The organism is Pseudomonadota bacterium (assembly GCA_026388275.1).
Lineage (GTDB): Bacteria > Desulfobacterota > Syntrophorhabdia > Syntrophorhabdales > Syntrophorhabdaceae > JAPLKB01.
In genome coordinates this window covers 1-49,354 of sequence record JAPLKB010000056.1, presented here as the reverse complement: position 1 = coordinate 49,354, position 49,354 = coordinate 1, and the positions used below count along the sequence as shown (strand labels likewise).

Sequence of the window (49,354 nt, the reverse complement as noted above, 5' to 3'; positions counted from 1 at the left end):
GACGAAATAATCAGCAAAGCTCGGCGTGGTGAATTTATCTGTCATGAGGATGACTCCTTGGAGTGGGATAATCATCAATATACCATATATATCATATAGTTACAAGCTATTTCAGGGTAAATTACCGTGCAAAGGTCTTAATTTGTAATGCTTGAAAAAAGCTTGACATGTTATTGAAATAGCAGGACAATAGAAATAAAAAAGGGTGGGCATTAGGGGCAGGGGGATCATTAAAAATTTTCTATCATTCTCTTGCAGCTCACCATTAGGATACAAACTACGATATAAGAACCGTCCAGGAACTTTTTGATCATACCAATGTTTCAACAACAATGATTTACACCAACGTATTGAATAAAACGGGGCTTAGCGTAAAAAGGCCCCTGGATGGATAAGAGAGATATTCAAGGCTGCCGTATATCCCGACTATGACGTGGGATATATGGCTCCGGTGGAGGAATATTGGGATATGTTGCAGTAGAGATGTATAGTTAATTGTTAGCCCCGCGCTACGCGCGGCGCTAACACGGAGTAGAGCGGCCCTGTGGGTCCGCTCCATGACTTGTTGAAGACGCGCCGCACGCTGGTCCGCTTCGGCGCTAACAAGTCATTGGAACGGAAATGCCTTACGCAGTCTCAGACCTGTATGGTCTGATGCTTCAGGCATTCCGCTCAACTCCGCGTTCGCCGTAGCTAAAATTGAGCGGCAATTCTATCGCAAGTGGAGGATGACAATGAAAAATTTTCAGTGGCTGGGAATTATCGCGATGTTTTTATCTTTGTCTTTAATATCAAGCAGCAACGCTGCCGAATGGACGCATTATGCCAATAGTTCTGCGGGACAACACTACTTTGATCCAACAAGTATTACCTTTACAGGCAAAAATCAGGCAAAAGTCTGGGTCAAAAGGTTGTGGAGCAAAAGAGATATTGAGGAAGCCAAAGAGCTTTCCGGCCATATAGTTAAAGAAAGCAAAACTCTTTATGGCCTTGACTGCCGAGGAAAGCAAAGAAAGATGTTGCATCTAATAGTGTATGCTTCTGACGGCACTCCTATTTCTGACCATGCTTCAAACAATCCATGGGGACCTATCGTTCCTGACTCAACCGAGGATAAACTGCTTGACCGTGTTTGCAGCAAAAGATAGATTACGATTATTCTTAGAGTGAGCCCAGCATTATAGACTGAAAGGAGGGTGGGAAGCATTTATGAGACGGACAATAATCATCGCACTTCTTCTCCTGGCTATTGTCATAACTGTATTTTTGATTAAGCCTTACTTTCTCTACTATCAGCCGCCAAAAGACTTTCTCGTCGGCTTATTGTCGTCCTCAATTGTTGTTCTTTTTATTGAGGCCATATCTTACTGGAGGGACTTAAGAAGATTCTCATATTTGAGAGGGAAGTTTAAACGAGTCGAAATCTATAACAAAATAAAACCAGACCGAGCGACTAAAGATGGAAAAGACTACGAAGACATGACAACGAGATATGTAGCCGAAAAAGTCTGTCCTTTGATCAAAATTAGACATTTGGGCGAAGGCCGTTTTACCGGATCGGCACATTATGAGGAAGGCAAGGTTAAATTTGATTTGCTTCTCGATGCTTTGAATCCAGCACATGGATTCGGTGCCTACCAATATACGGTCAAGAAGCCCGGCTACCCTCTACCTGATTTTGGAAAGTATGAGCTGTTCAGAGATAAACTAAACGATGACAGAGTCTACGTATACTACGAGAACATCGCCCCAACAAAACGTGCGGAAGGCTACGAGGTTTGGGAAAAAACATAGCGCTATGAACGAGACAAATGAGAAGCAAGGTTTTGTTTTGAGACACTGAATGTGATTGGCGAACAAGGCGGTGCAGCGAATCCGCAAAAAAACGCGGCTCGCTGGCCTTTTCCTTATCCCTGAGGGAATGATATGAGATTTTCTGAACGATATGGTTTCAGGCCCATCAAGGAAATGATCCAAATTGAATCCATAGATGAACCGCTTCGCAACGGCCTTTGGAGTCTTCTAAAAGTTCACAGCTGGGATAATGTCAGCCACTCTTCAGGCATCTATGGTGGATACTACCTCAACGACTATGGCAATGAGCAAATCCAGGCTCTGTGCCAACGCCTTTGGTTTCATTACTTCAAGAAACCTCTTGATCAACTCAGTAACGACTGGACAAAAGTACTTGCCCACCTGCGGCAATACTTCTTTGACTGCAAGTGGTATGAGGTTTACGACTTTATTGAATTTGTGGCCAACAACTACGAGCGATACCACTTCAAGGAGGCGTTCATTCAGAGCTGTAATTCTCTTCTACAGAAAGAAATGTCGGCGTACAGGTTTGTCAATGGTATCATTGCAAGAATGACCGAAGAACATGAGGTCGCAGAAATAGAACAGGCTATCGAGGAAAGCAGGGGGCCAGTGAACAAACACTTACGCCGAGCATTAGAATTGCTGTCCGATAGAACCTCCCCGGATTATAGAAACTCCATAAAAGAAGCAATATCGGCTGTAGAGAGCCTCGTGGCCAATAATGTAAACGTGGATAAGGGGACATTAGGTCAACTCATTAAGAAACTCGAAGATGAAATAGGATTGCACCCCGCTCTGAGCAAGGCCTTCAGTAGCCTCTACGGCTACACGTCCGACCAAGGGGGAATACGACATGCGCTGATGGAGGCAGAAAGAGTCAACTTTGATGATGCGAAATTTATGCTTGTAGTTTGTTCCGCCTTCATCAACTTCGTTAATGGAAAGATACAGAGCAAGGGATAACAAGGCGCTGGAGCCAATCGGCGGAATAGGGTGTTCCGCCTCTGGTTCAGCTTTGTGTTATGCATAAAACAACATGCAAAATAAGAAAGGAGATATTATGGTAGAGTTTATCCTTATCATCGTTTTGGCCACCACAATTTGGTTAACTTATGATGCCAGTACCAACAAGATACCCGCCACAAAGCAGCCATATTCCATAAATAATGGCGCTCTAGCATGGTGTTTGTCGGCACTTCTGCTTTGGATTGTCACGTTTCCATATTACTTGGTACGCCGTTCCCAAGTTCTGCGGGAACGGCGCGGCAATGGCAATTCTGAAACATTTTCGGCGCAAGATATTGAAAGCCAGTTGAGCGCACTTGCGAGATTGAAAGAGCAAAAATTAATTTCTGAGTCTGACTATGAGCAAAAGAAGAAGCAGTTGCTTGGGATATGACAATGCTTAAGGGACTAACTGGTGGGGACAGCATGAAGGCTGGATCGACCGGGTGATTCATCCCAGGGATAGCCTACAAGTTCTTGGAGCGTGATTCCGGTGAAGGCATCCCGAAAAGAATATAAAGGGGTCAGGCACTGACAAAGGACAATAGGAATGAAAAGAATTGCCCAACCCGTGGATACAGCCAATTGCCGTTGGCTCTGGCTGATTCATATGTTGGCCACTGGAAAAACATTAGAAAAAATGCGATACTAAGGCAATGAATCAAACTGAACTTCTTAAGAATTTACACACCCGTACCCAGGAAGCCGTAGCTCACTATTGGCAGACACGAACTGCGCAACGCAGGAAGCAAGAAGAGGCCGGCAAGGCCGATCAAGGTCTTCGGAGCGCTGTGACAGGCGGTGCCCACATGGATGCCTTTATCAACCTTTTTACACAACTCATTACCGAGGCAGGCATCCCACCCGTATATATATTTCGAAAAAAGGCCGTTGAGCTTCCAGGTTTTTTTCGGCCCACAAAAGAATGGGATCTTCTCGTAGTCCGCGATCGGACACTGGTCGTCGCCATCGAAGCTAAATCTCAGGTCGGACCATCGTTCGGCAACAATTTCAACAACCGGACAGAGGAAGCGATGGGCAGTGCCCTTGACCTTTGGACCGCATTCAGAGAACGCGCCTACCTCGACAGCCCGCAGCCGTTTCTTGGATACTTCTTCATGCTGGAGGATTGCGAGGCATCGAACCGTCCTGTGAGCGTCCAGCAACCTCATTTCAAAGTATTCCCTGAGTTCATCGGCGCTTCGTATATGCGTCGGTACGAGTTGTTTTGTCGCAAGCTGGTTCTGGAGCGACACTACACAGCTTCTGCCTTCATCACCTCCTCGCTCCGTGAAGGCATTGACGGCAATTACGACACCCCTTCCAACGATCTTACAGTTGAACGTTTTGCAAAAACTCTTATTGCCCATGTATCGGCCTCCGTCTGAAACTATGCAACCCACAACCCACACGCTGATTAACGGCGACGCTCGTGATTTATCATTCCTAGGGGAGGAGTCGATACACCTGGCAGTTACATCTCCGCCTTATTGGAATCTCAAGCGGTATAACGAGAATCCGGATCAACTTGGCCACATTGAGGAATATGAAGCCTTCCTTTCTGAATTGGAGAAGGTGTGGCGTCATGTATTCCGTGTTCTCGTCCCTGGAGGGCGTTTGGTTTGCGTGGTGGGCGACGTGTGCGTAGCTCGGCGCAACTTCGGACGGCATCTTGTCTTTCCGCTCCACTCTGACATCTCCGTGATCTGTCGGCGCATTGGTTTTGACAATCTGAACCCAATTGTATGGCACAAGATCGCCAATGCCTCGTATGAGGTCTCAAACGGCTCGAAATTTCTCGGCAAACCGTATGAACCGAACGCGATCATTAAGAACGACATAGAGTTTATCCTCATGCAGAGAAAGCCAGGGGGCTATAGAAAACCGACGAACGGACAACGGGATGCTAGCCGACTCAACAAAGATGATTTTGGCCGTTGGTTCCAACAAATATGGAACATCACTGGAGCATCAACCAAACAACACCCAGCGCCGTTCCCTATTGAACTGGCGACGCGCCTCGTGCGGATGTTCTCGTTCACCGAGGATACCGTACTTGATCCCTTCTGTGGAACAGGTACTACTATGGTTGCCTCCCTTCGAACCGGCCGCAACAGCATAGGAGTCGATATTGACCCAGAATACTGTCGCATGGCAGCGCGTTACCTAAAGGCCGAGAACTCCGGTCTATTCTCGGAAGCCAAACTCCTTTTTGAGAGAGTCAATACCCAGCAGACAAGCATGGTTATGGAAGATGAGATTCTGTACAAGGTCAGGCCCTCAAAAAGAAAACTGGTATAGGGACACTTAGGGGACGTCCCATAAAAACTAAATAACTTTGAAATAATGTATCCTTACAATGGAAAAAAGCTATAAAGTGGACGTGGAGACATCCTTCAATATTTCAATTTAAACGGCTAGCGGAAAATAAGATAAACAATCATAAATCTTCAATAATGAAAATTTGCTGACAATGTGTCAGCAACATTGGTAGCAACAGTTGCTACTGAATTTAAAATCGACGTAAAGCCAATACAGGCTGTGGTTTGAACAATTAATTAATTTTTGCTTTCAATGTGAAAGCGAGTGTGATAACTCCTTTATTAATGTTCATTATAAAGTACAGAATGAAAAAATAGAAATTTTTAGAATGCCTGGTCTTTCTCCTAAATGAGAAGTTAAGAGAAAAATAAAGACAAAAAGCAGAATAAGGCCTACAATAGAATAAGAACATTACAAAACCGATAGAGGCAAAAGTTCCAGCAAGCCGCCGGGACACTTAGGGGGCGTTCTATAAAAACAAAATAACTTTTGTAAATTGAGGTTTTATTGACATAAAAAACCCAGCAAAAAAAGAATTTGCCCAACCCCTGGGTGCAGCCAATCGACCTGAAATCAGGCCTATGGCAGCACGCTGGCATTGGAACAAGATGATCGAAAATATAGATTTTATATCATTTAGTGCAATTGCAGACACTGTGTCTGAAACAATTGCTACAACATTTATAGCAAAGAGTAAAATCTCTGCAAAGTCAATACAGGATTTGGTTTGAACAATTAAGTATTATTGGTATTCACTGTGAATACAATCTTGGAAACTGTTTGATAAATGTCTTTTTTGGAGTACAGGATAGCAAAAAAAAGGTTCTTGAAAATGGTGTGTTTTCTTCTTGTTGAAAATTGTTGTTACGCGATTAATATGTCGGTATATATGATTATTGATTCCACAGTAAAAGATCGTGAGAAATATGAACAGTACATTGATCAGGTTTCTCCCATTGTTGCTAAGTATGGTGGTTGCTACCACGTTCGGGGAGGGGAAATCAGATCCTATGGGGTCTGGAAACCGGATTAGAATTTGCCATTCCGCCCAGACAGGCCAGATATGGCTGTACTGCGACGAGTAAGTAAAGATGGGGGGTGACCAGGAAGGGAAAATGCAATCGGAGAAAGGCTATAAAGCCAAACTTTATACAAGATATCCATTGTCCAGCGTACTAATCTATAATGTTAGCACGATATTGCATTTTCTGATGGGTGGAATCGGAATAGCACTCGGCTATAGTTTCTCTTCATGGGCGGGTTACACTTTCGGGATTTTGTATATCGTTTTATCTTGTGTAGAAATGTATGTGATAATGCCGTTGACTGTTTGCCCTAATTGCCTTTACTACCAGGTCAGGGATTCGTTGTGCATATCAGGTTTGAATGTTCTCTCAAAGAGGATTGCGAAAGAAGGAGATCCTAAGTTATTCCATCGACGGGCTGTAGGCCTGTTTTGTCCCAATAATCTTTATATAGCCTCCCTTGTTGTCCTCATCCTGGCAATGATTCCTGCATTGATCGTGAATTTCTCCGTTGTCCTACTGCTCATTTTTATGGTTGTTGTCGGTCTGCTTTTATTCCGATTTTTCATCATCTTTCCCAAAATAGCCTGTCTTCACTGCAGCGCAAAATACAAATGTCCACAGGCTGAAGCGATGGGTGTTCGCAATCTGTAGTTTGAAACTATCCGTGCAAGCGATATCATTTGCCTTCAATCATATTAATTCTACTTATTGCTTTATCCCGTATATGTCACTGGCAACGGTGTCCGGTTGTCTTAAGCAAACCGTCGTGAGGGGCATCTCCCATAGCTCACAAAGTGAGCGAGAGGGGGAGACTCCACGGACTTGGTTCGTGGAGGGGGCGGCGCAAGCCCCAGTAATGGAAGCTTGGTCTTTGTCGCTCATGTACTGCCTTCGCGATGAAACCATAGCGTAAGCAAAAGTTCCGAAGCCGAACGCGAGCGAATGAAGCCGCCGGAGCGTAATGAGCGTGTTTGCGAGGGACAGCCCGACACCGTTGCTTATCTTAATGGAAAATATGGGTTTATCTTAGTTCTGCTTGATGTGCGAAGGTACTTTTTTCCTTTATAGAGATAACGCCATAGCATTAGTCTTTGAGTGGGCGAATTAAAAATTGGGATAACACCTGTCTTTTATGGACAAACGTTATCGAATAGCGCTCCCATCCGTGACCAAACCTGAACCCTGTCTTTAGGTTGTTTTTCTTTATATTCCTGAGCGTTCAGTTCTTTTTCGCCTGTGCCGTCATACTCAATATAAGACAATACCACGTAGGTTTTTACCAGGCAATTTATCTGAAGTTGCATTTTGAAAGTGTCCAGTTCTTCCCCTGCCCTTATTGTTTCGGTAGTTTTTTGCCATACCTTGTAAATATTTTTCTGGGGCGATTCAATACTTCCTTTATCGTAGTAATACCTGTTTCCTGATTCTTCATCAGCATAATACATCTGCCAGCCCCCGCCCTTTGTCTGGGCAAAAACACCTATATCAGACAGCAAGATAAACATTACAGTTATGACGCCAAAAACAAAATATTTCATAAAGCCTCCTTAGCGGATCAGTGCTATTCCATGTTGTTGAACTTAGGTTTCTTGAAACCTTATTTATACAGGGAGTATAGCATAATTAAATTTTCAGTTGTTTGACATTTTATAATATGAGAAGATTTAATGCTATAAAATACGACAAACTTGCAGGGCCAATATAAAATCCGGTCTTGCATGGTTCAAATTTGCCGAATTTCTCAAGGGGAGATAAAGTTTGAATAAAACAATAGGGATAAAGGTTGATGTGGATACATATGCAGGTATGAAAAAGGGCGTGCCTGTTTTACTGGCACTTTTCAAAAAATATAACATTAATGCAAGTTTTTTTGTTCCTATGGGTAAAGACCATACAGGCTGGACAGTAAAAAGGGTGTTTACACGAAAAGGTTTTTTAAAAAAGGCCGGCAGAGTCGGTGTTATAAGCACTTACGGGATAAAAACCCTTCTGTATGGCTTGTTGCTTCCCGGACCTGAGATAGCAAGGAAAAATATATATCTCCTTCATAAAATTATGGAGGAAGGCCATGAATTGGGTATTCATGGCCATGACCATGTTTATTGGCATGATCACATAAAATGTTTCAGCAAGGAAAAGACCTTTGAAGAATTACAAAAAGCATTTAATACATACCGGGATATAGTAAAAAAAGATCCGCAGTCTTTTGCCGCACCGGGATGGATGATAAATCCCTATGTTTTAAAGTTCTTTGAGGAAAATAATTTTGTCTATACAAGCAATGCCCGGGGGACATCGCCATTTTTTCCGGAAATGGATAAAAAAACATTTCGGATTCTCGAAATACCTACTACGCTGCCGACCCTCGATGAGGTTGTAGGTATTGCAGGCACCGAAATTAACACCCTTGCCAAATTTTATTTAAATGCCCTTACAGATGGCCTGAACATTCTTACTGTTCATACTGAACTGGAAGGAAAAAAGTGGTCTCACCTTCTTGAAATGTTTATCAAAAAAACGCTTGAACTTGGCTTTACATATAAAAGAATCATAGATATTGCAAATGAGCTGAAAAATAATAAAAACATCCCTGCATGTGAAACCGTTTATGGGTACATTGAAGGCAGGGCAGGGGAGGTATGCTTACAGCAAGCTTTGCCGATAGCTGAAAAAATATCTTAAGTTTCAAAGTGTAAAGTTTAAAAGGATTGGAAATAGCATTATTTTACTGTGTTCCGCGCCTTATGAACCTAACGTTTGGATATTTTATAGAAATTCCTGCTTGACATATCACATTGCCATGCTATTACTTCTATAATGTTGTTAAAATAAATCAAGGAGGTTGATATGGCAGGAAGCGTGTATAAAATCATTGAGATAGTAGGGGTAAGCCCAAAATCGTGGGAAGATGCTGCAAAGATCGCCGTTGAAACTACCGCGAAAACACTTGAAGATTTACGTATTGCAGAGGTAACCAAGCAGGATGTGACAGTAGAAAACGGTAAAGTAACAAATTACCGTGTAAGGCTCAGTGTCTCATTCAAGTATCACGGAGAAAAATAATCCGGTTTTTAAAGAAAAATGAACTACACTGCCGCATACGGATGTTTTATCAAAGACAAAAACCGGAAAAAGCTTTTGCAGTAAGCTGTGTGAGCAAGCCCTGCAGAGAATAAAAAAAGAGGGGACTTTTGCAAGTCCCCTCGTATTTTTTAATACATATCGCCCATACCGCCCATACCGCCCATACCGCCTGGAGGCATCATAGGCATTGAACCTTTATCTTTGGGTTTATCAGCAATCATTGCATCAGTTGTGAGCATCAAGGATGCTACAGACGCAGCGTTCTGCAAAGCTGACCGTGTTACTTTTGTCGGGTCTATAATGCCTACTGCCATCATATCATCAACAAAGATCTCTTTGGCTGCATCAAAGCCGAAGCTGCCTTTACCGTTCTTTACTTTCTCGATTATGATCGAACCATCATGGCCTGCGTTGTTTGCAATCCATCTTAATGGTTCTTCAAGAGCCTTCTTTACGATTTTTATGCCAAATTCCTGTGCCCCTTCTTCGACTTTAAGTTTATCAAGTTTCGGGAGGCATCTCAGATATGCAACGCCGCCGCCCGGCACAATGCCTTCTTCTACTGCTGCTTTTGTTGCATGAAGGGCATCTTCTACGCGGGCTTTCTTTTCTTTCATCTCTGTTTCTGTTGCAGCGCCTACGTTGATAACAGCTACTCCGCCGACAAGCTTTGCCAGTCTTTCCTGGAGTTTTTCCCTGTCATAGTCGGAGGTTGTCTCTTCTATCTGTGCTCTTATCTGTTTTACCCTTCCCTCAATCTCTTTTCGGTCGCCAGCGCCGTCGACTATTGTCGTGTTGTCTTTGTCGATAACTATGCGTTTTGCAGAGCCGAGGTCTTTCATAGAAATGGTTTCAAGCTTGATACCAAGTTCTTCGGATATCATCTGACCACCGGTAAGGATTGCGATGTCTTCAAGCATTGCCTTTCTTCTGTCGCCAAAACCCGGGGCCTTTACAGCAACAACCTTCAATGAACCCCTCAGTTTGTTTACAACCAGTGTTGCCAGGGCTTCACCTTCAATATCTTCAGAGATAATCACAAGGGGTTTTCCCATCTTTGCAACTTGTTCAAGGATAGGAAGAAGGTCCTTCATAGCGCTTATCTTCTTCTCATTAATAAGGATCGCCGGATCATCCATAACAACTTCCATCTTTTCAGGATTTGTTACAAAATACGGAGATATATAGCCCTTATCAAACTGCATACCTTCAACGATTTCGAGAGTAGTCTCCATTCCCTTTGCTTCTTCTACTGTTATTACTCCTTCTTTTCCAACCTTTTCCATGGCTTCAGCAATAATTCTGCCAATCTCTTCGTCATTATTCGCTGAGATAGTTCCTACCTGAGCAATTTCTTTCTGATCCTGGGTTGGTTTGGATATCTTCTTCAGTTCTTCAATAATTACTACAACTGCTTTTTCAATACCTCTTTTAAGCTCCATAGGATTGTGGCCTGCTGCGACAAGTTTTGCTCCTTCCCGGTATATTGCCTGGGCAAGGACCGTTGCAGTAGTTGTACCATCGCCTGCTATATCGCTTGTTTTGCTTGCAACTTCTTTTACCATTTGGGCGCCCATATTCTCGAACTTGTCTTCAAGCTCGATCTCTTTTGCAACGGTAACGCCGTCTTTTGTAACTGTGGGGGACCCAAACGACCTATCCAGTATTACATTTCTGCCCTTAGGTCCAAGAGTTACCCTCACTGCATCTGCAAGGGCATTAACACCCCTTAGAAGCGCCTCCCTTACAGCCTGATCATATCTAATCTCTTTTGCCATCTGTGTTTTCTCCTTTCTTAATCTTTTACAATAGCAAGGATATCATCTTCTCTTAAGATCAGATGTTCTTCACCATCGACTTTAATTTCTGTACCTGAGTATTTGCCGAAAAGTATCTTGTCGCCAACTTTTACTGTCAGAGGCGCCTTTGTACCGCTCTCTAATGTTTTGCCGTCGCCTACAGCTATAACCTTACCTTCCTGAGGCTTCTCTTTTGCTGCATCCGGGATGATAATACCCCCTTTTGTTTTTTCCTCTTCCTCGATCCTCTTAATAAGGACCCTGTCCTGCAATGGTTTAATCTTCATTGTACCACACTCCCTTCATGAAATTTGATTTTTGGCAATTGCCACGAATGATTGCTAAAGATAATATAAGGATATAAAGGCCTTTTTGTCAATACCACTTGCTAAATTTTTAACAATAAATTTATACCTTGCTTGTATAACATTGAAAAGTGCTCGTTTTCTTTTCTATTTTCATTTTTATCGAGGCTTATTGATGAGAAGATGCTCTCTTTATCAATAGCAACGCCATATTCTGCTTCCGCCTGTACATACAGCCTGTCTATCATGCCTGATAGTATACGGTCCTTCTCTTCATTGCAGAGCCATACAGACCACCATTTCTCATATGCGCCTTTAATTGTTTTACCACGTTTATCATAGTATTTTGATAAGGATGGAAGCCACTCTAACATATATTCCTTTGATTTATAAAAAATATCTTCTACAGAAGGATATCGTTCAATAATATCCATCTCAACCCTTATTTTTTTTACAAAACCGTCTATTATACTCACTGCCCCGTGTTTTTTTGAATAAACCTTATCTTTCATGGCATCCCATACTTCTATAATAGGGTAGGGCTCCATATTTTTTTCCGAGTAGTTGATTGATTCTAAGGTTTCAAGAGCCTTCTTGCTTTTTTTCGGAACTCCGTAAAGAAGGAGACCAAGCAAATCCGATACGATATGAAATAATAATGATCTGTTTTGCGGCCTTTTGAGAGGAAACATAAAACAGATAAATTCATTTAGCTCCAGCGCTTCAACAAGGTGATCTCTCCTGGATTCGGGTTCCAGATATTTTATCGCATCGATAGCAAGGGTAATTGTAGACATAGCGATAATATCCTTCTCATCTTTTACAAACTCCATTACATCAAGGATATGCCTCCTTGGCAGCATTAAATTCCTTCCTTCCTTAGTTCTTCAAAAAGAGCCTTTTGTTTGTCAGTTAATTTTTTTGGTATATCAACGATTATTTCCACATATTGATCTCCTGCACTATCTTTGTTTAAATCCGGTACACCGAGACCTCTAAGTCTAACCTTGGAATGACTTTTAATGCCCGGCGGTATTGTTACCCGTTTGGGACCATTGATAGAAGGGACCTCAACATTTGTTCCTAACAGCGCATCAGTAAGTTTTATTTCTTTGGTTACGTAGAGATCATTATTCAATCTTTTAAATACAGGGTGTTCCCCGACCTTTATTGTGACATAAAGGTCTCCAGTTTTTCCTGTATAGGGGTCTTTTCCGCCCTTACCCTGAAGCCTCAGTTTCTTGCCTGTAGAGATACCTTTCGGTATTTTAACATTCACATCTTCTGAACCCTGCTGGGTTGTAAAGGAAATTCTCTTTTCACCTCCATGTATTGAATCCATAAAAGGAATTTCCAGTTCATAGTGGAGGTCCAGATTCCTTGAAGGTTCTTGTTCTCTGGTGATGTAGTCACCGAAGTCCTGGGTCTGGTGCCTCGGTCTTCCACCCCTTCTTCCCTGCTTGCCAAAGATAGTACTGAAAATGTCTCCACCACCGAAGCCGAGGTCCTTAAAGAGGTCACCCATATTGAATTCTCTGAAGATGTCTTCTTCTGAATGACTCTGCTGAAAACCACCCATTCCAAGGGTATCATATTGGCTCCTCTTCTTTGGATCGCTCAATACTGCATAGGCCTCACTGATCTCCTTGAATTTTTCTTCAGCGCTTTTATCCCCCGGATTCCTGTCCGGATGGTATTTCATGGCGAGCTTCCTGTATGCTTTCTTCATTACCTCTTCCGATGCGGTTTTTGCAACTCCAAGGGTTTCATAATAATCTTTTTTTGTTGCCATATGCGTCACCACCTAATCTGTTTTGTTTTGAAAATCAATTTCAGAATGTTATTTATAAATCGTAAATACATCTTTAAAATATAATTTTAAAATTAGTATAATTTTGCTACATATGTTCCCTTTTTATAACCCACTGCCTGAGAAACGGCAGGACATTTTACTTTCATAATATGAATAACAGACCTTTCACCCTGATATTCAGAGATTGTTTCGTAGTTGCCCATGCCTTTGGCAATTACCACTGAGTTTGTATCCCACAGATTTTTAACCTTTCCCTTCATCTTTTCGAGCTTGATGCCAACTTCATCGGTGCAAGTAGATATAATATTATCAAACAATTTTACAAATTCAAACTTTAACGTATCCGGCATAGATAGATCATTCTGCACAGGATGTTCTTTTACGGCATAATGTACGTTTTTCCCCATGTTTTCCAGGAAGTCAACAAGGGGTATGTCAAAAATAAAATCACCAACGTTGTCGCCGAGTATTAAAACATCTTTTCCTTTAGTATAAATCTCATTTTCAATTTTATCTATATCCCCGGAAAAATTAAACCCCTCTATGTTAAAATCACATGCATCATCTGTAAAAAAATCCAGAGAATTTCCCAGAGCTGACAATTTAATTACGCCTTCCAGTGAATCGGAAAACATGTCTGCCAACTGCACAAATGCCTTTTTTGCTAATCTTAATTCCTTCTCTTTTAAAAAAACATAGGGATCATAAACACCTGTTGTATTTTTAATGTATTTAAGTATTTTGTTCGCAATTCCGGGTGGAGATTTTCCCTCTTTCAACAGCTTATCAATTATGATGCAGCAATGTGAGAAGACGTCTCTATTGTAATTGCATGAAAGTTGTAGGGTTTTTTCTGCAAGCCCTGTGAGGCAGCCGACGCAGTATTCAATCGCCTTCATAATATTTGTAAGATACACTCAAACTGCGGGGAATGCAAATTGATCTCACAGAACGAATAAATAAGGAATAAAAAAAGGGAGCATACCAGCTCCCTTTTTTTACTTAATTCATAAAGTTGTTTACTTATTCAACTTAATTTTAAACTTTTCCACTAACTTTGGTACGACTTGTTTGTAATCCCCTACGATGCCGTAAGTTGCATTCTTGAAAATGGGTGCCTCAGGGTCTTTATTAATTGCCACGATACAGTCGGCCGTTCTCATACCAGCAAGGTGCTGAATAGCGCCTGAGATACCACAAGCGATATAAATTTTTGGTTTTACTGTCTTGCCTGTCTGTCCAACCTGCTGTTCCTGAGATATCCAGCCAGAGTCAACGGCTGCACGGGATGCGCCTACTGCCGCACCAAGCATATCTGCAAGTTCTTTTATTATTTTAAATCCATCTTCGCTCCCAAGGCCTCTGCCTCCGGATACTATAATATCTGCTTCGACAAGGTTTATCGCGACTGCGGATTTGATAAACTCAAGCACTTTTGTATTTAAATCGCCTTCTGCAACAGAAAAGGATTCTTTAACTACTTCGCCTGATTTCGAGGTATCTTTCTCCGGCATTGCAAATGCCTTTGGTCTTACTGTAACGATCTGTGGTTTTGCTTTCTCATTTACAACTGTAACTGAATAGTTGCCGCCAAAAGCTGCCCTGGTCATTTTTATCTGACCGCCGTCTACCTTAAGATCAATACTATCCGTGCACAGTCCGAATCCAAGCTGCGCTGCACTTGCTGCTGCAACGTCTGTACCCTGGGTTGTTGCCCTGAAAAGAGCAACTTCCGGTTTATATTTATCAAGCAAAAATGTTGTTGCTTTTGCATAAGCTTCTGACCTAAAACCCTTGAAAACCTCGCCTTCAACAACAAACACCTTTGAGGCACCATAAAAGAACGCTTCCTTGGCAATATCGCCAACATTTTCGCCAATTACGAAGGCGCACACGTTTGAGCCCAGATCGTTGGCCATTGTCTTTCCAATACCCAGTAATTCAAATGACAACGGTGCTATGCCACCGTCTTTATGTTCTATATATACCCATACATCGTTAGCCATTGTCTTTCCTCCTCCCGGTTATTTTATGACTTTCATGTCAATCAGTTTGTCGGTCACGATGTTAGCCACGTCTTCGATCTCACCCTTCAGGATTTCTCCTGCTCCCCTTGGAGGCGGTACGGCGATTTCCACAACCTTTGTAGAGGAACCTGCTGTTCCAACTTTTCCTTTATCAACACCCAGGTCACCAGCGTTCCACTCAGGTATAGCAACCTTTGCAGCCTTTCTGATGCCCATAAGATTCGGGAGCCGAGGCTCGTTAATACCCTTGATAACAGAGACGATGGCCGGCAATTTTGCCTCTACGACTTCAGTGCCGCCTTCTATAACCCTTTCAACTATTATCTTTTTATTTGCAGCATCAATCTGCCGTATCTTTGAAACATATGTCAGCGGGCTGTATCCGAGAATAGAAGCTATCTCTGCGCCGACAACTCCGGTACTCCCATCAGTCGACTGTTTTCCGCAGAATATAATATCGGCGTCACCGATCTTTTTGATTCCGGCAGCAAGCACCGAGGCAGTTCCAAATGTGTCCGAGCCTGCAAATGCATCATCAGTCAGTCGATATACTTCATTTACTGTTAACGCAAGAGCATTCCTCAGTACATCATTTGCCTTTTCCGGACCCATACTGATGGCTACAATGTCTCCATCGTGATTCTCCCTTGTAAGTAATGCTTCTTCAAGGGCAAATTCATCAAAGGGATTTGTTATTGTATCAATGCTGTCTCTCTTTAGTACACCCTTTGGTATATCCCACTTGATTTCAGCTTCTGTATCAGGAACCTGTTTTATACATACAACTATCTTCACAGTATCCTCCTTTTATATTATTATGTTGTGTTACTCACCTGTAAAGGTGGCTTTTCTCTTTTCAACGAATGCTGTCATGCCTTCTTTCTGGTCTTTTGTGCTGAAACACAGGCCGAAGTCCTTTGCCTCCAGCAGCAATGCCGAATCCATATCGACGAATAAACTCTTATTTATGCATTCCTTTGCAAGACCGATAGAAATAGGACCGTTTGCTTTGATTTTTTCTGCAAGAGCCATTACTTCCTTCATTAATTCCTCATGAGGAATGACTTTATTTACAAGGCCCAATTCATTGGCTTCCTGTGCTGAGATTGTTTTACCGGTGAATATCAGTTCCTTTGCCTTTGCTAATCCGATAAGCTTTGCCGTTCTCTGTGTTCCTCCAAAACCGGGGAATATTCCCAGTGTTGTTTCAGGAAAACCAACTTTGGCTTTATCAGAAGCATAAATAAAATCGCAGGCAAGCGCTACTTCAAATCCTCCACCGAGGGCATATCCGTTTACTGCGGCAATAACAGGTTTGCTCATATTTTCCAGTTTGGAAAAAGCCTCATGGCCCTTATTGGAAAAAGCCATGCCTTCCAATGCGTTCATAGGTTTCATCTCAAGGATGTCAGCGCCCGCAATAAAAGCTTTGTCTCCTTCGCCGGTAAGAATAACAACTTTTACATCTTTGTTTTCATTTAATGATTCTGCTGCCAGTTTTATTTCGTCTACCGTTTCAGAGTTCAGAGCATTTAGCGCCTTTGGCCTGTTTATCTTAACAATTGCAATACCATCTTTTATATCAATTATTAAGTTTTTATATTCCATGGCCATTACCCCTCGCACTCGAAGATTGCAGCTAATCCCATACCACCGCCGATGCACATAGAAACAAGTCCGTACCGTAGCCCGAGCCTTCTCATCTGGTAGAGGGCTGTTGTAACGAGTCTCGCGCCGGTGCATCCGATTGGGTGACCGAGTGAAATGCCGCCGCCGAACATGTTGCATTTATCCGGGTTGACTTTAAGTTCCCTCATACACGCAAGTGCCTGAGATGAAAAAGCTTCATTCAATTCGATAAGGTCGATCTGGTCAAGCGTCAGATTTGCCATTTTTAAGGCTTTACGGACTGCCGGGATAGGTCCCAGTCCCATGAACTGAGGATCCACACCGCCGTTTGCCCATGACAGCATTTTGCCCATCGGTTTAATGCCCAGTGCGTTTGCCTTGTCACGGGACATGATTACTACTGCCGAGGCTGCATCATTGAGGCCCGATGCGTTTCCTGCTGTAACTGTTCCGCCTTTCTTGAATGCAGTACCGAGTTTTCCCATCTTTTCCAGGGTTGTGTCCATTGGCCGTTCATCTGTATCAAAGATAATCGGGTCGCCTTTTTTCTGAGGGATGACAACAGGAATGATTTCGCTTTTAAACAAACCTTCCTTAATTGCCTTCATTGCCCTCTGATGGCTTATGAGACCGAATGTATCCTGCTCTACCCTTGAGATGCCGTATTTTTCTGCTATATTTTCTGCTGTTACACCCATGTGGTAACCGTAGAAAATTTCCCAGACACCGTCGAGGACCATGAGGTCAACAGCCTTTGCGTCAAACATTCTTGCGCCAGTACGCAAAGAAGGAAGTGCATATGGTGCAAGGCTCATATTTTCCATTCCGCCGGCCACAACAACTTCATTGTCGCCACATTCTATGGATCGTACACCATTAATTATGGATCTTAATCCTGAGGAACATACCTTATTGATTGTGTAAGCCGCTGTTTCTTTCGGTATTCCACCACGAATGCTTGCCTGTCTTCCGGCATTCTGTCCTAATCCTGCCTGCAGGACGTTGCCCATGATGACTTCATCAATCTGAACCTCTTTCAGATTGCTGTCAAAATCATAGTATTTAGCTTCAAGCTCTGTGTCTGTTTTGCCGCCAAACGTATCCGGCGCAAATTCCTTATCCTTGTTCTTTGACGGCCTGATTCCCGCTCTCTTTACTGCTTCCTTAATTGCAATACCACCAAGCTCCACAACGGGCACATCTTTTAAGGTCTGACCAAACTGACCTATTGCCGTTCTTGCACATGAAACTATTACTGCATCTTTCATAATTCGCTCCTTTCCTGAGTCATTTGATAATTATTTCACAAACATTTAATATGAAATAGATAAATTTGTCAATCATTTTTAGACAATTTGTGTTTATAATAACATCATTTATTTAGATGATAGGATACTTTTAACAAAATTTGCCGATAAGCCATAATTATACCAAAGGCAGAACCGGATAGTATAGCCCGGTATGCCTCAGGCGAAGTAGTGCCTGGAGTCAAGCTAGCACAGTTTTTGCCTGGTTCAAGCTTTTAATGTTATCCCGGTATCGTGTATTGCCACAAGTGCTTAAAAATGTTGCTTCAGTTTAACTATAAGAATTGACAAGGAAAAGACAAAATGTTAATAATATCTCTCGATTTGATTAATGTTTTCATGGTGCCGATATGAAAGGAATTTTAACAGAAAAAGAAAAGGAAAAAACAGAAGCGCTTGATGTATTGAGGCATAGCACTTCCCATCTGATGGCTCATGCGGTAAAGCAGCTTTTCCCTGAAGCTAAGGTAGCCATTGGCCCCTCAATAGATACTGGATTTTATTATGATTTTGATTATGGACCTGGTTTCACCGATGAAGATCTTATAAAGATCGAAGAACGTATGAAGGAAATTGCGAAAAAAGATATCCCTATTGAGAGAAAGATAATAAAGAAAGAAGATGCCCTGGACATGTTCAGGAAACAAGGCGAAATATATAAAGTGGAGCTTATTGAAGGTATTGATGACCAAGAAATGAGCATATATACTCAGGATGATTTTACTGACCTGTGCAGAGGACCTCATCTACCTGCAACAGGGAAAATAAAGGCTTTTAAGCTTCTTAGCCTTGCCGGTGCATACTGGAGAGGCGATGAAAAAAACAAGATGCTTACAAGGATTTACGGGACAGCTTTTCAGGACGAGAAGTCTTTGACTGATTACCTCCAATTTCTTGAAGAAATAAAAAAAAGAGATCACAGGAGGCTTGGAAAAGAGCTTGACCTTTACAGCATATCCGATGAGGTCGGAGCCGGTTTTGTCATATATCATCCCAATGGTGCATTGCTGCGGTATCTCCTTGAGGATTTTGAAAGAAAAGAACATTTGAAGAGAGGTTATCAATTTGTTTACGGACCCCATATACTGAAGATGGATATGTGGAAAAAGTCGGGACATTATGAAAACTATAGAGAAAATATGTATTTTACAAAGGTAGATGATGTCGATTACGGGATTAAGCCCATGAATTGTCTATCACATATCATGGTATATAAATCTGACATACGGAGTTATAGGGACCTTCCGATTCGATATTTTGAGCTTGGTACGGTATCCAGACATGAGAAATCAGGTGTACTGCATGGATTGATGAGAGTAAGGGAATTTACACAGGATGATGCCCATATATTTTCACGGCAGGACCAATTACATAACGAAATACTCAATATTATCAATTTTATACGCGATACAATGAAAATCTTCAATTTTGAATATGAGATGGAAATCAGTACAAGGCCCGACAAATTCATAGGCACTTTAGAGGATTGGGATAAAGCTGAAACGATTCTGAAAGAAGTTCTGGAAGGGCAGGGGATTCCCTTTGATATCAATGAGGGTGACGGGGCTTTTTATGGGCCTAAAATTGATGTTAAACTTAAGGATGCTATAGGGAGAAAATGGCAGTGTGCTACGATTCAATGCGATTTTGCCTTGCCTGAGAGGTTTGACCTTCATTATGTTGATAGCGACGGCATGCGAAAAAGACCTGTTATGCTGCACAGGGTTATTCTTGGTGCTATTGAAAGGTTTATCGGTGTACTCATCGAACATTATGGTGGCAAATTCCCTGTGTGGCTTTCCCCGGTACAGGTAATAATAATGAACATTACCGATGAACAGTCTGAGTATGTTAAAATGATTTACGAATCATTAATGAACCACGATATTCGGGCAGTGCTCGATATAAGAAATGAGAAACTTGGATTGAAGATACGGGAAGCGATAGTAAAGAAAGTTCCCTATATGGTAATATCAGGCAAGAAAGAAATGGAATCAAACACGATTACTGTAAGGGTGAGAGATGGTGGTGAATTAAAAGATATAAAGTTAGAGGATTTTATTAAGAGGATAAGAGAAGACAATATTTCCAGGAGGTGAGTTTTTATAGGAAAAGATAGTATAAAAGACATAAATATTAATGAGCGCATAAAGGCAAGAGAAGTAAGACTGATTGATGAAGCAGGTGCGCAGCTTGGCATTGTCCTGACGTCTGAAGCGCTTAAGATGGCAAGAGAACAAGGGTTCGATTTAGTTGAAGTCTCGCCGAAGACAGCTCCCCCTGTTTGCAAGATTATGGATTATGGGAAATATAAATACCAGATTGCAAAAAAATTGCAGGAAGCAAAGAAAAAACAGACTGTCATTCAGCTTAAAGAGATGAAATTGGGACTGAAGATTGATGAACATGACCTTATGTTTAAGATTAAGCATATTAGAGATTTTCTGGCTGAAGAATGCAAAGTGAAAATTATAATCATGTTTAAAGGGAGAGAAGTCTTTCGTACAGAAATGGGAGAAAAGCTTGCCCAGAAAATAATAGAAGAAATAAAGGATGTAGGTGAAATTGAACAAAAACCAAAATTTGATGGTAGGAATATCGTTATGGTATTTGCTCCACTCTAAGGAGGCTGATCATGCCAAAGCTTAAGTCCCACAGGGGATTGGCAAAAAGGGTAAAGGTAACTGCAAAGGGAAAGATAAAAAGGGCCAAGGCATACCACAGTCATCTCCTTTCTTCCAAATCACCAAAGGAGAAAAGAAGACTGTCACAGTCGGATACTGTCCATCCCGCAGATTTAAAGAGAATAAAATCGTTAGTACCTTATTTATAATAATGAAAGAGGTGTAGAGAAATGCCCAGGGCGAAAAGAGGAGTAAAAGCGAGGAGAAGAAGAAAAAAGATTTTAAAGCTTGCAAGAGGCATGAATGCGAGCAGGCGCACAACATACAGCGTGGCAAAACGTGCAGTTTTTAAAGCATTGAGCTATGCTTACCGGGACAGGAGACAGAGAAAGAGAGATTTCAGGTCATTATGGATAACGAGGATAAATGCTGCATGTAGATCCTATGGTATACCGTATAGCAGGTTTATTAATGGGCTGAAGGCAGCTAATATTTCTTTAAACAGGAAATCTCTTGCAGAGATGGCAGTCAATGACCCTGTAGGGTTTGAGAATGTTGTGTCTAAAGTAAGACAAATTATGGTTCAATAAACTACTATTTATATATGCAAAAATAAATTCGGGTTTTGAACTTCTGATTTCAATCTGTAGCCCGTAAAACATAATCAGGATCTGGTTTAAGATGGACATACAGGAATTTAAAAGTAAGATTGAGAGCGAAATCTCTTCCATAAAAACTGTTGATGAGTTAAATAATGCAAGGATTTCCCTTGTCGGCAGAAAGGGTCTTTTTTCTGAATTGATTGATAAGATAAAGACACTGAATAATGACGAGAGAAAGACTTTTGGCAGAGAGATAAATGATCTAAAGGGATGGGCAGAAAGCAGGTTAAAAGATTTAAAAGAACATTTTGAAACTGAAGAAAAACGTAAAAGAGATTTTGCATCCCGGATTGATGTTACAATGCCGGGTAAGAGTCCTGTCATAGGCAAGAGACACCCGGTTGCACAGATAATGGATGAAATTATAAAAATATTTTCTTCATTGGGATTTTCTGTTGCTGAAGGCCCGGATATTGAGATCGATTACTACAATTTTGAAGCGCTGAACATTCCGAAAGACCATCCGGCCAGGGATATGCAGGACACTTTTTATATTAAACAGGGTGTTGTTTTGAGGACACATACATCACCTGTTCAGATAAGGACAATGGAAGCTCAGCTGCCCCCTGTCAAGATCATTGCACCCGGGGCTGCGTACAGATGTGATAGTGATGTATCGCACACGCCTATGTTCCATCAGGTTGAAGGGCTTATGGTAGATAAACGCATAAGATTTTCCGATTTAAAAGGTATATTGAGTATTTTTATACAAGAAATGTTTGGCAGCAAAACGCCTTTACGGTTCAGACCGAGCTATTTTCCTTTTACGGAGCCTTCCGCTGAAGTAGATATTGGATGTTTGATTTGCGGGGGTACAGGCTGCAGGGTTTGTAAGGATACCGGTTGGCTTGAGATACTTGGTTCAGGTATGGTGCACCCGCAGGTGTTCAGGATTGTCGGTTATGATCCCGAAGAGGTCTCCGGTTTTGCTTTTGGTATGGGTGTAGAAAGGATTGCAATGCTGAAGTTCGGCATAGATGATATAAGGCAATTTTATTATAATGATATACGATTTCTTTCACAATTCTGAGGTAATGTATTGAGAGTCCCCTATGAATGGTTAAAAGAGTTTGTTGTTATGGATATGGATCCTCATGAGCTTGCTAAAAGACTTACCATGCGTGGTCTCGAGGTCGAGTCGGTTGAGGAGTATGCCCCTTCCTTCGATAATGTAATTGTTGGAAAAGTTTTGGCCGTAGAAAAACACCCGCTTGCAGACAAATTATCCTTATGTAAAGTTGATACAGGTAAAGAAATCATGTCGATTGTATGCGGCGCAAAGAATGTTAATACAGGTGACAATGTACCTGTGGCAATGGTTGGCGCGCGTCTGGCTGATGGAACTGTTTTAGAGAAAAAAGAGATAAAGGGGATAACTTCTTTAGGCATGCTCTGCTCAGAAAAAGAGCTTGGTCTTTCTGATGACCACAGTGGCATATTCATTTTAGAAAATAATCTTCAAGCAGGTAAACAGCTTAAAGATATTGAAAGTTTCAGAGACTTTATTCTTGATATAAATGTAGCTCCAAACAGAGGAGATTGCTCATCAGTTTACGGAATTGCAAGGGAAGTAGGAAGCATCCTGGACCAGAAGGCAAGAATGCTGCCCTTTGAATACATTGCTGACGAAAAGAGGGATATAAACGATCAAATTTCGCTTGAAGTTCTAAGCCTTGAAGGTTGCCCCAGATACGTATTGTTAATGCTGAAGGAGATAACTATCAACAAGTCTCCTTACTGGATGAGAAGCAGGATAATAAAATGCGGCATGAGACCGATAAACTCAATTGTTGATGTTACTAACTATGTGATGCTGGAACTTGGACAACCGCTCCATGCATTTGATTATCGGAAGCTTAGGGGCAATAAAATAAGAGTAAAATTAATTGATTCAGAAACTATTTTTCGAACGCTTGATGGAGAAGACAGAAAACTTGAAAATGGAGATATACTCATATGTGACGGGGATGGCCCTGTTGCAATTGCTGGTATAATGGGTGGCGAGAATTCCGAGATTGCCCCTGACACAAAAGAAGTTGCTCTTGAAAGTGCTTTTTTTAATCCTCTGTTTATAAGGAAAACAGCAAGAAGATTAGGCCTGAAATCAGAGGCTTCATCGAGGTTTGAAAAAGGTATCGATATTGATAATGTTGATTTTGCCGCAAAGAGAGCGGCTTTTCTAATGAATAAGCTCTCCGGTGGCGTGGTCTTAGGTGGAAAATGTGAAATATATGAAAGGAAGGAAGTTAAGCAGATTTTTGTAAGTTTTGGAAAGGTAAATGATATCCTCGGGTTAACAATAGAACATAATGATATTGTTAATTCTTTGAAATCGATAGACTTATATGTTACGAAAGAAGAAGAAAGCGGTTTTATGGTTTCAATACCTCATTACAGACATGACATAAATGAATATATGGACGTAATCGAAGAAGTCGCGCGCATATATGGTTATGATTCCATTCCTGCAACGCTGCCTGTTTCAGTCTCCAAGATCCTGAAAAGGGATAAAAAAGATAAATATTTTGCCATTATGAAGGATTATCTAAAATCAGCCGGTTTTTATGAAGTAGTAAATTTTGCTTTTTTTTGTAAAAAGGATATAGATAGTTTTTTTATTTCATCCGATGACGAAAGATCTTCCTGTGTTAAAATTTTGAATCCTATATCAAAAGAATATGAAGTAATGAGAACGTTTATAACAGCGGGGTTGTTAAAAAATATTGCATATAATTTAAATAGAGGCTCAAAAAATTTAAAATTTTATGAAATGGGAAAAGTTTTTTTTCAACATGAAGACAGGCTGCCGATTGAATATCCTGCTGTCTGTTTTGCCTTAACAGGAAAGGAAAGGGAGTATTTCTGGAGGGATATATATAACGAATATGATTTTTTTGACATAAAAGGTGTTTTGGAAGGTTCGGCTAATTGTTTTGGACTGGAATTTGATTTTGGAAAAACCCAGGAACCTTTTTTGAACCCGGCAAACGCTGCTGATGTATCAATAAATGGTATAAAAATCGGCTGGGTAGGGGAAATAAGAGAAGAAGTTTTAAAGTCATACGAAATTGAACAAAAAGTTTATGGAGCTGAATTAAGATTTGACATAATTTTAAAAACTGGTAAAATTGAACCAAAGTACAAACCTATGCCAAAATATCCGCATGTTATAAGAGATTTTTCATTTTACATAGATGATGGCATACAAGTCTACATGTTGATTGATAAGATTAAGAAGGCTTCACCTTTAATACAATCGGTAGGTGTCTTTGATATGTTCAAAAAAGAAATGAAGAGTATATCATTCCGTGTAGTGTTTCAGTCTTATAAAGATACTTTAAAGGACGAAGAGGTTAACGACCTACAGGGAATTATTATACAAGAGCTTACATCTATAAATGGTATTACATTGAGGACCTAAGAATTAAGGAGGGTATATGACAAAGTCAGAAATAGTTACAAACGTATATGAAAGGCTTGGTCTTTCAAAACGTGAATGTGCAGATCTGGTTGATTTGTTTTTTGAGATTATAAAGGAAACATTGGCAAAAGGAGAGAATGTAAAAGTGTCAGGATTTGGTAATTTCATCATAAAACAGAAAAGGTCACGAAGAGGGAGAAACCCACAGACTGGAGATGAAATTGAAATAAGCAAAAGAAAGGTCTTAAATTACAGACTGAGCCAAGTTTTAAAAGATGAGATAAACAGTAAATAAACTCATTATGACGTCAAATATCCCTGACAGGATGTTTTACAGAATAAAAGAAGTGTGCAAAATTACAGGCCTCAAACCGCATGTGCTGAGATACTGGGAGCAAGAATTCAAGGATATAAAACCTTCAAAGAGCGCTACTGGTCAAAGGCTGTATAAGAAGAAAGATCTGAATACAATATTTACCATAAAAAAACTTCTCTATGAAAAAAAATTTACCATAGATGGAGCAAAGAAATATATGTCTGTCAATAAAAATGTTTTAAATGAGATAAGGGAAGAACTGACGGAAATAGTTGAAATATTGCAGGAAAGGAGCTGATATGAAGAAAATAATCTTTATTTGTTTATTGGTTTTTCTTTGTTCCTGTGCTGCAGGCCCGATTTACGTGGCTAAAAACCAGGCAGAGAGCATGAAAACTTCATATGATGATATAAGGATGAAAAAAATTTATGCGGACAACGAGAGTCTTCTAAAAGGGATTTACCACAGGCTTAATAATTCCAATGTGGGTATTTACAAAGAGGGTATAGGTCTGACAATACTGAATGATGGCAAAAATGAAAAACTTCATTACATAATGATGAATATCAGGCCGTCCGAAATTGTTTTCGACGAAAGAGCTACAGAACCCGAGAAAAGGTTTTCCAATGTGCTTCAGACTTACTTTCCGAAATATTTGAACTATATAAAGAAGGAAGACCTTAACAGGGATGATATTGAAGGATTAGCTCTTGGTATATACTGGCCTGTCAGGGATTACTCACAATGCAATCAGTACGGAGGGTTTGTTGAGTATATCCATATCTATTTTACTCGAGAAGATGTGTTTGATTTTCTAGATAGAAGAAAAACCTTCGCGGAAGTTGTTAATGATTCAGAAGTTATCACAAGTCTTAATCTACAGCCGGCAAAGAGCGTAAGGCCCATATTTTAGTTTTTTTCTAATATGATTAAGCTCCGCAATTTCCAGTGCTTGTTTACTTGCGACGGAGGATTTTATTTAAACGATATTATATAAGGATCCCCGAACTCTTGCTTATGTTTAACGATGGGAATGGAATAGGGGTGAATGAAAGTATAAATATTATAAGTATAACGAATGCTATAAATTTCCTTTTATCGTCAAGTTCTGTTTCAGTGTCAAAAGGTTGCGGGTGACGCATACCGAAAATAAGAAGAATAATAACAAGTGCTAACCATCCTGGGTTATAAAAGATTGAGAATACCCCGAGTGCAATTAGAGTTGCGCCAAAGACCCATTTGCTCTTTTCACCGAATACCGCATAGACAATATGACCACCATCGAGCTGTCCAACAGGCAAAAGGTTCAGTGCCGTAACAAACAAACCTACCCACCCGGCATAACCAAATGGATGCAGGACAAGGTCAGAGCCTTCAGGTATGTTGCCTATTAACAATTGTTGAACAATCTTGAAGATTAAGGGGTCACCAAGTTTAAGGTATGATGCGTTGCCGGTCACTGATTGGATTGTGGATAGTTTAATACCTAAGATTATTAATGGTACTGACACGACAAAGCCTGACAGTGGCCCTGCTACCCCGATGTCAAAAAGAGCCTTTTTATTGATAAAAACACCTTTTATCTTTATTATTGCGCCAAATGTACCAAAGGGTGAGAGGGGAAAAGGTAAAAAATAAGGTAGGGTTGCCGGTATGCCATATTTCCTGCTCATAAAATAATGCCCCATTTCATGCGCAAGCAGTATAGATATGATTGACAAACTATATAACGGTCCTCCAACAATGTATGTAGATGCGATAGTGAGCAAAAAAAGCATTGCTTGGAGGATCACTTATGCACCTAATAAAGCATGTTCCAAACGTATGCGGTCTTGTTTGGTGCCGCTTTTTACTTTTGTATCGAAATACATCAGCATGTTAAAGAAAGATAACAGGTCTTTTCTTTTAAAACGTTGACTTGTTTTTGATAGTTTATATGCATAAAAAGGTTTCTGATAAGAGAGGTAAAGTTTCTTTTCAAGTGGTGTTATTTCAATGTCTTCTTTCCATTTATTAAATATTTTTGAAAAAGCAGGGTATTCTTGATTTGTTTTTAGGATTTCTTCCATATCCTTTACCTGAAGCATTAATCTTGTCTGCTTTACTAAAAAACCTTGAACCGCAAGTATATTCATCCCGCCAGATAGAAGTGTTTCTAATGCGTTCAACATTTCTTTTTTATCGGTCTGCGCTATAAAATCAAACAAATTTAACAAATTTTCTTCGTGTGTTTCGGTGACAATAGATTTAACATCTGCGGATTTTATCTCTTTATTGACGCCAACATAATTTACGAGCTTCATCAACTCTGGTTCAAGCACTGATTCATCTGCAACTCTCTCTCTGAAAAGTTTGAACCCTTTATCCGTCATTACTTTGTTATGTTTTTTAAGTAAAGCGAGGACTCTGTCCTTAATCCGCTTTTCCTTATCTTTTTTAATAATAATTGTTGTAGATTCAATCTGGTTTTGAGTGTTAGACACAGGAGTTGTTAAATATATGATGATGTGTATTTTTTCTTTTAGCAATACCAGATGTCCTTTTATCTCTTCCAGAACTTCTCTTTCAGGGTCCAAAAGTGTCAGAACTATATTTTTATCAAAAAAAAGTGCAGAAGATTGTTCTATCACTTTATCCTTTATATCTTTTTTTGTAACAACAACAATTTCAGGGTTATCTACAAGTTTTTCTGAAAAACCGCGTATATCTTCATATATATTTTCCTTTGTCCCAATAATTGTTGTGATGTTATTCATGTGGCTTAGGATACTATAATGTGTGGCATTTTTCAATTGACATAAATAGCCACATCTAATAAGATGCTCAGTATGAAAGATTTCTTCAAAGACATGTTTCTTGATTTGTATGAAAATTTTACGGAAATCTTCCTTAACATACTTGTTATGCTTTTTATTATGGTAGTAGGATTTTTTATAAGTTGGGTCATAAAAAAGCTTCTTTGCAAACTCCTGATCCTGTTTCGATTTGATAAATGGGCAAATGATGTTGGAATAGTTAATTTTTTGAAAAAAGGAGGAGTTAAAACACTCCCCTCATTAATACTGAGTAAGATTGTATTTTGGATATTTATAATTGCTTTTTTTTCTTTCGGCTTGAATTTTATAGGTATATCACAATTTACCGAATATGCTACAAGGGTTTCAAATGCTTTACCGCATATAGTAGTGTCTCTTTTTATTATTATTATGGGGATTATTTTCAGTAATTTTATCAGCAGGGTAATATTTATGACTTGTGAGAATGCAGATATAAAATATGGTGACCTGATAGCGAAAGGAACGAGAATATTCCTGGTTATTATTACATTTGGTATTGTATTTGAATACATAGGTGTAGGGAATACCATTATAACAATCAGTTTTCTCATAATATTTGGAGGAATTATTCTGGCCCTTTCTCTTGCGCTGGGCATTGGGTTAAGCAATGTTGTAGGGGATTTAATAAGGGAAAGAGTAAAATCAAAGGGAGATAAAAAAAAGGAATAGTTTAACTGCCCAGGAAAAACCTTCTAAACCAGTTCAAAGACAGACTGATTGCCTTTTCTCTGTGTGATAAATTTGAAAATATGTGATCAGCACCTTTAATAATTTCAATTTTTTTTGGTTTTTTCAGGCATTTGTATATTGATTTTCCTTCAGAGCAAGGAACGGTTTCATCTATCTCTCCATGTATTACTAATGCACAGGATACCTTAGCTGCTTCTAAAAGCAGATTATAGGTCAGGAAATCAGTATAAATAGATTCATTAAATTCAATTTCGGATATTCTGCCATCCTCTTTTTTTTCTAATCTATATGGTGTTGCCCATAGTGCAACACATTTTATTCTTTTATCTTTGGCTGCTTTTATAATGCATGCAGACCCGCCAAAACTGCTTCCCAGAATACCAATTTTATCCGCGTCAACAAGATTGTGATTGACAACATATTCTGTAATTGCATCCAGATTTCCAACCCTTTTGGTAAGAGTTGTTTCTTCTATATTGCCCCCGCTCTCTCCACAGCCATGATAATCAAATCTGCAGGATGCTATGCCTGCGTCATCCAGGTTTTTTGACATTGCAATATATTTCGAGCTTTCCTTTGAGCTGATAAGTCCGTGTGAAAGGATGACGCAAGGGTTTTTTTTGTCGCCATCAGGGACAGTCATAATGCCTGATATTTTATTATGAAAAACATCTAATTCAAAGTTTTCTGTCATATACCATTTCCTATAAGTTTGCCAAACAGGATTCAAGGCTTATCAGGTTTATCACATCTTCCCCGTTGTATTCAAGAAGAAGATCGAGTGCCTCACTGTTCCCGTCTCTTATGTAGCTTTCCCAAAGCTTAATAGCATGATAACCGTTTATCCCCTCAGTTTTTCTTACAATTCCAAACTTCTTCTCAAGCTCTTTGAGTCCGCCTTTGATTCCCAATCTTTTTTTTTCCTTAAAAAGATCGAGCGAGTGGTGGGTTGCTTTTAAATCAAGATGTAATTTTTTCTTTATGAAAGGAAGATCAAAACTATCGCCGTTGAATGTTACAATTGTTTTTGTTTGGTAAATTAATATTCCAACATTTTCTGTGGTTATGTTGTCTCCGTAAAGCTGTAAAAGCCCCTTTTGTTTGGTATAAATGCCTATTACGGATATATTTCCCCATCTGTCTGTTTCTATATCAAGATAAGCTTTCAAAATAAACTATGTCCTTAGAGTAACAATTCCTATTATGCCGGCGGAGAAAAAAATAATATTTGAAAACCATGCAGCAAAAATAGGTGGAAACGTTGAATATCCATATGATAACGAAATATTATGAAAGAGAAAGTATAGTACGCCAATGCATATACCCATAAATATCCCCATGGATACATTTTTTGTTTTAGTGTATCTTAAACCGACAGAGAATGCAGCAAACACCATTATAAGGTTAATAAACGGAAATGCAACTTTGCCATAAAGATCAACAAGATATCTCCGAACATCATGCCCGTCTGCTTTGAGCCTTTTTATATAATTTGAAAGTTCTCTGTAGCCCATTTCTTCAGGATTCTTTTCCATAACCTTGAATACCGAAGGTGGTTCTCTGATAAGATCTTTTAGAACTGTATATTTTTTTACTGATTTTATTCCTTCATCGTCAAATATTCTTTCTGCAACATCTGTAAAAAACCAGGAATCGTTTTTCCATATTCCTTCTTTTGCATCTATCCTTTTTTTGATAGTGTATGAATCAGATAGCTCAATCACCGTAAGCCCTTTTATAATATCCTTTTTTACATCAATAGAGTCTATGTTATTTATAACATTACCCCTCTTAAACCAGATACTTCCATTTTTGAAAAATACATATGGTTCTTCTTTCTTTATCTTGATTCTATATATATATTCCGATTTATTTAAAGCTGCAGGTATAATCCATTCAGAGAGGATAAATGAAAACATTATGAATACTATGGAAAGAAAAATAAGTGGTTTCATAACCAGAATCGTACTTATGCCAGACGTTCTGACGACAACCATTTCATTGTTCCTGATCATTAATATAAGCATTATTAATATCGAGATAAGAAAAGTTAACGGTAAAATAAGGTTGAAATAATAGGGTATTTTAAGAAATATATAAACAATGCTTAACACAAAGTTTTTTAAAGATGATGTAAAAACACCCATATGTTCAAAAAACTCAATAGTTATAAACATTACAAGTCCGGCAAGCTCAGTTATCAATAATATTTTTAAAACATTTGAGATTAAGTATTTATTTAACTTTTTCAAGATAGTGTCCCCAAAGATATTTTAGTTTTTCTGAAATACCTGCATTTTCTTCAGAATTCAAATGTTTTAAAAGATTTAAGCCTATAAAAATTATTAATATATTTGGTATGAAGGATGTAAGTAGTGCCGGCAAGTGTATTGATTTTCCGACATTTTCGGTAAAAGCCATCAGGATATAATAAAAAATGAATAATGCCAGACTATATATAATGCCTGAAACCTTTCCTTCTATCCTCCGTCTTACGCCCAGAGGTATTGTGAGAAATATAAAAGCTAATGATGAGAAAGGGATTGAGAATTTTTTATAGATTTCAAGAAGCAAATCGTATCTGTCCGAAGCGCTTGCACTTGCAAGAGACTGTCTTAACTCTTTTATATCCATTTCATATGGTCTTTTTCTTAAAGATACATTTCCAGGCAACATATTAGTAAGATTTATGGAAAATGAATAATTCTTAAAAGAAAGATTTCTATAAACATCGTTTATTTTTTCCCACCTGTGCAAACTTCCTTTTTCAAGCACAAAATAGAGATCAAGAGATGCCGGATCGTAATTTACATAACCCTTATCAGCTGATATCATTTGCTTGACATCCTTGTCTCTGTCATCAGACACAAGAATTCCTAAAAGTGATTTATTTTTTGTGTCAACTTTATCGATATATATAACTACGCCGGATATTGAATCATTGAATACTCCTTCCTTGTCGTCTACCGATACACCCTTTTTGACTACATTTATCAATGTATCCCTGAACAATTCGCCGCTTTTTGGAAGAAGCAGATTAGTGTTTATAAATCCCACGATTGTAATTATTATGCCCACGGCTGCAATTGGATAGAAGAGATATTTTAAGTCTATACCACTTGTTTTCAATATCAGTATTTCATTCTCTGCTGAAAGTCTTCCAAGCACAACTATAGTTGACAACAAAAAAGCCATAGGTAGGGTGAAAGTGAGAAAAGGCGGAGAAGAATATATAATCAATAAGATAATATCCTTTAAATCGACCCCTTTGTTTATGACAAGATCTGCTATCCTTCCCATTTTACTCATTATAAGTATGAAGGTGAGTATGCCGAGGGCCAAAAAAAGTATATACGCAAGCTCTTTAAATATGTAAATATAGAATTTATTTTGCAATTTTTCGATGAATTTCATTTTATAAAGTAACATCCGCATGTTTATCATGTCAATTACTGGGACACCCGCAAGCGGGTACCCGGTCGCCCCTCCACCGGCAAAGCCGTTGGAGGGGCGCCTTCTCGCTCACCGTGTGAGCTATTTATCTCACTGACGTTTATGTACATCTGGCTCACGTCGCCCCCTCCAAAACTAATAGTTTAAAGAGTTTAAAAAAGGTTTAAGAGGTTTGAACACTTCCAACCCCTTGAATGGTTTCCTTTGGAGACCTTCTATTAAGTACGTTTTTGTATAAGTTTAAAGTGTAACTGTTTTTTTTCTACATTGGCAAGTATCACTTTTACCTGTACTTTATCGCCTATGCGGTAAATCTTTTTAGTCCTTCTGCCAATGAGCCGAAACTTTTCTTCTTGAAACAGATAATAGTCATCATAGAGATCAGTGAGAAGCACCAATCCTTCGACAAATAAATCAAAGAGCTCAACGAAGAAACCAAAGGAAGTAATATGAGAGATTATGCCGTCATATGCTGCGCCTATTTTATCCTTCATGAATAAAATCCTTATCCTGTCTGTACCTTCTCGCTCCGATTCCATTGCAAGCCTTTCTCTTTCAGATAAGTGTCCTGCCATATTGTCAAGTTCTTGTTGGCTATAAATGGCCGGGCCCCCGTTTATAGCATTTTTCAGGGATCTGTGGCATATAAGATCAGGATACCTTCTGATCGGCGATGTAAAATGGAGGTAGCAATCAGATGCAAGGCCGAAGTGCCCTTTATTGGAAGACGCGTATCTTGCCTGTTTCATTGATTTCAGGAGAACTCTGTTAATAAGATATTCGTAATCCGAACCTTTAACCTGATTAAGAATGGACTGCAAACTCAGTCTGCTTTTCTGGTTTATGTTGTAATTGCCTGATAGTGTATGTAAAAGCCTTTCAACCTCGTACAGTTTCTCATGCTCAGGTGGCTCGTGTATTCTGTAGATGGCAGGAATATTGTTTTCTGATAGAAATTGTGCAACAGCCTCGTTTGCTGCAATCATGAATTCTTCAATAATTCTTTGAGAAAAGAGCCTTTCGCTTCTTAAAATGCTTTTAATTCCTCCTTCTATATCCAGAGTAACCTCTGATTCAGGCAAATCGAAATCGAGGCTGCCTCTTCTCTCCCTTTTTTCGGCCAATAACTTTGCAAGTTCTTTCATACATTCCAGTTCGGACAGTACATCTTTTACCTCTTTCCTTGCCCTTGGATCTTTGCTTACCAAAGCGGCTTCCACTTTATTATATGTAAGCCTCATCATACTTTTAATGATTGATTGATGAAAAGAACTCTGAAGTAAATCACCGTGGTTGTTATAATTAAGCCTGACAGTAAAAGCAAGCCTGTCCTCCTGAGGATTCAGGCTGCATATAATATTGGACAAAGTTTTTGGCAGCATGGGTATAACAGTTCTGGGAAAGTATATGCTGGTTCCTCTTTCGAAGGCCTCATTATCAAGGTTTGTACCCGGCAGAACATAGTAGGAAACATCTGCTATCGATACGTATAAAGTGTATCCTTTTTTTGATTTCTCCACACATACGGCGTCGTCAAAATCTTTTGCAAATTCTCCGTCTATGGTGAAATGTTTCAGGCTTCTGAGGTCAACCCTTTTTGGGTCTTGCTTAGATCCTATAAGTTGTTTTGCCTCTGCATCTGTATTTTTTCTAAATTTTAACGGAAGGTTGTGTTTATACCTGATAAACTGAGTTATTGCACTTATGTTGTTAAGTCCTTTAAAAACCTTTATTATGCTGCATTCCGGGCTTTTGCCCTCCTCCGGAAACCTTGTAATTCTGGCAGCTGCAAGGTCATTATTACAGATAGTTGCTTTGGCCGGTTTCTTCGAAATAATAAAATTATGCCGTATCCTTTCGTCATCAGGGATAATGCTTTGAATATTTTTGTCTATTCTGATAAACCCTGTTATGTTTTTGATGCGCCTTTCTGTAATTTTAATGACTTTCCCTTCTTTTTTACCATTTGTTGTGTGTTCAATCCTTGCAATAACCCTGTCTCCATGGAAGGCATTTTCCATAAATTTTGAGGGTATGAATATGTCATCCATGCCTTTTTCATTTTTCTTATCGGGCATCAGGAACCCGTTTCCGCTTCTTGTACAAAAAAGAGTCCCTGTCTGGAGGTTCATTTCATACGGTATACCGTATCTTTTATTTTTAAGCTTAATTATGGAGCCCTCTTTGAGCATGCTGTTCAAGGTGGCTTTTAATATTTTTCTATCCTTCCTGTCGGAATTAAGGCTTTTTTCGAGTTCGCCGAATCCCATTGGTTTTCTTTTCAGCTTAAAAACCTTCAGCAGAACATCTTTTGTTATTGGAAGATTGGAGAGTTTATTTTTCATATATTCCAAGGTAATACAATATCGATATTTACAATAACTCTATGTTTTGTGAATTATCATACCTTTCCGAATTTTCTCGATGAAAACCATTCGCTGTTGAAAATCATAGCATTAAAGTGGCGGAGAGGCAGGGATTTGAACCCTGGGTACGGTTTAACGCGTACACTCGCTTAGCAGGCGAGCACCTTCGGCCAACTCGGTCACCTCTCCATTTGACAAAGTATACTTGTTTGTCTTATAAAAATCAATCATTATGAAGATTGACAGGAAGCAATACAACCTTTTAAAAACCAGACACAATTTGTTAAAAACAATAAGGACTTATTTTTATAAAAATAAATATATTGAAGTTGAGACCCCAAACCTTATGAAGACTGTGCCACCAGATCCGTATATTGACCCGTTAAAAGTACATATTGACGGAAAGGCCCTCGGTTATCTCCATACATCTCCCGAAATGCATATGAAGAAACTTCTGCAATTCAGACACGAACGGATTTTTCAGATGTGTAAAGTATTTAGAGCTGAAGAATTTGAAGAAATCCATAGCGTCGAATTTACAATGCTTGAATGGTACAGAGAAGGAACATATATTCAGGCAATGGAAGAAGTAGAGGAGCTTATCCGGTTTGTTGCCGAAAGATTGTATAAAGGCGGGAAAGATAGTTTTAGAATACGCTTTAAAGTTTATGAACTTGAAGAGCTTTTCCTTGAAGTATCAGGCATAAATCCTTTTAAATTAAACAGGGATCAGTTTTTTCAAGCAATGAAATCAAAAGGCTTTACGGGTATTGATGAAAAAGATGATTGGAATGGACTATTTTTCAAACTTTTTATTCAGGAAGTTGAACCAAAAATCATTAAGAAATTTCCTTATTTTATTAAGAATTGGCCTTTGTCTATTTCTACTATGGCAAAAAAGAAAGATACCAGCAAAGTTGAGAGGTTTGAACTGTATATAAATGGAGTTGAAATAGCAAACGGTTATACGGAACTCCTTAATCCTGGAGAACAGCGGGACAGATTTATTATCGATAACAAAGAACGAGAAAGACTTGGTAAAAAAACATTTGAATCGGATGAAGAATTTTTAAAAGCATTGTCAAGGGTTGAAGGACCTTGTACCGGTGTTTCTATAGGTGTAGACAGACTTTTGATGGTGCTTCTTGATAAAGAGAAAATAGACGATGTTATGATCCAAAGATTTAAAGCGTAGTCTTGTAGAAAATTATTCCCATATATTCTTTAAGTGCAACGGCAATAGAGTCTAAATTACTTGCATTCGGCAGGTAGCTAAGCATATCGTATTTAGTCTTTGATACGATGTATCCTGTAGGACAAGGTATGGTCTCCTTAAAAAATTTATCAAAAAGCAGCATTGACCTCTTCATGTGAAAAGCATTTGTAATAAGAACTATTCTTTTGATGCCATGTTTTTCCGATAATGCTTTTACATACTTTGCATTCTCAAAAGTATCCTTGCTCTTTTCTTCCATGAAGATATCCTTTTCGTTGACCCCAAGAGATAAGAGCAACCTTTTTGCTATCTCCGCTTCCGGACGCCTTTCAAAGACCTTGCCGCCTGAAATAATTATCGGTTTTCTGTCAATTCTGTAAAGTCTGTAAGCGCAGATTAATCTTTGGAGTGCACTGCTACTTGGAGTTCCTTTTCCGTCTATGTCCGGTGCAAAATCAATTACCCCGCCTCCGAGCACTACGTATGCATTGCCTTCTTTAACTTCGGTTAATGCAGGAGGTTTGTATGCATCCTCTAACGGTATCATAAGCAGGTCTTTAGCAGGTTCTGTGCTGCCGAAATAAAGTAAGGCAGCAAGCAATATTGAACATATTCGTGATCGCTTTTTCAAAAAAACTGCGAATATAAGCAATAAAACGATGAAGCAACCGGGCGGAACAATGGCATATGTTATGATCTTTTTCAGGATAAATGTCATAGTTAAGATAATGTGATGAGTATGCTGCAACCTATCGCTGATATTTTAAGATCATCTCTCTGATCTTTGGTACAGCTGCTTTGGTTGCCCTCATCCCTTCCTCCATAAGCCTCTTTTTTTGCGTGAAATCAAATATTGAAACTCCTTTAGTTTCAGGTTCTATTAGAATGTCTGCGTAGTTCAACTTTGTTTTGTTGTTCTCATGCATCATGATGTTTATGGATTGAGCAATAATATCAACTACCGAGCCGATATCATAGTCTTTGATATCTTTTAGCAGGTTTACTGCAATTACGATATCCGCTCCCTTATCTCTCTTTGCAATGTCGCATGCAAGGTTATTTGATACTCCTCCGTCCACAAGCATTCTGTTCCCGAATGTTACAGGAGCAAAAATTCCGGGTATGGATGACGAAGCCCTGATTGCTTTTGCAAGAGAGCCTTTTTCGAGAATTATGGTTTCTCCTGTATTAAGGTCTGTCGCAATCGGGTAAAAGGGTATTTTTGTATCCTCAACTTTTTTAACTTTTACTGTTTGTTCTATGAAGGATTCGAGTTTTACTCCCTGGACCGGGCCAAGCTTCGAATATATTATTGAAAAATCGAGGATGTCGTTCTTATCAATTTTAAAAGCTGTCCATTCAAGCTGGAAACTGTCCGGGTTTGCGGCATACATACCGCCTATCAAACTCCCGGCACTTGTTCCTATTATCATATGGATAGGTATTTTTTCCTGTTCAAGGATCCTTATTACGCCAACATGGGCAAATCCTTTTGCTGAACCCCCTCCGAGTACGAGAGCTATTTTTGGTTCGGTGCTTTTAAACGCAGGGGGCGTAGTTGCGCATGAACATAAAATTACTGCAATTATTAAAATAATTGATTGAGTTATTAAGGATTTGTTAATATCCGGACCTCTGCCCGACATAGGGATTATGCAGCTTTTCTCTGCCTATTGTACTCTTTGGCGAATCACCGTAATTATGGCCTGGTGCAACTACTGTCTCATCAGGAAGAGTAAAAAGCTTGTTATGAACCGATGAAACGAGGTCCTGCCATGAGCTGCCCCCAAGGTCTGTCCTGCCGACGCCTTCGACAAAGAGAGTGTCTCCGGTGAACACGATGCCTTTATGGTATAGAGATATGCTGCCGGGAGAATGTCCAGGTGTATGAATAACCTGGAGGGAAGTCTCGCCGATTGTTATGTAGTCGCCATCCTTGACAGTGATATCTGCCGGCGGTGATGGTTCCGCATTGAACATGCTCATCATTTGGGGCGACTGGTTTGTCAGGCTGTGCGATTCTTTTTCATGGATGATGATTTTTGAATTTGTCAGATCTTTCATGCGTTTGTTCCCCATAATATGGTCAATATGGGAATGTGTGTTTACAATGTATTTTATCTGGTAACCCTTATTCACTGCTTCTTCAAAAAGTCTGTCTTCTTCGGCAGCAGGGTCAATGATAAGCGCCTCTTTCGTGATTTTACATCCTACAATATATGCAAAAACAGCCATCTGGCCGACCTGAATCTGTTTTACAAACATAAAGTCCTCCTTAATGTGGTTTATAATAATACTTTTTAGTGCTGTTTTTCAATTTATTTGATAGAATCAAATCATATGCATTTAATTTTATTTTGAATATTGAATTCTAATTTATACAATGGAGGAAAGATGAGGCCTGTTTATATTGAGGCAAGAGATCTGCCGGATGCATGGTTTCAATGTGTCTACAAAATTTTTGAAACAGATGGCATACATGAATATAAAATAGACAGAGGCTCCTTTGAGGGACAAAAAAGAAGGGAGTTTGATATTGTTATGGTTCATATAAAGTATCCGGGGACAAGACCTTTAATCCCTGATATACCATCGGAGCTTGGAATACCGGCACCTTCAAGCATGGAATATGTTGAAGAATACCTCCAATATCTTATGACTGACAAAAAAGCAGATAACGAATTATACACATATGGAGAAAGACTTACGAACCCGAAAGTGTATGTTGAAGGGAAAGAATATTCTCTTGGAGTAAACCCTGTTATGGAAGTCATTGATATATACAAAAAGGGAAAGTATGGTACAAATCAGGCTATTATGGAAGTCGGTATGCCGCAGGATATTATGCTTGAAGATCCGCCTTGTCTACGCCTGATCGATACACGCCTGATGGAAGGCAAGTTGCATTTTGTTCTGTATTTCCGCAGCTGGGATCTATGGGCTGGTTTTCCGTCAAACCTTGCTGCTATTCAACTTTTAAAAGAGTATATGTGCCAGGAGATCGGTGTTGAAGACGGCACAATCACAGCGATCAGCAAGGGCTTGCACTTGTATGAATATACCTTTGAGCTTGCATTGAAGAGACTGAGAAGGTGAATCAATGTTCAAAAGTGCGAATGCATGGATATCTTGTTGTACATTTCTTTAATATGTTCCTGGAGTTCTGTTATGTTTGAACCTTCGGTAACTGTGTTGGTTTCGTAGGCATTTGATGCGGTATTGAAGAGTGTTAGAAACAGGATATTTTCCGTTGTAGGTATTATCTCAATAACAACCTTTTTCTGATAAGAAATTGATATTCCAAAATATGATGATTCTATGAATATGTCTTTGCAATTATAAGCAGTAAAGTTCAAAAGTTCCTTAGTTAAATTCCTGAATGTTGCTGAAGGGAGTTTGTCTATATGTTTTTGTACATTTGGTTCAAGTAAAGACTTGTTTATTTCATTTTCAAGCAAATCCGACGTCTCTGAAATGCTTATATCCATTAATTTATCAAAATTGTACGTATAATCGGTTATTTGGGGGTAGGTATATACATCTTTTTCCCACAGTTTCTGAAAAACCTCAGCAGCTTCTTTCCATGTAAGCTCTCTTTCAGTATCAATGAAGACATTTCTTCGTAAAAATTTATCATAAAACGTTTCAATGCCCCTTCTTTCTACACGGCTGTCAACATAAATACTCCAAATCTGATTATGTCTATCCTTCATCTTCGGTTCTTCATTTTCGTCGGGTGCAATAAGGGGTTTGTATTGAAAATTCGGATTTAGTACGTCATATACATAAAGAAATAGCCTGTATATCCTTCCGTATAGAAACCGGTCGTCTTCCCATACCGTTATTTTAACGTCGAGATAATCCTTCTTTCTTTTGATTAAGGCTTTTTCATCCCAGGGAGAATTTGTGTTTTCTATATATATGTTTCTGATGAAATGTGCTATTTCTAAGGAATTTGTAATATAGCCTGCAATTTTATCTGCACTGTCCAATTAAAATTCGCCTTCTAAACCGTAAACCTCAAGAAGTAATGTTTTTGATTTCATCCACAACGAGCTTTGTTTTGTTGAAAAAGGTGTTGTTTCAAGTACTTCGGATAAATATTTTCTTGCTTTATCCAAATCACCCTTTTTTGTATATATATATCCCATATTATATGCAGTTGCGGTTTTTATACTGGAATATTTAGGTGTAAGCTGTTTCATCCTGTTTAATTTTATAAAGATATCTTCTTTTTCATTCTGATCTATTGCAGGGTCTTTGATTATTGCCTCATACTGTTTTTGAACAAAGTTCATAGTTTCAAGTGCTTCTTTTGTGTAATCATATACCTTGATAAATATTCTGAAAGAGTTTTCGCTGTCGCCCTTTTTAAGCAGTTCTTCTGCTTTTGCAAAAGATGCCTGAACAGTTGACCCTGTAATTACCGCAGCTTCTTTTTGAACAGGCTGTTTTTTAATTTTCTTTTCAGCTCCATATGATAGATTTGGAAAAATTATTGTGAGAGCAAAGAACAATATAAGAAAAAAAGCCATTACAAATTTTTCTTTTTTCATGATTTTTACCTTACTGTATATTTCAGTTTGTTCACGGATTTGAATTTTGGGGTTTTTCATGATGGAATTATTATCTCCTTTCCGATTTTCCGGTTTCTTCATTTTCCTGCCGGGCTTTTTGAAGTTATAAAATATACTTAATACTATCCGCTTTATTCTGACACTGGTTTTAACCGCTTTTACAATACTATCTTATCTGAAAAAGCATTCATTTTTTTCTGTTATGGATTTATTTTATAACTATAATTGCTTGCTGTATTGTTTTTAAGTTTGGCCTCATGCATCTCATTTTGACCGAACCATGAAAAATGATTAAAAAAGCTAATAAAATGGCGGTGCAGGGAATTGAACCCCGGACACTGCGGATATGAGCCGCATGCTCTAACCATCTGAGCTACACCGCCTTGTGCTTTTCTATATGATAATAATACCGATGTTGTCAATAATAAATTATAAAACAATACTAACCTGTATCAAATTAAAGAAAGTGTATTTTCTGCCAGCATAATGCAGTGCACGGGCTGGATAACACCTTTTGTCATTGACACAACAAAAACCTATCTGATAGCATAACAGCAATAAACCAAAATGGAGGTTAATATTGTCTGAATTCCATGAAGCGATTATTATCGGCGGCGGCCCGGCCGGACTTACGGCAGGCATATATCTTATGCGGGCAGGGATTGACACAGTCCTTCTTGAAAAAATGGTGCCGGGTGGAACCCCAGTGAATACAGAACGTGTCGAAAATTACCCGGGTTTCCCCGATGGCATATCCGGCAGGGATCTGATGAACAGATTTACGGAGCACGCCAGACAGTGCGGGCTTTTGATTAAGGAATTTTATGAAGTGGAAGATGTTTCCGTAGAAAAGGGGAGGTTTGTAGCCAGAACATCCGAAGAAATATACACTTCTGCAGGGATAGTCCTGGCAACAGGAACGGAACCGGCAAAGATGGATATACCCGGTGAAAAAGAGTTGCTTGGCAGGGGTATCTCGTATTGTGCCACCTGTGATGGCGCCTTCTTCAAGAATCTTGATGTAGCAGTTATCGGCGGCGGAGATGCAGCCATAGAAGAGGGATTATCACTGGCAAATATTGCACAAAAAGTCTATGTGATCCACAGAAGAGATACATTAAGAGCGCAGAAGATTCTCCAGGACAGGGCATTCAGAAATAGCAAAATAGAATTTTTGTGGAACAAAAGGCCTTTAGAGATAAAGGGAGACAATCAGGTCGAGCATATTGTTGTTGAGGATGTAAAGACAGGAGAACACTCAGAATTTAAAGTTGACGGGGTATTTGTTTATGTAGGTTCAATACCCAATACTTCCTTCCTTAAAGACCTTGTTGAAAGGGATGATGCAGGGTTTATACTGACTGACGAAAGCCTTTCTGCTAAGACGGAGGGCTTATATATCGCCGGTGATGTGAGAAAGAAAACCTTACGGCAAATTTCTACTGCTGTAGGAGATGGAGCCCTGGCTGCAGTTAACCTTGAAAGGTATATTCTTGAAAAACGGTAAACAGTCCATAATTCATAAAATATTACGTGATTTTCAATGGAATTATGGACAAAAGTATCAGGAAGAAAATCAGGAACGAACAGCAATAAGTCTCAAATGTAAGATATTTATTGTTCTTATATGTATATTTTTCCCCTTATTCTATTCCTTTGCAGGCGAGCATATAATATTCTATAACACCGGGGTGAAAGACCAGGAAGCATGGAGTCAGTTGAAGAAATACTTTGACAGTAAAGGCTATAATGTGAGTATCTATGACAAAGCAGAAACACTTGAAAAACATCTGGAGAATGCAAACAATATCAACAGAACAAAAAGTTCGCTGCTATTGGCGATGGATTTCCGAATTGGAGATAAGGACGATGTCTTTGTTGCTGTAACGGACTCAAAAAAGGGAAACGGCAAATTTCTTACAATTGAGGAAATACCCGCACAACATGTTGTTCGTTCTACGGAATTTGCAAAATGTGTCACATCTTCTTTTGGCAAAACAGTTAAGGAACTTCCATTGTTTCCACTTCTTGGCGTTGATATGCCCGGTGTTTTTTTGAGAATGGAGTGTACAAAGGGCAAGATGGGTGAAACGCTGAATAAGTTAAACGACTGTTTTCAGAAATATTTTACGAGAGGTATAAAAAATGAGAAGTAATGGAAGGGTAAATGACAAAATAAGGGAATTGAAGATAACAAAGAACTTTCTGAAATTTCCCGAAGGTTCTGTCCTTGTAGAGATGGGCGAGACAAAGGTAATATGCGGTGTGAGTGTTGAAGAGAAGGTACCTCCTTTTTTAAAAAATTCAGGTAAAGGATGGCTGACCGCTGAATATTCTATGCTGCCGAGAGCAACTAAATCCAGATCGATGAGAGAAGCAGTTTCTGGTAAGGTCGGAGGGCGTACCCATGAGATACAGAGGCTTATCGGAAGATCTCTCCGTGCAGTATTAAATCTTGATATAATGGGCGAGAGAACGCTTTGGATAGACTGTGATGTCATACAGGCTGACGGTGGGACAAGAACGGCAAGCATCACAGGAAGCTACGTGGCCCTGGTCGAGGCCTTATGGGCTATGAAGAAGAGAGGCTTGATTGAAAAGATACCGCTTAAAGATTCTGTTGCAGCAATCAGTGTAGGACTGGTAAATGGCGAAATCGCCCTTGATATGTCATATGAGGAGGATTCCAGAGCTGAAGTGGATATGAATTTTGTAATGACAGGAAAGGGGATGATCATAGAAGTGCAGGGCACAGCAGAGAAGACACCTTTTACAAAAGAACAATTTGATATGATGTACCAGCATGCATTAAGAGGAATTAACGAAATTACGAGGCAGCAGAAAATAGCTCTTGGACCTCTTTTCCCGTTGATATAAACCTTAAATTATTAGAAATAAAAGGGGAGACAGTTTCCAGTCGGCAACAGGCAATAAATCATATTTCAAACATGGCTGGAAATTGCCTGTTAAAGTTAATATGAAAAATGTTGTCATTGCAACGGCAAACCCTGGTAAGTTTGAAGAGATAAGGGCTATCCTGATTGGTGAATTTGGTAATTTTTACTCTTTAAAGGATTTTAAAGATCCTATTGAGGTAAAGGAAGACAGTCCTTTATATCTTGAGAATGTTTTGAAAAAAGCCCGGAAGATCGGTGACAGGTTTAATATGAATACAATTGCCGATGATTCCGGTATAGAGGTGTTTGCCCTCAATGGAAGACCGGGTGTATTTTCTTCACGGTACGGTAAGGATGATGAAGACAGGATCAATAAAATGCTTATTGAACTCGAAGGAGTTCCCTGGGAAAAAAGGGGCGCTGTTTTTAAGGCATACATAGCCCTGTATATGCCTGAAAAGCAATGGAGCTATGTATTTTATGGTTCCTTGAGAGGATACATCGGGCTGACAAGGAGAGGAAAAGGCGGATTTGGTTATGATCCTGTTTTCTATGTGCCCGAGGCTGATAAATATGCGGCAGAATTGACCATGGAAGAAAAAAACAGGTTAAGTCACCGGGGTAAAGCCCTCTGTGCGCTGAAAGAATTTTTGAATTCGGATTTTTTCAGAAACCCAACGGCTGTTACGTAATAATAAAAATTTGGTGGTCCCACGGAGTTTCGAACTCCGGTTTCCGGCGTGAGAGGCCAGCGTCCTAGGCCACTAGACGATGGGACCGTTAAGTGATGAATCATATCAGAAAAAATATACATTTTCCATATAAAAAGTGGCTGTCAAATAATCTCTCAATCTTTGGACGAAGGAAGTTTTACTTCTGTTTTCAAGGCTTAAGCCTCCCGGTCGTCCCCCTCCTGCGATGCGGGCTGGTTCATGCACGCGTTCGGGGAACATTATTTGATCATACCCGCCCCGCTTTGAAAGCATAAAGCATTTTATTTTTATGGGCAACCTGACGATATATAGTGTAAGATTATTGGCAAGATTATTGTATAAGCAGTTTGTCAGGATAGAGCAGTTTGTCCGGACAATTAGAACAGCAAGGGTAAAATACTATGAATGTATCTCATAAAAATAACCATAACCTGCCGTCCGGAGATGAAAAGAAAACCTTACAGGGATTTCTTAAGGAAAACGAAAAGACTTCGAATCTTTTTACGGAAGGCGACAATAAAAAACCTGTTACGGTTATTGTTTTATGCGACAGCTTAACACCTGTCGATGAAAATATACTCAAAGAAACTCCCCACATTGTTCTCCCCATGGAAGACGATCTCCTCAGGAAGATCAGTGAACTCCATGAAGAGAATATTAAACTGCGTTCCCTCGCACTGTTGGATGATCTTACCGGTCTTTTTAACAGCAGATTTTTCCGTATGCAGATGGAAGTTGAAATGGCAAGAACAAAACGTACAGGTCATTCCTGTACCCTTATGATGATCGATCTTGATAATTTTAAACTTCTCAACGATACTCTGGGGCATCTTGAAGGGGACAGGTTCCTCACGGAATTCGGTAAAATCATGCATGCAAGCGCCAGGACAACAGATTTGATATACCGTTACGGAGGGGATGAGTTTGCCGTTATCATGCCGGCTACAGCGGCTTCCGCTGCCGTTGTAATAGGCCAACGGTTTAACAATGCATTATCAAAGATGCTGCAGAAGACTGACCCTGCGATCTCTTTGAGCATCGGCATCTCAGAGTATAATACCTTCTCTTCCTATGACATAAATGATTTTATTCATGCCGCAGACCTTGCAATGTATAAGGCAAAAAAAGAGGGGAAGAACCGGATCTGTGTTGATGAAAAAATAGAAAAATCCATTTCTCAGGATAATGAATTAAGTCTCGATGAGAAAGAAGCCCTGTTAATACGCTATGATGAATAAAGTAACTCCCCGGAGGGAAATCAGTGTCCGATAAAAGTCCTGTAATCATATCCATATCGAGCGGAAAAGGCGGGGTGGGAAAGACATGCATTACCATAAACCTTGCTGCATCATTAGTAGAAAAGGGCAAAAAGGTTCTGGTTATAGACTGTGATCTGGGTCTGGCAAATATCGATATTATGCTCGGGATAAATCCGAAAAGTAATCTAAAGGACATCATTTTTAAAGATGCCGATGCTCAGGATGTATTAATACGGACAAAAGCAGGGTTTGATTTTATCCCGGCAAGTTCCGGCGCAAGGGAAATGGTCAATCTGCTCCATGAAGATATTGAAAAACTGAAGAATCTAATAGCGCGTATTTCCCAGGGATACGATTATGTTTTTCTTGATATCGGCGCCGGCGTTTCCGACACGGTGCTCCACTTCAATCTTATTGCATCCCGTAACTTTGTTGTTGTGAGCAGGGATCTTACAAGCATTACCGATGCATATGCCATGATGAAAATAATTCATCAGATGTTCGGGAAAGAGACTTTCGAAATTATTGTAAATTCCGTCCGTGATGATGCTGAGGGACTTAAGGTCTTTAATCATATCGATTCCATATGTCGGAAATTTCTTAACCTTTCTTTGTATCACCTTGGCAGTATACCCTATGATGAGGTTGTCTCCCGGTCAATTATGAAACAAACAGCACTCGTTCAACTTTTCCCTAAATCATTGGCTGCCATCAAAATAAACCAGATTGTCGAAAACATGTCCCAATAATCGATTACCCCCTGAAATGCGCGCTGCGCGGTTTCTGCCTTAAATATACCACTTCTTCACGAAATGCACACTGCGTGGCTTTTTCCTGAGATGCAAAGCTTCTTCCTGAAATCAACACAGACAGCCTTTTAGGTTTGATGGCAACTTTCAAATGGGAATCCTCAACTTCAAAGATAATTTTATTTCCATTTTCAAGGGATCAATATATTTTGGTATGCATAGCAGCTTGCAATCAATAGTTTCCCTTGTAAAATATTTAAAATTGCAGGAAAATATGGGAAAAGAGTGAGGCATAGGGGTTAAATATTTGTGAAGGATTGCTATGGGCGGCTGAAAAACATAGTAGGAAAAGAGATTGAGTCTTTCGCAGTCGTTCAGATGGTGGAAGAATATCGACGATACTGGCGTCCCCCGAAACAAGTCAAGCTTATTCTTCTTGCAGAATCTCACAGATATACTACTGATATTGATTTTCAATGTAGGCTTGATCTGTCAAGGTTTGACCTCTCTTCATACCCTAACAACTTTGTCCAATTCGTATATTGCCTTGGATACGGAGAAAAGGAGCTCCTTGTCAATACTCCTACGTTAAACCCCGGCACCAAAGATTATTGGAAGATATTTTATTCCTGTCTTAATGATATAACTTCCCACGGAGATTTTTTCCCAGTTCAAAAAACCAAGACAAGAAATTTCTTACAACGGATGAACAACAAGATTGGCCTCCTGAAGAAGATGCAACAAGAAGGAATATGGCTTGTAGACGCAAGTATTATTGGAATAGATGATAAATATAAACCTATACAAGATATTTATACGAAGATTATAGAGTGCTGCTGGAACTATTATATAGGTGAGGTAATTGCCCAGTCTCACCCTGCCCATATTGTGATTATTGGCAGTATGGTAAAGGATGTACTCCTCTCAAAAGTACACCAGTTAGTCGGGGATAGATACTCAACAATTCCACAACCAGCGGCTTTCTTGAATGCACAGCAGAGAATTAATATGTTGAGAGAATGCCGAGCAGCGTTCCTTTCTGTGGGCAACAGAGTTGTTTAAAATCACTATACCCCCCATATTATTTATATCTGACCGCACACCAATGAATGTTTACTTCTTGTGAACTAAGTTTCTTCCTAAATTTGATACTTTGTCGTTTTTGTTGAAGTATAACCTTGCTTCCTGAAATGTTGTTTTTGTTATATTCTTTTAATCTAGAATGTTACAAGTGGTATTAAGTAATTTATTTTCCCTTGCAAATAATTTAAGATTACAGGAGAATTAAGAAGAGGATCATGGAGATCAAAAATAAATATTATATTGCAGGAACTGGCTTCCTTTGGCGCGCAAGCTTAATAATTATATTTTTACTGCTGATGGTTACAAGTTATGCCCTTGCTGAAATAAAGACCTTTGTAAAAGACTATGTCTATCAGGCAGGTGATGAAGACAGCAAAAACTCAAGCAGAACCATCGCCCTCAGAGAGGTTAAAAGACTTCTCCTCGAAGAACTGGGAACATACCTTGAAAGCATAACAGAAGTACAGAACTTCCATCTTACCAAAGACCAAATTACGACACTGACAGCAGGTATCGTGAGGACTGAAATAGTTGATGAAAAATGGGACGGCAAAGTTTACTGGCTTAAGGCAAAGATATCAGCAGACCCTGCATCAGTCATTCAGTCAATTGACAAACTCCGTCAAGACAGAGAAAAGACAAAAGAATTAGAAGATACACGGAAAAGAGCAGATGCACTACTTAGAGAAAACGAGCGGTTGAAAGTAGAGCTTAAAACAGCACAAGGTGCAGTAAAAAAAAGGAAGCAGAAAGAATATGCCAAGGGAATAAAGGAGCTATCAGCAATAGAATGGTTAGAAAAGGGAAAAGCATTTGAACAATCCGGGAATTACAATGAGGCAATAAACGCTTATGGTAGAGCAATAGAACTAAATCCTAAATATGCAGAGGCTTATATCAATCGCGGGTTTGTTTATGATGAACTTCGCAACTACCAACAGGCAATTACGGATTACAGCAAGGCAATAAAACTGAATCCCAAGTATGCAGCAGCCTATACCGTTCGTGGGATTACTTATTGGAGCCTTGGCAATTACCAGCAGGCAATCAGGGATTACAGCAAGGTAATCGAAATAGGCCCTAAAGATTTAATTGTAATTGCTTATTACGAACGTGGGATTACTTATTGGAGCCTTGGCAACTACCAGCAGGCAATCAGGGATTATGATAAAGCCATAGAACTGAATCCTCAGAAAGAAGCGGTGTACTTCCTCAGAGGGACTGCTTATTATGACCTTGGCAACTACCAGCAGGCAATCAGGGATTGCGACAAGGCAATAGAAATAAACCCTGAATATGCAAGGGCTTATTCCAAGCGTGGGCATGCTTATGATAAACTTGGCAACTACCAGCAGGCAATCAAAAATTATGACAAAGCAGTGGAAATAAACCCTAAAGATGGATTTTATTATCATGGTCGTGGGCGTGCTTATGATAAACTTGGCAACTACCAGCAGGCAATCAAAGATTACGATAAGGCAATAGAAATAGACCCTAAAGATGCATCTGCTTATTACAGTCGTGGGAATGCTTATGATAAACTTCGCAACCACCAGCAGGCGCTAAAGGATTACGACAAGGCAATAGAAATAAACCCTAAAGATGTATCTGCTTATTACAGTCGTGGGATTGCTTATTATGACCTTGGCAACTACCAGCAGGCAATCAAAGATTATGACAAAGCAGTGGAAATAGACCCTAAAGATGGATTTTATTATTACAATCGTGGGATTGCTTATAATAAACTTGGCAAACACCAGCAGGCAATCAGGGATTACAATAGGGCAATAGAACTAAACCCTAAAGATGAATTGTATTATTACAGTCGTGGGATTGCCTACTATGAGCTTGGCAACTACCAGCAGGCAATTAGTGATTACAGCAAGGCAATAGAAATCGACCCTAAATATGCAATGGCATACAACTTTAGAGGGATTGCTTATGGTAATCTTGGCAAACACCAGCAGGCAATCAGGGATTACGATAGGGCAATAGAACTAAACCCTAAAGATGCATATTCTTATCACAGTCGTGGGCTTGCTTATCATGAACTTGGCAACTACCAGCTCGCGATTGAAAATTATAAGATTGCAGCACGATTAGGCGATGAAGAAATGCAGGACTTTCTCGGAAAAGGGGGGATTAATTGGTAAGCAAAAACGTATGTTTCTGGGGGAGTGGCACACTTGTACAGATTTCATAAATCAACTTGAATTGTAGGTGCTATACGTAACAAAGTCTGCTTTGCCTTATTATTTTGGTTAGTTACACATCATTTCACATTATCCCTAATCCATGCTTTCGTGTCAACAATAATTTCATCAATTAACGGTTCCAATTCTGAAGACTTCAT

At 39.4% G+C, this 49,354-nt stretch carries 51 protein-coding genes, 3 tRNA genes and 1 pseudogene; 30 read left to right on the top strand and 25 right to left on the bottom strand.

Annotated elements, in window-relative coordinates; translation table 11 throughout:
• The first annotated feature begins 272 nt into the window (after positions 1–272).
• The 8 genes and pseudogenes from NT010_12970 to NT010_12935 all read left to right on the top strand — a co-directional run bounded on the left by NT010_12970 (position 273) and on the right by NT010_12935 (position 6,824).
• Positions 273–395, top strand: a pseudogene (locus tag NT010_12970) (tyrosine-type recombinase/integrase).
• A 339-nt stretch (positions 396–734) separates the two neighbouring features.
• Complete coding sequence (locus tag NT010_12965) at positions 735–1,148, top strand: hypothetical protein (protein ID MCX5806950.1); 414 nt, start codon at positions 735–737, stop codon at positions 1,146–1,148.
• Between the two features lie 61 nt (positions 1,149–1,209).
• A complete protein-coding gene (locus NT010_12960; protein ID MCX5806949.1) occupies positions 1,210–1,794 on the top strand; it encodes a hypothetical protein in 585 nt (194 codons plus the stop codon).
• A gap of 132 nt (positions 1,795–1,926) precedes the next feature.
• Positions 1,927–2,781, top strand: coding sequence for a hypothetical protein (locus NT010_12955; GenBank protein ID MCX5806948.1), 855 nt, complete (start codon positions 1,927–1,929; stop codon positions 2,779–2,781).
• 97 nt (positions 2,782–2,878) lie between these two features.
• Positions 2,879–3,217 carry an SHOCT domain-containing protein gene (locus tag NT010_12950; GenBank protein MCX5806947.1) on the top strand — a complete coding sequence of 113 codons (339 nt, stop codon included), beginning with the start codon at positions 2,879–2,881 and terminating at the stop codon, positions 3,215–3,217.
• Between the two features lie 262 nt (positions 3,218–3,479).
• Positions 3,480–4,211 carry a PaeR7I family type II restriction endonuclease gene (locus tag NT010_12945; protein ID MCX5806946.1) on the top strand — a complete coding sequence of 244 codons (732 nt, stop codon included), beginning with the start codon at positions 3,480–3,482 and terminating at the stop codon, positions 4,209–4,211.
• Positions 4,212–4,215: 4 nt separating this feature from the next.
• Complete coding sequence (locus NT010_12940) at positions 4,216–5,124, top strand: site-specific DNA-methyltransferase (GenBank protein MCX5806945.1); 909 nt, start codon at positions 4,216–4,218, stop codon at positions 5,122–5,124.
• Positions 5,125–6,260: 1,136 nt separating this feature from the next.
• Complete coding sequence (locus tag NT010_12935) at positions 6,261–6,824, top strand: hypothetical protein (GenBank protein MCX5806944.1); 564 nt, start codon at positions 6,261–6,263, stop codon at positions 6,822–6,824.
• A 479-nt stretch (positions 6,825–7,303) separates the two neighbouring features.
• On the opposite strand, the gene NT010_12930 is transcribed toward NT010_12935, so the two are convergent.
• On the bottom strand, positions 7,304–7,711 hold the full coding sequence (locus NT010_12930; protein MCX5806943.1) for a hypothetical protein: 408 nt from the start codon (positions 7,709–7,711) through the stop codon (positions 7,304–7,306).
• Between the two features lie 220 nt (positions 7,712–7,931).
• On the opposite strand from NT010_12930, the gene NT010_12925 reads away from it, so the two are divergent.
• Both NT010_12925 and NT010_12920 read left to right on the top strand, forming a co-directional pair.
• Positions 7,932–8,855: a polysaccharide deacetylase family protein gene (locus NT010_12925; protein ID MCX5806942.1), complete on the top strand. Its 924-nt coding sequence runs from the start codon at positions 7,932–7,934 to the stop codon at positions 8,853–8,855.
• 165 nt (positions 8,856–9,020) lie between these two features.
• Positions 9,021–9,236 (top strand): dodecin family protein, encoded by a 216-nt coding sequence (locus NT010_12920; protein MCX5806941.1) that lies wholly within the window; start codon positions 9,021–9,023, stop codon positions 9,234–9,236.
• 149 nt (positions 9,237–9,385) lie between these two features.
• Here the strand turns inward: NT010_12920 and groL are convergent, their stop codons facing one another.
• The 9 genes from groL to NT010_12875 all read right to left on the bottom strand — a co-directional run bounded on the left by groL (position 9,386) and on the right by NT010_12875 (position 18,098).
• A complete protein-coding gene (gene groL, locus NT010_12915) occupies positions 9,386–11,035 on the bottom strand; it encodes a chaperonin GroEL (protein MCX5806940.1) in 1,650 nt (549 codons plus the stop codon).
• A gap of 17 nt (positions 11,036–11,052) precedes the next feature.
• Positions 11,053–11,343 (bottom strand): co-chaperone GroES, encoded by a 291-nt coding sequence (gene groES / locus NT010_12910; GenBank protein MCX5806939.1) that lies wholly within the window; start codon positions 11,341–11,343, stop codon positions 11,053–11,055.
• 101 nt (positions 11,344–11,444) lie between these two features.
• Entirely contained in the window at positions 11,445–12,224 is a 780-nt protein-coding gene (locus NT010_12905; GenBank protein ID MCX5806938.1) for a hypothetical protein, read from the bottom strand.
• Positions 12,224–13,153: a DnaJ domain-containing protein gene (locus NT010_12900; protein MCX5806937.1), complete on the bottom strand. Its 930-nt coding sequence runs from the start codon at positions 13,151–13,153 to the stop codon at positions 12,224–12,226. Before NT010_12900 ends, NT010_12905 begins: the two co-directional genes overlap by 1 nt.
• A 92-nt stretch (positions 13,154–13,245) precedes the next feature.
• Entirely contained in the window at positions 13,246–14,091 is an 846-nt protein-coding gene (locus tag NT010_12895) for an ARMT1-like domain-containing protein (protein ID MCX5806936.1), read from the bottom strand.
• Positions 14,092–14,193: 102 nt separating this feature from the next.
• A complete protein-coding gene (locus NT010_12890) occupies positions 14,194–15,180 on the bottom strand; it encodes an electron transfer flavoprotein subunit alpha/FixB family protein (protein MCX5806935.1) in 987 nt (328 codons plus the stop codon).
• Between the two features lie 18 nt (positions 15,181–15,198).
• Positions 15,199–15,996: an electron transfer flavoprotein subunit beta/FixA family protein gene (locus tag NT010_12885; protein ID MCX5806934.1), complete on the bottom strand. Its 798-nt coding sequence runs from the start codon at positions 15,994–15,996 to the stop codon at positions 15,199–15,201.
• Positions 15,997–16,026: 30 nt separating this feature from the next.
• Positions 16,027–16,809: an enoyl-CoA hydratase-related protein gene (locus NT010_12880; GenBank protein ID MCX5806933.1), complete on the bottom strand. Its 783-nt coding sequence runs from the start codon at positions 16,807–16,809 to the stop codon at positions 16,027–16,029.
• 5 nt (positions 16,810–16,814) lie between these two features.
• Positions 16,815–18,098 carry an acetyl-CoA C-acetyltransferase gene (locus tag NT010_12875; GenBank protein MCX5806932.1) on the bottom strand — a complete coding sequence of 428 codons (1,284 nt, stop codon included), beginning with the start codon at positions 18,096–18,098 and terminating at the stop codon, positions 16,815–16,817.
• A 389-nt stretch (positions 18,099–18,487) separates the two neighbouring features.
• Here NT010_12875 and thrS point away from each other — a divergent pair, with 389 nt between their 5' ends.
• From thrS to NT010_12830, 9 genes are all read left to right on the top strand, one after another.
• Positions 18,488–20,236: a threonine--tRNA ligase gene (gene thrS / locus NT010_12870; protein MCX5806931.1), complete on the top strand. Its 1,749-nt coding sequence runs from the start codon at positions 18,488–18,490 to the stop codon at positions 20,234–20,236.
• 21 nt (positions 20,237–20,257) lie between these two features.
• Positions 20,258–20,761, top strand: a complete 504-nt coding sequence (gene infC / locus NT010_12865) for a translation initiation factor IF-3 (protein ID MCX5806930.1) — start codon at positions 20,258–20,260, stop codon at positions 20,759–20,761.
• Between the two features lie 11 nt (positions 20,762–20,772).
• On the top strand, positions 20,773–20,970 hold the full coding sequence (gene rpmI / locus NT010_12860) for a 50S ribosomal protein L35 (GenBank protein ID MCX5806929.1): 198 nt from the start codon (positions 20,773–20,775) through the stop codon (positions 20,968–20,970).
• A gap of 21 nt (positions 20,971–20,991) precedes the next feature.
• Complete coding sequence (gene rplT, locus NT010_12855; GenBank protein ID MCX5806928.1) at positions 20,992–21,351, top strand: 50S ribosomal protein L20; 360 nt, start codon at positions 20,992–20,994, stop codon at positions 21,349–21,351.
• Between the two features lie 91 nt (positions 21,352–21,442).
• Positions 21,443–22,453, top strand: a complete 1,011-nt coding sequence (gene pheS / locus NT010_12850) for a phenylalanine--tRNA ligase subunit alpha (protein ID MCX5806927.1) — start codon at positions 21,443–21,445, stop codon at positions 22,451–22,453.
• Between the two features lie 9 nt (positions 22,454–22,462).
• Positions 22,463–24,844, top strand: a complete 2,382-nt coding sequence (gene pheT, locus NT010_12845; GenBank protein ID MCX5806926.1) for a phenylalanine--tRNA ligase subunit beta — start codon at positions 22,463–22,465, stop codon at positions 24,842–24,844.
• 16 nt (positions 24,845–24,860) lie between these two features.
• Complete coding sequence (locus NT010_12840; protein ID MCX5806925.1) at positions 24,861–25,139, top strand: integration host factor subunit alpha; 279 nt, start codon at positions 24,861–24,863, stop codon at positions 25,137–25,139.
• Between the two features lie 7 nt (positions 25,140–25,146).
• Positions 25,147–25,458: a MerR family transcriptional regulator gene (locus NT010_12835; GenBank protein ID MCX5806924.1), complete on the top strand. Its 312-nt coding sequence runs from the start codon at positions 25,147–25,149 to the stop codon at positions 25,456–25,458.
• Position 25,459: 1 nt separating this feature from the next.
• A complete protein-coding gene (locus tag NT010_12830; protein MCX5806923.1) occupies positions 25,460–26,074 on the top strand; it encodes a hypothetical protein in 615 nt (204 codons plus the stop codon).
• 76 nt (positions 26,075–26,150) lie between these two features.
• Here NT010_12830 and NT010_12825 read toward each other — a convergent pair whose 3' ends face one another.
• Both NT010_12825 and NT010_12820 read right to left on the bottom strand, forming a co-directional pair.
• Positions 26,151–26,834 (bottom strand): site-2 protease family protein, encoded by a 684-nt coding sequence (locus tag NT010_12825; GenBank protein ID MCX5806922.1) that lies wholly within the window; start codon positions 26,832–26,834, stop codon positions 26,151–26,153.
• A gap of 120 nt (positions 26,835–26,954) precedes the next feature.
• Positions 26,955–27,953: a hypothetical protein gene (locus NT010_12820; GenBank protein ID MCX5806921.1), complete on the bottom strand. Its 999-nt coding sequence runs from the start codon at positions 27,951–27,953 to the stop codon at positions 26,955–26,957.
• A 36-nt stretch (positions 27,954–27,989) separates the two neighbouring features.
• Between NT010_12820 and NT010_12815 the strand changes: the two genes are divergently transcribed.
• Positions 27,990–28,667, top strand: coding sequence for a hypothetical protein (locus tag NT010_12815; protein ID MCX5806920.1), 678 nt, complete (start codon positions 27,990–27,992; stop codon positions 28,665–28,667).
• Between the two features lies 1 nt (position 28,668).
• On the opposite strand, the gene NT010_12810 is transcribed toward NT010_12815, so the two are convergent.
• The 6 genes from NT010_12810 to NT010_12785 all read right to left on the bottom strand — a co-directional run bounded on the left by NT010_12810 (position 28,669) and on the right by NT010_12785 (position 34,696).
• On the bottom strand, positions 28,669–29,382 hold the full coding sequence (locus tag NT010_12810; protein ID MCX5806919.1) for an alpha/beta fold hydrolase: 714 nt from the start codon (positions 29,380–29,382) through the stop codon (positions 28,669–28,671).
• A gap of 10 nt (positions 29,383–29,392) precedes the next feature.
• Positions 29,393–29,857 (bottom strand): ribonuclease H-like domain-containing protein, encoded by a 465-nt coding sequence (locus NT010_12805; protein MCX5806918.1) that lies wholly within the window; start codon positions 29,855–29,857, stop codon positions 29,393–29,395.
• Between the two features lie 6 nt (positions 29,858–29,863).
• Entirely contained in the window at positions 29,864–30,940 is a 1,077-nt protein-coding gene (locus NT010_12800) for an LptF/LptG family permease (GenBank protein ID MCX5806917.1), read from the bottom strand.
• Positions 30,924–32,102, bottom strand: a complete 1,179-nt coding sequence (locus tag NT010_12795; GenBank protein ID MCX5806916.1) for an LptF/LptG family permease — start codon at positions 32,100–32,102, stop codon at positions 30,924–30,926. The genes NT010_12800 and NT010_12795 overlap by 17 nt, the downstream gene beginning before the upstream one ends.
• A gap of 257 nt (positions 32,103–32,359) precedes the next feature.
• The gene (gene rnr / locus NT010_12790; GenBank protein ID MCX5806915.1) at positions 32,360–34,486 is read right to left on the bottom strand and encodes a ribonuclease R; all 2,127 of its coding nucleotides are present in this window, start codon (positions 34,484–34,486) and stop codon (positions 32,360–32,362) included.
• A 117-nt stretch (positions 34,487–34,603) separates the two neighbouring features.
• Positions 34,604–34,696, bottom strand: a tRNA-Ser gene (locus NT010_12785).
• Between the two features lie 43 nt (positions 34,697–34,739).
• Between NT010_12785 and epmA the strand changes: the two genes are divergently transcribed.
• Positions 34,740–35,702: an EF-P lysine aminoacylase EpmA gene (epmA, locus tag NT010_12780; protein ID MCX5806914.1), complete on the top strand. Its 963-nt coding sequence runs from the start codon at positions 34,740–34,742 to the stop codon at positions 35,700–35,702.
• Here the strand turns inward: epmA and NT010_12775 are convergent.
• The 3 genes from NT010_12775 to NT010_12765 form a co-directional block, all read right to left on the bottom strand.
• Positions 35,692–36,354 carry a YdcF family protein gene (locus NT010_12775; GenBank protein ID MCX5806913.1) on the bottom strand — a complete coding sequence of 221 codons (663 nt, stop codon included), beginning with the start codon at positions 36,352–36,354 and terminating at the stop codon, positions 35,692–35,694. The genes epmA and NT010_12775 overlap by 11 nt on opposite strands.
• 118 nt (positions 36,355–36,472) lie before the next feature.
• On the bottom strand, positions 36,473–37,369 hold the full coding sequence (locus NT010_12770) for a patatin-like phospholipase family protein (GenBank protein MCX5806912.1): 897 nt from the start codon (positions 37,367–37,369) through the stop codon (positions 36,473–36,475).
• Positions 37,344–37,988: an MBL fold metallo-hydrolase gene (locus tag NT010_12765; GenBank protein ID MCX5806911.1), complete on the bottom strand. Its 645-nt coding sequence runs from the start codon at positions 37,986–37,988 to the stop codon at positions 37,344–37,346. Before NT010_12765 ends, NT010_12770 begins: the two co-directional genes overlap by 26 nt.
• A gap of 129 nt (positions 37,989–38,117) precedes the next feature.
• Between NT010_12765 and NT010_12760 the strand changes: the two genes are divergently transcribed.
• A complete protein-coding gene (locus tag NT010_12760) occupies positions 38,118–38,819 on the top strand; it encodes a thymidylate synthase (GenBank protein ID MCX5806910.1) in 702 nt (233 codons plus the stop codon).
• Between the two features lie 8 nt (positions 38,820–38,827).
• Here NT010_12760 and NT010_12755 read toward each other — a convergent pair whose 3' ends face one another.
• The 3 genes from NT010_12755 to NT010_12745 form a co-directional block, all read right to left on the bottom strand.
• Positions 38,828–39,715, bottom strand: a complete 888-nt coding sequence (locus NT010_12755; protein ID MCX5806909.1) for a hypothetical protein — start codon at positions 39,713–39,715, stop codon at positions 38,828–38,830.
• Entirely contained in the window at positions 39,716–40,381 is a 666-nt protein-coding gene (locus tag NT010_12750) for a tetratricopeptide repeat protein (GenBank protein MCX5806908.1), read from the bottom strand. It lies immediately after the preceding gene.
• Between the two features lie 228 nt (positions 40,382–40,609).
• Positions 40,610–40,683: transfer RNA gene (locus NT010_12745), tRNA-Met, on the bottom strand.
• A 194-nt stretch (positions 40,684–40,877) separates the two neighbouring features.
• Here NT010_12745 and trxB point away from each other — a divergent pair.
• The 4 genes from trxB to rdgB all read left to right on the top strand — a co-directional run bounded on the left by trxB (position 40,878) and on the right by rdgB (position 43,889).
• A complete protein-coding gene (trxB, locus tag NT010_12740) occupies positions 40,878–41,807 on the top strand; it encodes a thioredoxin-disulfide reductase (protein ID MCX5806907.1) in 930 nt (309 codons plus the stop codon).
• A complete protein-coding gene (locus NT010_12735; protein ID MCX5806906.1) occupies positions 41,794–42,456 on the top strand; it encodes a hypothetical protein in 663 nt (220 codons plus the stop codon). The genes trxB and NT010_12735 overlap by 14 nt, the downstream gene beginning before the upstream one ends.
• The gene (gene rph, locus NT010_12730; GenBank protein MCX5806905.1) at positions 42,446–43,177 is read left to right on the top strand and encodes a ribonuclease PH; all 732 of its coding nucleotides are present in this window, start codon (positions 42,446–42,448) and stop codon (positions 43,175–43,177) included. The genes NT010_12735 and rph overlap by 11 nt, the downstream gene beginning before the upstream one ends.
• A gap of 100 nt (positions 43,178–43,277) precedes the next feature.
• Complete coding sequence (gene rdgB, locus NT010_12725; GenBank protein MCX5806904.1) at positions 43,278–43,889, top strand: RdgB/HAM1 family non-canonical purine NTP pyrophosphatase; 612 nt, start codon at positions 43,278–43,280, stop codon at positions 43,887–43,889.
• 11 nt (positions 43,890–43,900) lie between these two features.
• On the opposite strand, the gene NT010_12720 is transcribed toward rdgB, so the two are convergent.
• Positions 43,901–43,976, bottom strand: a tRNA-Glu gene (locus tag NT010_12720).
• Positions 43,977–44,311: 335 nt separating this feature from the next.
• On the opposite strand from NT010_12720, the gene NT010_12715 reads away from it, so the two are divergent.
• The 4 genes from NT010_12715 to NT010_12700 all read left to right on the top strand — a co-directional run bounded on the left by NT010_12715 (position 44,312) and on the right by NT010_12700 (position 49,154).
• A complete protein-coding gene (locus NT010_12715; protein ID MCX5806903.1) occupies positions 44,312–45,148 on the top strand; it encodes a GGDEF domain-containing protein in 837 nt (278 codons plus the stop codon).
• Positions 45,149–45,171: 23 nt separating this feature from the next.
• Positions 45,172–45,918 (top strand): MinD/ParA family protein, encoded by a 747-nt coding sequence (locus NT010_12710; protein ID MCX5806902.1) that lies wholly within the window; start codon positions 45,172–45,174, stop codon positions 45,916–45,918.
• Positions 45,919–46,227: 309 nt separating this feature from the next.
• Entirely contained in the window at positions 46,228–46,980 is a 753-nt protein-coding gene (locus NT010_12705; GenBank protein MCX5806901.1) for a hypothetical protein, read from the top strand.
• 236 nt (positions 46,981–47,216) lie between these two features.
• A complete protein-coding gene (locus tag NT010_12700; GenBank protein ID MCX5806900.1) occupies positions 47,217–49,154 on the top strand; it encodes a tetratricopeptide repeat protein in 1,938 nt (645 codons plus the stop codon).
• The last annotated feature ends 200 nt before the right edge of the window (positions 49,155–49,354 follow it).

Bases quoted from the DNA above. Each gene is read 5' to 3' on its own strand.
- NT010_12965 (MCX5806950.1), top strand. From the start codon at position 735: ATGAAAAATTTTCAGTGGCTGGGAATTATCGCGATGTTTTTATCTTTG.
- NT010_12960 (MCX5806949.1), top strand. From the start codon at position 1,210: ATGAGACGGACAATAATCATCGCACTTCTTCTCCTGGCTATTGTCATA.
- NT010_12955 (MCX5806948.1), top strand. From the start codon at position 1,927: ATGAGATTTTCTGAACGATATGGTTTCAGGCCCATCAAGGAAATGATC.
- NT010_12950 (MCX5806947.1), top strand. From the start codon at position 2,879: ATGGTAGAGTTTATCCTTATCATCGTTTTGGCCACCACAATTTGGTTA.
- NT010_12945 (MCX5806946.1), top strand. From the start codon at position 3,480: ATGAATCAAACTGAACTTCTTAAGAATTTACACACCCGTACCCAGGAA.
- NT010_12940 (MCX5806945.1), top strand. From the start codon at position 4,216: ATGCAACCCACAACCCACACGCTGATTAACGGCGACGCTCGTGATTTA.
- NT010_12935 (MCX5806944.1), top strand. From the start codon at position 6,261: ATGCAATCGGAGAAAGGCTATAAAGCCAAACTTTATACAAGATATCCA.
- NT010_12930 (MCX5806943.1), bottom strand. From the start codon at position 7,711: ATGAAATATTTTGTTTTTGGCGTCATAACTGTAATGTTTATCTTGCTG.
- NT010_12920 (MCX5806941.1), top strand. From the start codon at position 9,021: ATGGCAGGAAGCGTGTATAAAATCATTGAGATAGTAGGGGTAAGCCCA.
- groL (MCX5806940.1), bottom strand. From the start codon at position 11,035: ATGGCAAAAGAGATTAGATATGATCAGGCTGTAAGGGAGGCGCTTCTA.
- groES (MCX5806939.1), bottom strand. From the start codon at position 11,343: ATGAAGATTAAACCATTGCAGGACAGGGTCCTTATTAAGAGGATCGAG.
- NT010_12905 (MCX5806938.1), bottom strand. From the start codon at position 12,224: ATGCTGCCAAGGAGGCATATCCTTGATGTAATGGAGTTTGTAAAAGAT.
- NT010_12900 (MCX5806937.1), bottom strand. From the start codon at position 13,153: ATGGCAACAAAAAAAGATTATTATGAAACCCTTGGAGTTGCAAAAACC.
- NT010_12890 (MCX5806935.1), bottom strand. From the start codon at position 15,180: ATGGCTAACGATGTATGGGTATATATAGAACATAAAGACGGTGGCATA.
- NT010_12880 (MCX5806933.1), bottom strand. From the start codon at position 16,809: ATGGAATATAAAAACTTAATAATTGATATAAAAGATGGTATTGCAATT.
- NT010_12875 (MCX5806932.1), bottom strand. From the start codon at position 18,098: ATGAAAGATGCAGTAATAGTTTCATGTGCAAGAACGGCAATAGGTCAG.
- thrS (MCX5806931.1), top strand. From the start codon at position 18,488: ATGAAAGGAATTTTAACAGAAAAAGAAAAGGAAAAAACAGAAGCGCTT.
- rpmI (MCX5806929.1), top strand. From the start codon at position 20,773: ATGCCAAAGCTTAAGTCCCACAGGGGATTGGCAAAAAGGGTAAAGGTA.
- rplT (MCX5806928.1), top strand. From the start codon at position 20,992: ATGCCCAGGGCGAAAAGAGGAGTAAAAGCGAGGAGAAGAAGAAAAAAG.
- pheS (MCX5806927.1), top strand. From the start codon at position 21,443: ATGGACATACAGGAATTTAAAAGTAAGATTGAGAGCGAAATCTCTTCC.
- NT010_12840 (MCX5806925.1), top strand. From the start codon at position 24,861: ATGACAAAGTCAGAAATAGTTACAAACGTATATGAAAGGCTTGGTCTT.
- NT010_12835 (MCX5806924.1), top strand. From the start codon at position 25,147: ATGACGTCAAATATCCCTGACAGGATGTTTTACAGAATAAAAGAAGTG.
- NT010_12830 (MCX5806923.1), top strand. From the start codon at position 25,460: ATGAAGAAAATAATCTTTATTTGTTTATTGGTTTTTCTTTGTTCCTGT.
- NT010_12825 (MCX5806922.1), bottom strand. From the start codon at position 26,834: ATGAGCAGGAAATATGGCATACCGGCAACCCTACCTTATTTTTTACCT.
- NT010_12815 (MCX5806920.1), top strand. From the start codon at position 27,990: ATGAAAGATTTCTTCAAAGACATGTTTCTTGATTTGTATGAAAATTTT.
- NT010_12810 (MCX5806919.1), bottom strand. From the start codon at position 29,382: ATGACAGAAAACTTTGAATTAGATGTTTTTCATAATAAAATATCAGGC.
- NT010_12795 (MCX5806916.1), bottom strand. From the start codon at position 32,102: ATGAAATTCATCGAAAAATTGCAAAATAAATTCTATATTTACATATTT.
- rnr (MCX5806915.1), bottom strand. From the start codon at position 34,486: ATGAAAAATAAACTCTCCAATCTTCCAATAACAAAAGATGTTCTGCTG.
- epmA (MCX5806914.1), top strand. From the start codon at position 34,740: ATGAAGATTGACAGGAAGCAATACAACCTTTTAAAAACCAGACACAAT.
- NT010_12770 (MCX5806912.1), bottom strand. From the start codon at position 37,369: ATGTCGGGCAGAGGTCCGGATATTAACAAATCCTTAATAACTCAATCA.
- NT010_12765 (MCX5806911.1), bottom strand. From the start codon at position 37,988: ATGTTTGTAAAACAGATTCAGGTCGGCCAGATGGCTGTTTTTGCATAT.
- NT010_12760 (MCX5806910.1), top strand. From the start codon at position 38,118: ATGAGGCCTGTTTATATTGAGGCAAGAGATCTGCCGGATGCATGGTTT.
- NT010_12750 (MCX5806908.1), bottom strand. From the start codon at position 40,381: ATGAAGAAACCGGAAAATCGGAAAGGAGATAATAATTCCATCATGAAA.
- rph (MCX5806905.1), top strand. From the start codon at position 42,446: ATGAGAAGTAATGGAAGGGTAAATGACAAAATAAGGGAATTGAAGATA.
- rdgB (MCX5806904.1), top strand. From the start codon at position 43,278: ATGAAAAATGTTGTCATTGCAACGGCAAACCCTGGTAAGTTTGAAGAG.
- NT010_12715 (MCX5806903.1), top strand. From the start codon at position 44,312: ATGAATGTATCTCATAAAAATAACCATAACCTGCCGTCCGGAGATGAA.
- NT010_12700 (MCX5806900.1), top strand. From the start codon at position 47,217: ATGGAGATCAAAAATAAATATTATATTGCAGGAACTGGCTTCCTTTGG.